The organism is Chitinimonas koreensis (assembly GCF_014353015.1).
In the GTDB taxonomy this organism is placed as follows: Bacteria; Pseudomonadota; Gammaproteobacteria; order Burkholderiales; family Chitinimonadaceae; genus Chitinimonas; species Chitinimonas koreensis.
Window position 1 is genome coordinate 569658 of the sequence record NZ_CP060704.1, and the last position, 55654, is coordinate 625311.

Sequence of the window (55654 nt, forward strand, 5' to 3'; positions counted from 1 at the left end):
GATCTGGCCCAGTTCGCGCGCGGTGAGGTCCGCATCCCGCTCGGCGAGGTCGGCAAGCGATCGTTGGGTGTGTTGCAGGATGGGGATTTCGGCGGACTCGAACGCATTCATCCACGCGTCGATGCTGCCTAGCGGCTGATCGATCATCGATTTGCTCCTCGCTGCAGTCTAGTGCCACTGCGGGCGCGCTGCCAGCGATGGCTATAATCCGGGCTCTTGCATCAGGGGTGATGGCAAATGGCGCGTTACGTGGTGGGCGATCTGCAGGGCTGTGGCGAAGAGCTGCAGGCCTTGCTGGCGGAAATGGCGTTCGATACGGAGTGCGACGTGCTTTATCCGGTCGGCGACCTGGTGAATCGCGGCCCCGAATCGCTGGAAGTGCTGCGTTGGGCCTACGAGAACCGCAGCTGTGTGAAGCCGGTGCTCGGCAATCACGATCTGCACCTGATCGCCGTGCATGCCGGCTGCGCCAAGCTCAAGAAGGGCGACACGCTGACCGCGCTGCTTGAGGCGCCGGACGCCGACGTCCTGATCGGCTGGCTGCGCAGCCTGCCGCTGGTACGGCGCGACGAGCGCTACCTGATGGTCCACGCCGGCCTGCTGCCGGCCTGGGATGCCGAGCAGGCGCTTGCGCTGTCGGGCGAGGTCGAGGCGGCACTGCAATCGGCGCGCTACACCGAATTCCTGGCCCAGATGTACGGCAACCAGCCCGACCGCTGGCGCAAGGGGCTGACCGGCTGGGATCGGCTGCGGGTGATCGTGAATGCCTGTACCCGGATGCGCGTGCTCGACGGCGACCGGCTCGAGATGAAGTTCAAGGGCGAGCTGCAGGATGTGCCGCCGCCGGCGACGGCCTGGTTCGACGCGCCGGGGCGGCGGTCTGGCGATGCGGTCGTGGTCTGTGGCCATTGGTCGGCGCTCGGCCTGCTGCGCCGGCCGGACCTGATCGCGCTCGATACCGGCTGCGTATGGGGCGGTGCCTTGAGCGCAGTCAGCCTGGACGATGGGAGACTGTTCCAGGTTCCGTCGCGGCAGCCGCGACAGACTGACTGGAGTTAGGCAGGTCGCTGCGGATCTTTTCGCCGATCAGCGCTTCTGCGGTCCGGGCCAGATCGCGGCGATGCAGGCCGCTAGCCGGGATCGGCTCGAAGAAATGCAGCTCGGCCTCGAGGCGCGGCTCGACCAGCAATTGCAGCAGCGAATCCAACAGGCTCATCTCGCCGACATAGGCGGCTGCCTTGCTGCGCATGCGTGTCCGGTCGTAGTAGCGCAGCGCGACCGGAACGATCTCGGCGCCGGCGTCGACGGCGGGTTGCAGCAGCGAGGCGTTGAAGCCGGCCAGGGAGAAGCCGTCGGTAGTACTGCCTTCGGGAAAGACGGCGATGCAGCTGCCTTCCGCCAGCGCATCGGCGATGCTGCGGTTGACGCGCGCAGTATCGTGCCGACGCTCGCGAGTGACGAACAGCGTGCCGGTCCGCACGCACAGCCAGCCCACGATCGGCCAGTTACGCACCTCGGCCTTGGCGACGAAGCGAGACACGCTGACGGTGTTCATGACGAAAATGTCGAGCCAGGACACGTGGTTGGCTACCAGCACCGTATTGGCGGGCAGGAAGGCCGGGCGGCTGCCGTTGACGACGACCTCGACGGCCAGGATGCGGCAGAGCCGGCGGGCCCAGCGCGAGATCGCCGCGGCGCGGCCGGCGGCATCGCGGAATTTGAAGAGCAGGGCGATTTCGAGCACGCCGAGCACGAGGTGAAGCAGCAGGCGGCCGATGCGCCAGGCGCGGATGGGCAGGGCGGTCTTTTTCATGGCAAGCCGCGAGTGTAGCGTCGTGCCCCGCGGCTTGTCAGCGAATCCGAACGATCGGACCGCTCGTGCGGCCCTCATTCGGCGGCCAGGAAGTGCTTTGCGTAGCGGCGATTGATCCGGCTCATCGGTAGCAGGATCAGCACGTCGGCGGTGTTGAAGTCGGGATCCCAGGCCGGATCGCCGCAGACATAGGCGCCGGCCTTGAGGTAGCCGCGGATCAGTGGCGGGATCTCGGCCTGCTGGCGCGTGTCGAGCGCGTCGAGTGGCAGCGGGCAGCGGGGGAAGACGCGCCATTCGACCGGCGACAGCGCCTGCGCCTTCAGCTCGCGGTGGATGCTGGCCGCCATGTGGCCGCCGTCGGCCATGCTGATGCTGGCGCAGCCGACCAGGTATTCGTAGCCGTGCCTGCCCATGTAGGCAGCGAGGCCCGACCATAGCAGCGAGATCGTCGCGCCGGTACGGTAATCCGGGTGTACGCAGGAGCGGCCGACCTCGACCATGCGCGACTTGATGTGCTGCAGCCGGGTCAGGTCGAATTCGGTGTCGGAGTAGTAGGTGCCGAGCTTGCGGGCGCGCTCGGGCGGCAGGATGCGGTAGGTGCCGACCACTTCGTTGCTGTCGTCGTCGCGGACTAACAGGTGATCGCACCAGGCGTCGAACAGGTCGATGTCGAGCCCGGGCTCGCGGCTGTTCAGGCGGGCGCCCATCTCTTCCGCGAACACCTTGTAGCGCAGCGCTTGGGCGGCGCGGACGTCGTCCGCATGGGTGGCAAGGGATACGGAAAGCGTGCGGCGCTGTTCTCGGTGCTCGCGACGGTCTGCTTGCAGCATGGCGCTGATTCTCCTGATGAGTTCGCAAATCTCAGGAGGCACCTTAGAGCGAGGGAATGACTGCCCGGTGACGCGGCGATGACGGATTGATGAAGGCGGCTCAGTGGCTGCCGTCGTCGTCCTCGGTCGGCGTATCGCCTTCCACGCGGTAGCGTTCGGTGGCCCAGTGGCCCAGATCGATCAGCTTGCAGCGCTCGGAGCAGAAGGGCCGCCACGGATTGTCGGTCGACCATGGGGTGAGCTTGCCGCAGCCGGGGCAGGCGACCTTGCGTGGGGATTGGGACATCAGAGGTTGCAGAAGGCCAGGATGAAGTCGACGTCGTGCTCGCACTGGCGTGGCCGGTCGGAGCCGACCGCGGGCGAGACGAAGCGGATGTTGATGGCGTACTTGTTGGCTGACAGCTCGGGCACGAAGGGCAGGTTGGCCGGTACCGACACCTTGAGCAGCTGGACCACCTTGCCGCCCGACATCTGCTGGAAAGCGCCGCCGCGCGCGGTCAGGTGGACCACCTTGGCGCTGTTGCGCAGGATGCGCAGCACGATGTCGATACCGTCCTTGATCGACCACATCGGCGACAGCCAGCCGTTCAGGTCGTGCTGACGGTCGGCGACCGGCTTCTGCTGCCAGTAGTAGTAGGAGGGCAGGTCGAATTCGCAGACGCCGCCCGGAATGCCGGAGCGCTGCTTGATGGCCATCAGCCATTCGTTTTCGCGCAGGTGCTGGGCGAACTTGCCGGTCGGCTCGAGCAGGCGGCTGTGGGTGTGCTCGATGTCGGCCAGGACCATGTCGAGCGCTTCTTCGGAGATCTGCGGGTTGTCGCGCAGGCCTTCGAGCGACTGGCGCTGCCGTTCGAGCTCCTGCAGCAGATCGGATTTGAGGTCGGCGCGGCCGGCCACTTCCATGATCTCGAACAGGCACAGCAAGGCGGAATGGTGCTCGAGCGCATGTTCGCGGCTGGCGAAGAAGGTCGCACGGTCGTACAAATCCTCCAGCCGCAGCAGGGTGCGGATGCGTTCGTTGACTGGGAATTCGTAACTGATCACGGTGGCCAGGCCGGGTGCTGGAGCATTGTCAGCGCCCGATTGTGCAAGATTCACACCACTTTGACAAATCATTAAGATGAATCTTGTTGTGATTCAGAAGCTTGCGTGTACTTCTTGTGCAAGTTCCTCACCTCGACCCCGAGCTTTTCCATGTCGCCGTCATTGACGATGATGTCGTCGGCCTGGGCGAGCCGCTTTTCGCGCGGCAACTGGGCCGCCATGATGGCGCGCACCTCGGCTTCGGTCAGCTTGCTGCGCGCCATCACGCGGGCGACCTGGAGCGGCTCCGGGCAGTCGACCACCAGCGCCCGGTCGATCGCGTCGCGGTAGGCGCCGGTCTCGAACAGCAAGGGGACTGCCAGCAACGTATAGGCCGTATTGGCCGGCAGGGCCGCGAGCTGGCGTTGCGTTTCGGTGCGGATCCGCGGATGCAGCTCGGCTTCCAGGGCTGCCTTGGCGCCGGCGTCGGCGAAGATGCGTGCGCGCAGCTTGGGCCGGTCGATCGCGCCGGCGGCGTCGAGATAGTCCGCGCCGAACAGCCGGGCGACCGCCGCGGCGCCGGGCTGGCCGGGCTGGCTGAGGGCGTGGGCGATCAGGTCCGTATCGACGACCGGTACGCCGAGCGCACCGAACAGGTTGGCGACAGTGCTTTTGCCCGAGCCGATCCCGCCTGTGAGCCCGATGACGCGCATGCTCAGCCGTGCCAGATCAGCCGGGCCAGCTGCGGGCCCCAGACCATGGTGGCGAGGCCGGCCAGCGCCAGGTAGGGGCCGAACGGCAACGGCTTGCTCCAGCCGCGCCGGGCCAGCACCGTCAGGCCGATGCCGATGAGCGCGCCGGCGACCGAGGAAGCCAGGATGACGATCGGCAGCGCCTGCCAGCCGAACCAGGCGCCGATCGCGGCGAGCAGCTTGAAGTCGCCGTGACCCATGCCTTCCTTGCCGGTCACCAGCTTGAAGATCCAGTACACGCTCCACAGGCTCAGATAGCCGGCCACGGCGCCGATCACCGCCGACGGCAGCGAGGTGAAGGTGCCGTCCAGATTGAACAGCAGGCCGAGCCACAGCAGCGGCAGCGTCAGGCTGTCGGGCAGCAGGTAGGTGTCGGCATCGATCCAGAACAGCGCGATCAGGTACCAGGCGAACACGATCGCGCCCAGCGTCGCCATGCTGAAGCCGAACTGGGCGGCCAGGCCGGCCGTGACCAGGCCGGTGAGCAGTTCGATCAGCGGGTAGCGGATCGAGATCGGCGTCCTGCAATGGCGGCAGCGCCCCCGCAGCAGCAGCCAGGACAGCACCGGGACGTTGTCGTAGGCGGCGATCTGCTGGCCGCAGCAAGGGCAGGCGGAGCGCGGCAGGAACAGGTTGTAGACCGGCCGGCTCGGCGGCTCGGCGTCGTCCGGCTGGTCGAGCAGCGCGCATTCCTGGCGGAACTCGGCCTCCATCATCTTGGGCAGCCGGTGGATGACGACGTTGAGGAAGCTGCCGACGATCAGGCCGAGCAGCAAGGCGTAGGCGACGAGCAGCAGCGGCTGCTCGCCCAGCAGGTACAGCGCAGCCATCGAGGTCTAGCCGCCGATCGCCGAGCCCATCTTGAAGATGGGGAGGTACATCGCGATGATGATGCCGCCGATGATCGGGCCCAGCACCATCATGATCATCGGTTCCATCAGGCTGGTCAGCGCGTCGACCGCCTCGTCGACTTCCTGTTCGAAGAAGTCGGCGATCTTGCTCAGCATCGAGTCGAGCGCGCCCGATTCCTCGCCGATGGCGACCATCTGCATCACCATCGAGGGGAATACTTCGCTGTTCTGCATCGCGACCGTGAGGCTGGTGCCGGTGCTGACCTCGGTCTGGATCTTCTTGGTGGCTTCGACGTAGACGACGTTGCCCGAGGCGCCGCCGACCGAGTCGAGCGCCTCGACCAGCGGGACGCCGGCGGCAAACATGGTCGACATGGTGCGGGTCCAGCGCGCGATGGTCGCCTTGCGCATGATCTCGCCGAACAGCGGCAGCTTGAGCGCCGTGCGGTCGATCCAGTGCTGGAACGGCTTGGAGCGCTTCTTGAGCTCGAGCAGGCCGTAGATGGTGCCGCCCGCGATGCCGAAGATCGCCCACCAGTAGGACACGAAGATTTCCGACAGCGTGATGACCAGCTGGGTCGGGCCGGGCAGGTCGGCACCGAAGCCCGAGAACAGGTCCTTGAACGCCGGGATCACGAAAATCATGATCACCGAGATGATGATCACGGCGGCCACGATGATGGCGGCCGGGTAGAACAGTGCGGACTTGATCTTGCCCTTGATGGCGAGGATCTTTTCCTTGTAGGTGGCCAGGCGGTCGAGCAGGCTGTCCAGGATACCGGCCTGTTCGCCGGCCTGGACCAGGTTGCAGAACAGCTGGTCGAACTGCAGCGGGTGCTTGCGGAAGGCCTGGGTCAGGCTGGAGCCGGTCTCGACGTCGTTCTTGATCTCGAGCAGCAGCTTGGTCACGCTCGGATTGCTGTGGCCCTTGGCGACGATGTCGAAGGCCTGCAGCAGCGGCACGCCGGACTTCATCATCACCGCCATCTGGCGCGTGAAGAAGGTGATGTCCTTCTCGGTGATGCGCTTGCCGCGCGAGGTCGACTGCTTCTTGACCTTGATGACGTTGATGCCCTGGCGGCGCAGGTTGGTGCGGACCAGCGCATCGCCGGGCGCGCGCATCTCGCCCTTGATGGTCTTGCCCGTACGGTCCTTGCCCTCCCAGGCGAAGTTGAATTCCTTGAGCTGTGTCTTCTTGTCGACGGCCATGCGTGAGCTCCTCGGTCGGTGACCTATTCGTTCGTTACGGCTTCGACTTCGGTCAGCGAAGTGAGCCCTTGTTTGACTTTCAACAGCCCCGACTGACGGAGGTCACGGATGCCTTCGCGGCGCGCCTGGTCCGCGATGTCGATGGAATTGCCCTGTTGCATGATGATGCGCTGCATGTCTTCGGAGATCGGCATGACCTGGTAGATGCCGAGCCGGCCCTTGTAGCCGCTGCCCTTGCAGATGTCGCAGCCGACCGGGCCGTAGGGCTGCCAGCTGCCGTCCAGGTCTTCTTCCTTGAAGCCGGCTTGCAGCAGGGCCTCGGTCGGGATGTCGACCGGCTTCTTGCAGGCGCTGCACAGCCGGCGGGCCAGCCGCTGGCCGGTGATCAGGATCACCGAGGAGGCGATGTTGAACGGCGCGATGCCCATGTTCAGCATCCGCGACAGCGTGGCGGGGGCGTCGTTGGTGTGCAGCGTGGAGAACACCATGTGGCCGGTCTGGGCGGCCTTGATCGCGATGTCGGCGGTTTCCAGGTCGCGGATTTCACCGACCATGATGATGTCGGGATCCTGCCGCAGGAAGGACTTGAGCGCGGCGGCGAAGGTCAGGCCGGCCTTGTCGTTGACATTGACCTGGTTGATGCCGGGCAGGTTGATTTCGGCCGGGTCTTCCGCGGTCGAGATATTGATGCCGGGCTCGTTGAGGATGTTGAGGCAGGTGTAGAGCGACACCGTCTTGCCCGAGCCGGTCGGGCCGGTGACCAGCACCATACCGTAGGGCCGGTGGATCGCGTCGAGCAGCGCGGCGCGCTGGTCGGGCTCGTAGCCGAGCGCGTCGATGCCGAGCGTGGCGGAGCTCGGATCGAGAATCCGCATACAGATCTTTTCGCCGAACAGCGTCGGCAGCGTCGAGACCCGGAAATCGATCGCGCGGTTCTTGGACAGCACCAGCTTCATCCGGCCATCCTGCGGGATGCGCTTTTCCGAGATGTCGAGCTTGGAGATCACCTTGATCCGGGAGGCGATCTTTTCCTTGATGGCCAGCGGCGGCTGGGCGATTTCGCGCAGCACGCCGTCGATGCGGTAACGGATGCGGTAGAACTTCTCGTACGGCTCGAAATGGATGTCCGAGGCGCCGCTGTTGATCGCATCCATCAGCATCTTCTGGATGTACTTCACCACCGGCGCGTCGTCGACTTCGATCGACGGGCCTTCCTGCTCGGTCTGGATGTCGTCGCCGCCGGCCATCTCCAGGTCTTCCTGGTCGATGACGAGGTTCTTCAGGTTGGCGCCGGTGGCTTCGACCAGCTTGTCGATCAGCGCGCCGAGCTTCTGGTCCTCCACCACGATCGGCTCGATCATGGCGCTGGTCTGGAACTTCGCGTCTTCCAGCGCCTGCATGTTGGTGGGGTCGGAAATGGCGATGAACAGCTTGGTGCCGCGCTTGTACAGCGGCGCGATCCGCCGCGTCTGCATCAGCTTGGGGTCGAGCGCGCCGGCCGGGATGTAGGCCGAGTCGAACTGGGCGAGGTCGAACAGCGGATAGCCGAAGGTGCTGGAGGCGAACTCGGCGATCTGCAGGCCGTTCATCTTCTTGCTGGCGATCAGCGCCTGGACGAAACCGGTGTTGCTGCTGTGGGCCTGCGACTGGATCGCTTCGACGTCTGCTTCCAGCAGCCGGCCTTGCTGGATCAGTGCACGGCCGATGCCGGAGAGGGAGGGCGGGGATTGCGCCATGCTTGCAAGCTTTCGGGAAGCGCGGCGCGAAGTGCGCCGTTATGTCAAAACTGGCATAAATAATGCCTTTGTCAAGTTTGGCTGTAAAGCTGCAAAGCCTTGTCGCGATTGGCTTTGCGGTGCGAACCGAGGGGCTGGGCGGGCATGCGAGGCTGATTTGACGAGGGTTTCGACTTATTCCGATGTCATTGTCCGGCGGCGTGCCGGAGCACGGTGTCGAGCACGAAGCGGCTGCCGATATAGGCCAGCAGCAGCAAGGCGAAGCCGGCGAGCGTCCAGTTCACCGCGATGCGGCCGCGCCAGCCGCGCGTGCGGCGTCCCCACAGCAGGATGGCGAAGACGGCCCAGGCGGTCAGCGAAAACACCGTCTTGTGATTGAAGCTCAGCGGCCGGCCGAACAATTCCTCGGAGAACACCGCGCCGGTCAGCAGCGTCAGGGTGAGCAGCACGAAACCCAGCGTCAGCGTGGAGAACAGCAGCCGCTCGAGCGCCAGCAGCGGCGGCAGCTGGCGCAGCAGGCCGCGCGCGGGCTGGTGCAGCTGGCGATCGGCCAGTCGCATCAGCAGGGCCAGGCCGGCGGCGACCGCGAAGAATCCGTAGGCCAGCATGGCGATGGCGAAGTGGGCCTGCATCAGCGGCGCGGCCAGCCATGGCGTGGCATGGCCGCCGGGCAGCAGCAGGCTGATGCCCAGGCTGACCGCCGCGACCGGCAGCAGCACGGTCTGCAGGCCGTCGAGCCGGATCAGGAAGGCTGCGGTCCAGTAGATCAGCACCGCCAGCCAGGTCAGCAGGCCGAGCGCTTCGCGCGCGCCGAAATGCGGCACCGGGCCGGCCACCGGCAGGAAGACCAGCGGCGCGTGGGCCAGCAGCAGCAGGCCGAGCGCGAGGTGCTGGCTGCGCTGCTCGCCCGTGCTCGTGGCATCGAGCGGCTGGCGCCGGCGATAGCTGAGCCAGCAGGCGAGCAGGGCGTAGCCGAGCCAGATGGCGATGCTGTAGGGCGGAAATGAGGTGGGCATCGGATAGGAAGGATGGGCAAGTCGGGTAAACTTACGCGTTCGAGTTTAACAGAGCGCTGCCTGGCGCCCATTGAGAATCGCTCCCATGTTCGACAACCTGCAAAGCCGCCTTTCTTCCGTGGTCAAGACCCTGCGGGGCCATGCCCGGCTGACCGAGGACAACATCGCCGAGGCCATGCGCGAGGTGCGCATGGCGCTGCTGGAGGCCGACGTCGCGCTGCCGGTGGTGAAGTCCTTCGTCGCCCAGGTGAAGGAGCGCGCCCTGGGCCACGAGGTGATGGGCAGCCTGACGCCGGGCCAGGCGGTGATCGGGGTGGTGCACGACGAGCTGAAGAAGCTCATGGGCGATCACAACGACGCGCTCAACCTGGCCGCCGTGCCGCCGGCCATCGTGCTGATGGCCGGCCTGCAGGGCGCCGGCAAGACCACCACCACCGGCAAGCTGGCCAAGAAGCTCAAGGAAGAATCGAAGAAGAAGGTGCTGGTGGTGTCGGCCGACGTCTATCGGCCGGCCGCCATCGAGCAGCTGAAGACGCTGGCCGGCCAGGTCGGCGTCGAGTGCTTCCCGTCCGATCCGAAGCAGGCCCCGGTCGAGATCGCGCGCGCCGCGCTCGATCACGCCAAGCGTCATTTCTTCGACGTGCTGATCGTCGACACCGCCGGCCGTCTCGCCATCGACGAGGCGATGATGGCCGAGATCAAGCAGCTCCACGCGGTGCTCAACCCGATCGAGACGCTGTTCGTGGTCGACGCCATGCAGGGCCAGGACGCGGTGAACACTGCCAAGGCCTTCAGCGAGGCGCTGCCGTTGACCGGCGTGATCCTGACCAAGCTCGACGGCGATGCGCGCGGCGGCGCGGCGCTGTCGGTGCGCGCGGTGACCGGCAAGCCGATCAAGTTCGTCGGCGTCGGCGAGAAGGTCGGCGGCATCGAGCCTTTCCACCCGAGCGGATGGCCTCGCGCATCCTCGGCATGGGCGACGTGCTGTCGCTGATCGAGCAGGTGCAGCAGACGGTCGACGTCGAAGAGGCGCAGAAGCTGGCCAAGAAGATGAAGACCGGCAAGGGCTTCGACCTGGAGGACTTCAAGGCGCAGATGCAGCAGATGAAGAAGATGGGCGGCATGTCCGGCCTGCTCGACAAGCTGCCCGGCATGGGCCAGATGGCGCAGCTCGCCCAGAGCGGCGAGGCCGAGAAGGCGATGCGCCGCGTCGAGGGCATCATCGACTCGATGACGCCGCAGGAGCGGCGCAAGCCCGAGATCCTGAAGGCCAGCCGCAAACGCCGCATCGCGGCCGGCGCCGGTGTCTCGGTGCAGGAAGTGAACCGCCTGCTCAAGCAGTTCGAGGACATGCAGAAGATGATGAAGCAGTTCTCCGGCAAGAACATGTTCAAGCTCATGAAGGGCATGAAAGGCATGCTGCCCGGCATGTGATGCGGTCATGCGCGCATTCCTGGCGCTAATCGCTTGTAGTTGAAAGAATTTCTTGCTGCCTGGGCGGAGGGTGCGCTAACATCTTCGCCTTTTCCGCCAACCGATTTTCAGGAATACAACAAATGGTCGTGATTCGTCTTGCCCGTGGTGGCGCCAAGGATCGTCCGTTCTACAACGTGGTCGTTGCCGACAAGCGCAGCCGTCGTGACGGTCGTTTCATCGAGCGCATCGGCTTCTACAACCCGGTCGCCAAGGACGGTGAAGAAGGCCTGCGCATCGCCGCCGACCGCCTGAACCACTGGATCGGCAACGGCGCCCAACTGGCCGACAGCGTCAAGAAGCTGGTCAAGCGCCTGCCCGCTTAAGCTCCGTGCCTGCCGACATGAAGCCGGCGACGACCTCCGAGCCCATCGTGCCCCAGTCCGGCCAGCCGGACGACCTCGTGCCGATGGGCTTTGTCGTGGGCGCCTCGGGCGTGCGCGGCTGGGTCAAGGTCGTGGCCAATACCCAGTACGCCGACAGCCTGTTCGACTACGACAGCTGGTGGCTCGGCCGCGACGGCAAATGGCGCGAGTACCGCGTCGAGGACGGCTCGGTGCAGCCCAAGAGCCTCAACGCCAAGCTCGAAGGCATCCATGACCGCGACGTCGCTTTCGCGATGAAGGGCATGACTGTGGCGGTGCCGCGCTCCGCCATGCCGGCCGCGGGCGAGGACGAGTACTACTGGAACGACCTGATCGGCCTGACCGTGGTGAACCGCGACGGCGCGACGCTCGGGGTGGTCGAGAAGCTGCTCGAGACCGGCGCCAACGACGTGCTGGTGCTGAAAGACGGTACGGTCGAGCGCCTGGTGCCCTTCGTCGGCCCGGTGATCGATGCGGTCGATCTGGCGGCGAAGCGGATCACGGTCGACTGGGGTCTGGATTACTGACGTGCGTTTCGACGTCGTCACGATCTTCCCCGCGATGTTCGATGCGATCGCCGAGCACGGCGTGACGCAGCGGGCGCGCGAGCAGGGCATCTTCGCGCTGCAGTGCTGGAACCCGCGCGACTTCGTCAGCGACAACTATCGGCGCGTCGACGATCGTCCCTACGGCGGCGGGCCCGGCATGGTGATGCTGCCCGAGCCGCTCGAGGATGCGATCGCCGCGGCGCGCGTAGCCCAGGCCCAGGCCGGGGTGGCACGTTCCAGGGTGGTCTACCTGTCGCCGCAGGGCGCGCCGCTCGATCACGCGGCGGTGATGCGGCTGCTGCAGGAGCCTGGCCTGATCCTGCTGGCCGGGCGGTATGAAGGCATCGACGAGCGCGTGATCGCGCGCCAGGTCGATGAAGAGATTTCGATCGGCGACTACGTGCTTTCGGGTGGCGAGTTGCCGGCCATGGTGCTGATCGACAGCATCGTGCGCCACCTGCCGGGCGTGCTGAACGACGCGACCTCGGCGGTGGAAGACAGTTTCGTGGACGGGTTGCTCGATTGCCCGCATTACACCCGTCCAGAAGAATATCGCGGCGTGCGGGTGCCGGACGTATTGCTGTCCGGCAACCATGCGGCGATCAGGCGCTGGCGGCTCAAGCAGGCGCTGGGGCGGACGTGGATGCGTCGCCCCGGTTTGCTGGAAGGCCGTCAGCTTACGAAAGAGGAGGCTCGGCTTCTCCGCGAATTCCAGTCCGAACAGGATGGGGATGCGCGTACCGAGGCGCCTTGATGGCGCCGGAGAAGGAACAAGCCTCGCACAAGGAGTCGTGCAAATGGATCTGATCCAAAAGCTGGAACAAGAAGAAATCGCCCGCCTGGGCAAGACCGTCCCCGAATTCGCTCCGGGCGACACCGTGATCGTCCAGGTGAAGGTCAAGGAAGGTAACCGCGAGCGTCTGCAGGCTTACGAAGGCGTGGTCATCGCCAAGCGTAACCGCGGTCTGAACAGCTCCTTCATCGTGCGCAAGATCTCGTCGGGCGAAGGCGTGGAACGTACGTTCCAGACCTACTCGCCGCTGGTCGCAGCGATCGAGGTGAAGCGCCGTGGTGACGTGCGTCGCGCCAAGCTGTACTACCTGCGCGATCGTTCGGGCAAGTCGGCCCGCATCAAGGAAAAGCTGCCGGCCCGCAAGGTCGCCGTGGCTGCCGCGCAGTAAGCGGTTTCCTCGAAGCGAAAAGAACGCGGAGATTTTTCTCCGCGTTTTTTTACGCCCGTACGTCCCGGTCTCGACGCGGGGTCAGGTCCACCAGGCCAACTGCAGCGGGATCGTCAGCATCGCCCCGAGCGTGGTGGCGGTGATGGTGGCGGCGACCAGCTGCGCGTCGCCGCCGAGCCGCACCGCCAGGATGTAGGCGGTCGAGGCGGCCGGCAGCGAAGCCAGGATCAGCGCCGCGTCGAAATACAGCCCGCGCACGCCGAGCAGATGGCCGATGCCGGCCGCGAGCAGCGGCACGGCCAGCAGCTTGACGGCGCTCCAGTAGGCGACCAGCCCCGGCGCGCGCCGCCAGGCGGCGAAATGCAGGCCGCCGCCGACCGCGATCAGGCCCAGCGGCAGCGCGGCGCCGCTCAGCAGGCCCAGCAGGTGGTGCAGCCAGCCGGGCAGGCTCCAGCCATTGAGATTCCACACCAGCCCCAGCACGATGCCGCCGATCAGCGGATTGCTGGCCAGCTCCTGCCACAGCCTGGCGCCGATGCTGCGCGTCATCAGCAGGATGGCGACCAGGTTGACCAGCGGGATCAGCAGGCCGGCCAGCACGCCGAAGGCCGCGATGCCCTGCTGGCCGTGCAGGCCGCCGGCGATGGCGAGACCGATATAGGTATTGAAGCGGAATGCGCACTGCACGCCGCCGTTGAGCGCGGCCGGCCCGGGCCGGAACAGCCAGCGCGCCGCGTAGCCGAGCGCCAGACCGCCGAGCGTGAACAGCACGCCCATCGCCAGCATCGGCGCGCTGGCCTGCCAGTCGAGGCTGGCGCGCGCCACCGCGTTGAACAGCAGCGGCGGGAACAGCACGTAGTAGATAAACTGCTCGAGCCCGGCCCAGAAGCCGGCCTCGTAGGCCGCCAGCCGCTTGAGCGCATAGCCGAGCAGGATCAGCAGAAAGTCGGGCAGCAGCAGGGTGGTGGTGTCCATGGCCGCCCATTCTTCCCGATATCGGCGCGCCCGCGCCACTTGGAACATCCCCCATGCCCGCCGCGCCGAGCGACGATACCGACCGCATCGACACCTTCATCGACGCCGTGCTGTTGAGCGACGGCTGGAGTGAACACACCGCCGACAGCTACCGGCGCGACCTGCTGCAATGGGCGGCCTGGCTGGCCGGGCACGGCGGCGATAGCCTGGCGGCCGATGCCGAAGACCTGCGCGATTTCATGGCCGAGCTGGCGGCCGCCTACGAGGCCACGCAGGGCCTGGCCGAGGACGAGAAGCGCCAATTGGCGCCGCTGGCGCGCGGCAAGAACGCCGCTTCGCGAGCGCGCCTGCTGTCGGCGCTGCGGCGCTACTACCGCTACTGGCTCGAGGAGGAGGCGATCGCACTCGATCCGAGCGCCGAGCTCGACGGACCCAAGCTGGTGCGGCCCTTGCCCAAGACGCTGGCGGAAGCCGAGGTCGAGGCGCTGCTGGCGGCGCCCGACGACAGCCCGCTCGGCCTGCGCGACCGCGCCATGCTCGAGCTGATGTACGCCACCGGGCTGCGCGTGTCGGAGCTGGTGGCCTTGCCGCTGGCGGCGGTCGGCCTGAACGAGGGCGGCATCCGCATCGAGCGCGGCAAGGGCGGCAAGACCCGCATCGTGCCGATGGGCGAGCCGGCGCAGCTGGCCTTCCGCCGCTACCTGGTCGAGGCGCGGCCGGTGCTGCTGAAGGGGCGCGCCCATCCGGTCGCCTTCCTCAACCCGCGCGGCGAGCCGCTGACGCGGCAGGGCTTCTGGTACATCGTCAAGCAGTACGCGCTGCGCGCCGGCATCGCCGCCGAGCGGCTCAGCCCGCATGTATTGCGCCATGCCTTCGCCACCCACCTGGTCAACCACGGCGCCGACCTGCGCGTGGTGCAGCTGTTGCTGGGACACGCCGACATCACCACCACCCAGATCTATACCCACGTCGCCAAGGCGCGGCTGGCGCAGCTGCATGCCGAGCATCATCCGCGCGGTAACTGAGCCGGATACAGGCTGGTGTACGAGTGTTTCGCCGGCGAGCGCTAGCGAGGCTCCCTCGCGGCGGCGAGGGCGGGGGAGTCGGAATGAAGCAGGGAAAGCCGATGGTTCAGTGCACACCAAACGAAAACGCCCGGCTTTGCCGGGCGCTGCATTGCGGGACGACGACCTGCTGAAGCACCGAGCTTCAATCAGGCTTTCAGGCACTGGCTCATGAACGCCTTGCGCTCGTCGCCCTTGAGTGCCTTTTCGCCGGCTTCCTTGTTGCAGGTCTTCATCTTGTCCTGCTGGGTGGCGGCCTTGGCTTTCAGGCAGCCGGACATGAACTGCTTGCGCTCGTCGCCCTTCTTGTCGCCGGCTTCCTTGTTGCATGCGGCCATCTTGTTCTGCTGCTTGTTGGGCGCATCGGCGGCGTGGGCCGCGCCGAAGGCCAGCATGGCGGCGAGGATCAGCATCTGTTTCATGGAACGACTCCTGTGGACGTAGGTTGGCGGGGATCGCCGCCCGATTATGCTCGGCCGCGGCGTGCTCGTGTAGCGGCCGCGGGCGAATCCGGCCCAGGTGGCCGTGTGATAACATGCCCGCCTTCTTTCGATCTGCCATTCCCGGAGTCTGAACATGGCCGGCCATTCCAAGTGGGCGAACATTCAACATCGCAAGGGGCGCCAGGACGCCAAGCGCGGTCAGCTGTTCACGCGGCTGATCAAGGAAATCACCGTCGCCGCCAAGATGGGCGATCCTGATCCGGCCACCAACCCGCGGCTGCGGCTGGCGGTCGACAAGGCGCTCGGCGCCAACATGCCGAAGGACAACATCCAGCGCGCGATCGACCGCGGCGCCGGCAATCTCGAAGGCGTCGACTACATCGAGACCCGCTACGAGGGCTATGGCATCGGCGGCGCGGCGGTGATGGTCGACTGCATGACCGACAACAAGACCCGCACCGTGGCCGACGTGCGCCACGCCTTCTCCAAGTACGGCGGCAACATGGGCACCGACGGCTGCGTGGCCTTCCAGTTCAAGCACTGCGGCTACCTGATCTTCGCGCCGGGCACCAGCGAGGACGCGCTGATGGAAGCCGCGCTCGAGGCTGGCGCCGACGACGTGGTCACCCACGAGGACGGCTCGATCGAGGTGGTCACCCCGCCCTACGAGTTCGTCAACGTCAAGGAAGCGCTGGAAAAGGCCGGCTTCAAGGCCGAGATCGGTGAAGTGACGATGAAGGCGCAGACCGATACCGAACTGAGCGGCGACGACGCGGTGCGCATGCAGAAGCTGATCGACGCGCTCGAGAGCCTCGACGACGTGCAGGAGGTCTACACCTCCGCCGTGATGGACGAGTGATCGCGTCCTGCCGCCGAAAGGGCCGGGTTTCCGGCCCTTTTGCATTTGCGGCGCCGTTTCCTGCGCCGCGCGGCTGGAGATCGGCCGGCCCAGCTGCTAAACCTTGAGCTGTCCCCGCTGCTCGCTCCCATGGCCGCCCTGTTCCGCTTCTTCCGGCAGTTCTCCTACTGGCACTGGCTCGTCCTGGTGCTGGCGCTGGTGGCGCTCGACTACCTGGTGCTCGACGCCAGCCGCGTGGTCGACCAGCGCGCCGGCGACCTGCTGCTGCGCCAGCATGCCGCCGGCCGGCCGGTATCGGACACGGTGACGGTGATCGACGTCGACCAGCGCTCGCTCGAGGAGATGGCCGCGGTCGCCGGCAGCTGGCCCTGGCCGCGCTCGGTGCACGGCGAGCTGGTCGCCCACCTGGCCAGGCAGAAGCCGCGCGCGATCGTGTTCGACATCATGTTCAACGAGCCGGACGTGTACCGGCCCGAGCACGACGCGCTGTTCGCCGACACCGTGGCGGCCTATCCCAACGTCTACCAGCCGCTGCTGCTGAGCGGGCAGGGCGGCGGCGCGGCTGGCGCGATGCCGCCGGCGCTGGGCTTCACGCCGCTGCCGGGCGCCTCGCCCGCCGCGCGGTTGCCGGTGCTGCTGCCGCTGGTGCTGATCCGCCATCCCGAGGCCATGCGCGGCGGCCTGATCAATTTCGTCGAGGACAGCGACCGCGTCGGCCGCCACTACTATCTCTACCGCGATCACGCCAACTGGCGCCTGCCGGCGTTGCCGGCCGGCTGGCGCGCGACTTCGGCTGGCCGCAGCCGGCCGCCGACCGCATCCTGCTCAACTGGCGCAGCGGCTGGCGGCACGTCTCCTATGCCGATCTCTACGCCGACGCCCAGCGCGAGCATCCGCTGCGGCCGGCCGACGAGTTCCGCGACCGCATCGTGGTGATCGGCACCGCGGCGCCGGGCCTGCAGGACCTGCGCGTCACCCCGCTGGCGGCGACCTATCCCGGCGTCGACATCCTGGCCACCGCGATCGACAACCTGCGCGCCGGCGACTGGCTGCGCGAGCCGCCGCGCGCCGCCGCGCTGCCGCTGGCCGCGGTGCTGCTGATCGTGCTGGCCCGCGCCTTCAGCCGCGGCCTCAGCGCCACCCGCATCGCCTATGCGCTGCTGGCGGCCTCGCTGGCGGTGGTCGCGCTGGCCTGGTTCGCGCTGCGGCAGGGCTGGTGGCTGCCAGTCTATGCGCCCTTGGCCTGCGCCTGGGTGTTCTACTGGCTGTGCGCGCTGCAGGCCTATCTGGGCGAGCGGCGCCAGCGCGAGCGCGCCATCGGCATGTTCCAGCGCTTCCTCGATCCGCGCGTGGTCGGCGACCTGGTGGCGCGCGGCGAGATCGACACCGGCGCGATCGCCGAAAGCCGCGAGATCACCGTGCTGTTCTCCGACATCCGCGGCTTCACCACGTTGTCCGAGACGCGCTCGCCCGAAGCCATCGTCTCGCTGCTCAACCGCTATTTCTCGACCCAGGTCGAGATCATCTTTCGCCACGGCGGTACCCTCGACAAATTCATCGGCGACGCCATCATGGCCTTCTGGGGCGCGCCGGTGCACGATCCCGACCATGCCCGCCACGCCGTCGCCGCGGCCATCGAGATGTCGCAGGCGCTGGTCCGCTTCAAGGCCGAGCTGACCGACCTGGGCCAGGATTTCGACATCGGCATCGGCCTCAATTCCGGACCGGCGGTGGTCGGCTTCGTCGGCTCGAACGACCGGCTCGACTACACTGCGATCGGAGACACGGTGAACCTCGCCAGCCGCATCGAGGGACAGACCAAGGGCGTCGCCCGGGTGCTGGTGGCCGAGTCGACCCGGCTCGCGGCCGGCGAGGCTTTCGCCTATCGCGACTGCGGCCTGCACCACGTCAAGGGGCGCGAGCAGGAGGTCCGCCTGTTCGAGCCCATCCCGCAACCCGAGGAGTAAGACCCGATGAGACTGTACCCAGCACTGTGGCTGCTGGCCGCGCTGGCGGCCGGCGCAGCCGAGACCGGGACCGTGCTGCGGCCGACCGAGCTGCGCGCCAAGCCGTTCGCCGACGCCGCCAAGGTGGCCGACCTGCCGGCCAGCGCCGCGGTCGAGATCGTGTCGCGCCAGGGCGCCTGGATGCAGGTGAAGGCCGGCGGCCAGCAGGGCTGGGTCAAGCTGCTGGCGGTGCGCACCGGCGGCGGTTCGAGCGGCAGCGGCAACGCCAGCGGCGTGCTGTCGGCGGTCAGCCTGTTCAAGACCGGCAGCTCGGGCACCACGGTGGCCACCGGGGTCAAGGGCCTGGACGAGGAAAGCCTGAGGAACGCCCAGCCCAACCCGGCCCAGCTGGCCAAGCTCGGCAGCTATGCGGTGTCGGCCGGCGAGGCGAGCCGCTTCGCCCGCGCCGGCAAGCTGACCGCGGTCAGCGTCGACTACCTGCCGGCCGGTGCGCCGGCCGCCGATCCATCCGGCAGCGGCCGGACCGATCGCTGAGGAGGCCCGCCATGCGCAAACTGATGCTGCCCCTGCTGCTGTCGCTGGCCCTGCCGGCGATGGCGCTCGATCTCGATTTCAACAAGCTGTTCAAGGGCGTCGAAACGCTGAAGAAGGCCGTCGACGCCAACCGCGACATTCCCGAGGCCGAGGAGGTCCAGCTCGGCGGCGACCTGGCCGCCACGCTGCTCGGCGCCTCGCCGCTGGTCGACGACGCCGAGCTGCAGCGCTACGTCAACCACGTCGGCATGTGGCTGGCGCAGCAGACCGAGCGGCCCGGCCTGCCGTGGAAGTTCGGTGTGATCGATCATCCGAACGTCAATGCCTTCGCCACGCCGGGCGGCCATGTCCTGATCACGCGCGGCCTGTTCCAGCGGCTGCGCAGCGAGGCAGAACTGGCCGGCGTGCTGGCGCACGAGATGTCGCACGTGCTGCGCAAGCACCAGCTGAAGGCGATCCAGAAGCAGATGGGGTCGGCGGTGTTCTCCGACATCGCCGACGCCTATGCCGCCAATACCGGCAAGCGGAGCGCCGAGAACCTGGCCAAGGTGGTCGGCGGCGGCAAGGAGCTGTTCCTGCGCGGCCTGGACAAGGACGACGAATACGAGGCCGACCGGATGGGCGTGGTGATCGCCGCGCGCGGCGGCTACAACCCCTACGGCCTGGTCGGCGTGCTGCAGACGCTGGCGGCGGCCAGCCCGGGCGATCCGGGCCTGTCGCTGCTGTTCAAGACCCATCCGGCGCCGAACGAACGGCTCGACCGGCTGGGGCGGCGATGGGCGAGCGGCTGGACGGCTACGCCGACGCGGTGGACGACCTGCCGCGCTTCGCGCATGCCAAGCGTTGAGCGCGTTCCCGTCCGGCGCGATCGGAAGGTGAAGGACCAAAAAAGATGGCGCGGGTGCATCGGCCGAAGCCGCTGCAACTCACGCGCCAGAGAGGAGTGAACTGGTATGCAAGGAGCGGATTATCGCTCCTTGCCTTGCCGGATGGTTAGTTGGGGCAGTTGGCCCGGGCCGTGATGCACACGGAGTTGGTCGAACCCTGATCGCATACGCGATGCTTGATTTCGCACCAGAGCGATTCGGCGAACACCGATTGCGAGACGGTGATGCTCATGCCGAAGCCGATGACCAGTGCAGCGAATTTTTTCATGAAATCCTCCGGGGTTGGTTGATACGCTGGGTTACCTACCGATTGGTAGCGCTTGTTTTTCTGAATGCCTGACATTGAATTTCTGAATACGGAAGCCGGCCTGGCTTCCTTTCATTTCATTTCTGCTTTATTTGCGCCAGGGCGCTGTCGATGACTTCCTGGTCGAAACCTTTTATCAGCCGATCGCCGATCAGGATCAGCGGCACATTTTCGCCACCGAGCTGCTGGAATTTTTCCTTCGCCTCTTTCGACGTCTCGATATCGACATCGGTAAATGCGATGCCGAGTCGATTCAGATGGGCGCGCGTCTGCTTGCAGAAGCGGCACCAGCTGGTGCCGAAGACAAGCACCTGCTTCGTATCGTTTTCATAATATTTTCGATAATTGCCCGTTTCGTAGCGCGGCGTGAATTGATGAACCAGGCGGTTGACGCCGAGGCCCAGGATCAGGCCGACGCCCAGGAATGCGGCGAGCAGCAGAATGTCTTTTAACGGTTTTCTCATGCGGATCAATCGCAACTCGATAAAAACGGCCCCCGCCCGGGGACGAGGGCCGTGTCCAGCTTAGAACTTGGCGCTGAGACCGAGCTTGAAGGTCCGTTCGCCTTCGAACGACCAGGCCGGGTAGCCCGCCTTGAGCGGGTCCTTGATGGCCGGGTTGCTGGCTTCGGCGGCGCCGTACTGCACGTCGTCTTCTTCCAGCAGGTTGGCGATTTCGAACGACAGACGCAGGTTGTCGTTGATGTTCCAGCCGAAGCTTGCATCCAGGGTGCCGTAGGCATCGTGCATGCGGTCGCCGTACCAGAAGGCGCCTTCACGGATCATGTACTTCGAACGCCAGTTGTAGGCCAGGCGGGCGGAGTAGCGATCGTTTTCCCAGAAGCCGACCAGGTTGGTGTTGTGCTTCGAAGCCTGGGTGAACACGCCGAGCTTGTCGTTGTAGCTGTCGGCCGGAGCGTTGCCTTCGGTGAGCGTGTAGTTGGCCAGCACGCCGAAGCCATTGTCGAACGAATGGTTGACCTGCAGCTCGATACCGCGGATGGTGCCGCCGCCCGCGTTGGCATAGGTCTGCACCGTCCAGTTGTCGACGCCCGAGCGCGGATCGACCAGGCCGACCTTCTGGTTGGCCAGGGTCTGGGTCGTGACGAAGTTGCTGATCTCCTTGGTGAAGAAGGTCGCCGACGCCAGGTTGCCCTTGCCGTAGTAGTACTCGATGCCCAGATCGGCCTGGCTCGACTTCATCGGCTTCAGGTTGATGTTGCCGGTGGTCCAGGTTTCGTTGCCGACGCGGTCGTCGTTGTAGCCCGCAACGGTCACGCCGAACATGTTGGCGAAGTTCGGGCGGGTGATCGCTTGCGAGGCGGACGCGCGCAGGACCAGGTTCTTCTTCAGGTCGAAGGCGACGTTCACGCTCGGCAGCACGTCGTTGTAGCTGGCCTTGGTCGAAGCCGTGCCGCGGCCCCAGTTGGCGTTGCCCGAGTAGTCGCCGGCGGCCAGCGGCGTGCCGTCGAAGGCGTAGGTGGTGCTGGTCGCCTTGGTCGCGATGTAGCGCAGGCCGAAGTTGCCGCGGACGTTCTCGGCTTCGAAGGTGAACATGCCGTACAGCGCGGTGTTGTCTTCGTTGAGCTCGCCGTAGGCCGAACGATCCTCGATCCAGCCGGTAATGTTCTTGCTGGTGTTGGACAGCATCGCGTCGATGTTCGGACGCGGGATCGACCAGCTGGCGACGTCGACTTGGCCGTCGAACAGGCTGCCGGTCGAAACCGGGGCGATCGCCGTGCTCCAGATCGGGCGATAGGCACGCTTGGTGAAGGTGTGGTCGGCCTTGCGCACGCCGGTCTTGAACGAGTTGATCGCACCCCAGTCAAGGTTCAGCGTCACGTCGGCCTGGCCGTACTTCTCTTCGTCTTCGTTCGGGCCGCGGGAGGTGGCCCAGGTTTCCGGCGAGCTGTTCGGGGCCAGATTGCCGACGGTGATCGTCTGGTTCGACGACGGGCTGATCACGATCTGCTTGCCGGTGGCGTCGATCGTGCCTTGCCACTTCGGCAGGTTGTTGCCTGCGCCCCACGAGCCGTAGGAGTAGTTGGTGGTGATGTCGGTACCGCCGTCGGCCTTGGTCGTACCGGCCACGAAGTCGACCTTGACCACGTCGCCCTTGTAGTGGGCGTCGAACGTCAGGCTGTCCGACGACATCGACGCGCCGCGAGCCCAGACCTGCATGAACTCGTTGGCCAGCGGGTTGCTCGCGGTGGTCGAGCTGCGCAGGCAGATGCCGTTCGGGTTGAAGTCCGACTTCACCGCCGTATTGCGCTGCGTGCAGTTGGCGTCGTGGAAGATGTAGTGGCTGGAGTTCGAGTTGTTGGCCTCGAGGTCCAGGCCGAGGAACTGCACGCCGAGATCCCAGCTCGAGTTCGGACGGGCCTGCAGCGCGATGTTGTAGGCCTTGCGCTTGCGTTCCTGCACGAAGGTGGTCGGCGCGACGTCGCCCGACCAGCGGCTGTCGGCTTCGACGCCGCGGCGGATGTAGTCGCCTTCGGACTGCGAGGCGGCGACCAGGAAGCCGAAGGTCCGGGCTGCGTTCTTGAAGTTGTAGAGGCCGGAGACGTCGAGGCTGCTGTCGCTGATGCTGCCGTCGCCGTAGCTGACGCTGCCGAAGAGGCTGGTCTTGTCGGCCGACAGCGGCTTGCGGGTCTTGACGATGACCGTGCCGCCGATGCCGCCTTCGGTCAGGTCGGCCTGGGGCGACTTGTACACTTCCATGCCGCCGATCATTTCCGACGGCAGCAGGGAGTAGTTGAACGAACGGTCGACGTTCATCTGGTCGTACCAGCCGGTCGAGGCGACGGTCTGGCCGTTCAGCGTGGTGTAGGTCATCTGCGGATCGGAACCGCGCACCGAGACCGAGGAACCCTGGCCGAAGGCACGGCCCACCGACACGCCCGGAATACGGCCGAGCGATTCGCCGACGTCGTTGTCGGGCATCTTGCCGATGTCTTCGGCCGACACCGCGTCGACGATCGCGGTGGAGTTCTGCTTGAGACGCACCGAGTTCTGCAGTGCGCTGCGGATGCCCTTCACCTGGATGATTTCGGCGGGCTGTTCCGAGGTCGGAGCAGGCGGCGCATCCGCTGCGAACACGGGCAGCGAACCTGCGCCCAGGAAGGCCAGTGCCACGGCGGCGGCCAAGGTGGTGGGCTGAATCTGGCCCTGTACTTGCTTTCTCATTGTCGTCTCCAGCGTTGATGTAGCGTTCTATAAGCGAGGTTTATGGGACAGGTAAAACATTTACGCAGCGGTTCGAGTCCCTGGATTGGCCTTTCGGCCGGACCGCTTGCGTTGAACACGTGCGGAAACATCGACGGATCGGGCCGGATATCGACCTGTCCGAAATAGGGCCGGCTTTCGGCCGAATGACGTCATGGCTCTTTGGCTGCCTTTGCCTCCCGGCGCACCATGGATTCGAGTGCGCACAATCCGACTGCCCCCACGGCTGGCGGCCCGCTGTGCCATGCGTACGGCGAACAGAACCCCGCCGGCGATTTCGCCCTCGGGAATTGCATTGCCACGCTCACTCGCATGCGCACCCCAAACCTCCCCTCTCATTCCATTTGTGTGCAGCATTTGGAAATTCGAATCTGTGTTCTTGTGCATGGCCGGCTCAGAAGTCATAAAAGGTATTGACGGTCAGCCGACCGGCGCGCGGATCGGTTTCGACGCTGCGCGCGGGATTGACGATGGCGGTATGCAGCAGGCTGCCGCGATACAGCACCAGGCGGTTGTATTTGGCCGGGATCATTCCCAGGCGGGTGAATTGCTCGTCGGATTCGTCGTAATAGCGGCGTTGCGGACGGCGGGCGTTGATTTCCTCGTAATACACGTCGAGATAATGCTCGCGCGTGTCCGCGGTGATCTGCTGCAGGCCGGTCGAGTTATGGCGGTAAAAGGCCGTGCCGCCATGTTCCTCGTTGCACAGATAAAGCAGGGCGGCCATATGGTGCGGCGTACTGGCGTCGAAATGCGGCGTCCGCTGCAGCGGGCCGAGTTCGTCCGGCTGCATGGTGGTGAGCGAAATCGCGCATACGCTCTTGCGGATGTCGAGCTCGACCGGCGCGCCGAAATACTGCTTGATCACCGGCTCGAGAAACATCGTGATGTTGTAGGAGTAATCGTCCGGCGCGACCGCGCGAATGCCGGGATAACCTTTCCGCTCCGCGTAGCCCGGATAGCGGCTGAATGAGCTTCGGACAGCGAAGTCCACCAGCGCATCGGGCTCTTGCAGGAAATCGTCGATCAGCAGCACCTGGTGATCACCCATGGTGATCGCCTGGATTGCGGCGGGTTGACGAAGCGAATAAGCGGAGGTCATGTCGGTTCTGTCTAAAGGTGCGTATGCGTGCGTTTCAAATCCGGCAATTGATCGAATCGGGTCGGCGTCGAGTTTCCCGGCCGTTCAGCTCGCGCTGGCCCGGCTGGGCAGCGCCCGGCCATCGGCGGCGAACAGGTGGCAGGTCTCGAAGCGCGGTTGCAGCCAGACGCGGTCGCCGCGGTGCGGCGTGGCGGCCTGGCCGGCCAGGGTGAAGGCCACCTGGTGGTCGCCGCCTTCGGCGCGGGCGTAGACGATCTGCTCGCCGCCGAGGTGCTCGATCAGGTCGACGCTGGCCGGGATCGCGTTGTTGCTGGCTTCCTTGCTCCAGCCGATGTGCTCGGGCCGCAGGCCAAGGGTGATCTTGTCGCCGGCCGGCAGCGAAAGCTGGCCCGGCAGCGTCAGGCGGGTCTGGCCTGCCAGCAGGATGTCGCTGCCGCCGGCGTGGTGGCCGGCCAGCTGGGCGGGCAGGAAGTTCATCTTGGGCGAGCCGAGGAAGCCGGCCACGAACTGGTTGGCCGGTTGCTCGTACAGCTCGAGCGGCGTGCCGACCTGCTCGATGCGGCCGCCGTTGAACACCGCGATGCGATCGCCCAGCGTCATCGCCTCGACCTGGTCGTGGGTGACGTAGATCATCGTGGTGCCGAGCTCCTGGTGCAGCCGGGCCAGCTCGATCCGCATCTGCACGCGCAGCGCGGCGTCGAGGTTGGACAGCGGCTCGTCGAACAGGAACACCGCCGGTTTGCGTACAATGGCGCGGCCGATGGCGACGCGCTGGCGCTGGCCGCCCGACAGGGCCTTGGGCTTGCGGTCGAGCAGGTGGGTGATCTGCAGGATCTCGGCGGCGCGGTCGACCGCGGCGTCGATCTCGGCGCGCGGCTTCTTGGCCAGCTTGAGGCCGAAGGCCATGTTCTCGCGCACCGACATGTGCGGGTACAGTGCATAGCTCTGGAACACCATGGCCACGCCGCGCTTGGCCGGCGGCACGTCGTTGACGACGTCGCTGCCGATGCGGATCTCGCCGCCGCTGATCTCTTCCAGCCCGGCGATCATGCGCAGGGTGGTCGACTTGCCGCAGCCCGAGGGCCGACGAAGACCATGAATTCGCCGTCGCGCACCGCGAGGTCGATGCCGTGGATGACGGCGGTGCCGTCGTCGTAGGTTTTCTGCAGCTGGTTCAGTTTCAGTTCGGCCATGGCCGGGCATCCTTGGTTGAAACCTCCCCGTCCTGGGGAGTGCCGGAGGGCGTCTTCCGGAATTCCGGGCAAACACCATCCCTGCCCGCCTTCAACAGCGAAGGCGGGTTCGGTTCGTTCATTCGGTCGGAGAGGGCTTGCGCCCGTGGTCGTCTCTCGCCCTAGTCGTCGTTCTCCAGTGGTGCCGGCAGGCTGCCGGTCGCTTCCAGTTCACCCTTGAGCCAGGCCACCACCGCGTCGAGCGCGGGGTCGGCGAAGCCGTAGGTCACCAGCGCCGGGCACGGCAGGTCGGCCGCAGCGTAAGGGTTCCACAGCGCCAGGTGCAGGTCCGGCCGCCAGCTGTCGCGCTCGCGCGCGTCGTAGCGTTCGCGGGTATTGGAGGCCACGATCACGAAGGCGTCGTCGCGCGCGGCGTCGCGCCAGTCGATGTCGCTGCGCTGCGGGTAGGCGATCACGTCGAGTTCGTACAGGGGCTTGAGCCGCTCGATCAGCACGCGGGCCGGCAGGCCGGGCTCGGACACGCCGTCGGACGGCGCGTCGGCCTGCACGATCAGCCGCACCTTGCTGCCCAGCACCGGCCGGCGGGCTTCGCCGACCAGGGTCAGTGCGCGGGCCCAGGCGTGGGCGAACAGCGCGCGGTCGTCGGCTTCCTGTTCCGCGCCGTAGTCGCGGCGCACGGCCGGGTAGCGCTGCGCCATCGCGGTGACGCGCGCATCGGCCTCGGCCAGCCGCGCTTGCGCGATGCGGCCGCTGCCGACGGCGTCGATCAGCGCCTGGCGCGAGGCGACCATCTCGTCGGCGAACTGCAGCACCAGCGACAGGTCGGCGCCGGCGCCGATCGCCATCGCAGTGCCTTCGGCCTGGCCCCAGCGCTCGCGGATGGCTTTCATGTTCATGCCGTCGGTGATGGTGACGCCCTCGTAGCCCCACTCGTCGTGCAGCAGCGTCTGCAGGATCGCCGGCGACAGCGTGGCCGGCAGCTCGGCGTCGAAGGCCGGGAACACGATGTGGGCGCTCATCAGCCCCGGGGTCTGCTTGATCAGCGCGTGGAACGGCGACAGTTCGTACTGCTCGATCGCGGCGCGCGACTTGTCGACCACCGGCAGGTCGAGGTGCGAATCGGTATGGGTGTCGCCGTGGCCGGGGAAGTGCTTGACGCAGGTGGCGACGCCTTCGCTCAGATGGCCGGCCATCCAGGCACCGGCCAGCCGCGCGGCCTTGGCCGGATCGGCGCCGAACGAGCGCTCGGCGATCACCGGGTTGCGCGGGTTGTTGTTCAGGTCGAGCACCGGCGCGTAGTTCCAGTTGATGCCGAGCGAGGCCAGGCCGCGGGCGATGGCGGCGCCGACCCGGTAGGCCAGCGTCTCGTCGCCGGCGGCGCCGAGGGCCATGGCGCTCGGGGCGGCCGGCATGAACAGCGTGCGCATCACCGCGCCGCCTTCCTGGTCGATGCCGATCAGGGCGTCGTCGCCGATGGCGGCCTTGAGGTCGTCGACCAGCTTGCGGGTCTTCTCGGCGCTCGAGACGTTGCGGCGGAACAGGCAGATGGCGCGGAAGCCGTTGCTGCGCAGGAACTCGGCATCCTCGGCGGTCAGTTCGTCGCCGGGAACGTCGACCATCAGGGCGCGGCCGGCAAGGGTATGGAGATCGTGGGTCATGGTCGGTCTACTTCACAGCGCCGTCGAAGCCACGCAGGAAGAAGCGCTGCGTGAACAGGAAGACGATCAGGATCGGAAGGATGGTCAGCACGGCGCCGGCGGCCACCACGCGGGTCTTGAAGCTGAAGGCGCCGGACAGGTATTTCACGCCGACGGCGAGCGGGAAGTTGTCGGGGCTGGTCATCACCACCGACGGCCAGATGTACTGGTTCCAGGCGGTCACCATGGTGAGGATGGCGAGCGCGCCGAGCGCGGGCTTGGCCAGCGGCAGCATGATCTTCCAGAAGATGGTCCATTCGTTGGCGCCGTCGACGCGGGCGGCGTCGATCAGGTCGCCCGGCACCGCTTCGAAGGCCTGCTTCATCAGGAAGATGCCGATCGCGCCGGCCAGGTTGGGCAGCACCACGCCGGTGACGGTATCGGCCAGCTGCAGGCGCGAGACGGTGATGAAGTTGACCAGGAAGTTGATCTCGGCCGGCAGGATCATGGTGGCGATGATGGCGCCGAACACCCACTTGCGGCCCGGGAACTGCATGCGTGCCAGCGGGTAGGCCGCCAGGCTGCAGATGACCAGCGTGCCGGCCACGGTGGCGGCCGAGATCAGGATCGAGTTCTTGAAGAAGGCCAGCAGGTTGATGGTGCGGAACACTTCGATGAAGTTCTCCAGCCCAGGATCGCTCGGCAGCAGCGGCGGCGGGAAGCTGTAGACATCGCCAGTGGTCGACAGCGCGGTGACCAGCGTCCACCAGAACGGGTAGACGGTGAGCACGGCCAGCACCGACAGCAGCAGGTAGTGGGGCAGGTGGCGGGCGACCCGGCGCAGGCGGGCGGCAAGCCGCGTGCCGGCCGGAACGGTCGTCTGCAGGGTGGGGGCGGTGGTCGCCGACATGGTCTGGGCTTCGCTCATGATGTTCTGCGCGTGGCTCACGGGTTCTTGGGTTGCAGGTAGCGGAAGTTGAGCCAGGCCAGCACCACGCAGACGCCGGACATGACCAGGCTGGCGGCCAGCGCGCGGCCGAAGTTGAGCGACTTGATGCCGAATTCGTAGGCGTAGTACAGCGCGGTGTAGGTCGACTGGAACGGTCCGCCCTGGGTCATGATCTGGACTTCCTCGAAGGCCTTGACCGCGGCCAGCACCGACATCACCGAGCACAGCAGGATGGTGGGCAGCAGCAGCGGCACGGTGATGCGCCAGAACTTCTGCCAGGCGTTGGCGCCGTCGAGCGTGGCGGCCTCGTAGACGTCCTGCGAGATGGCTTGCAGGCCGGCGAGGTAGAGCACCATGTACCAGCCCAGGCCGCGCCAGATGGTGACGAACATCACGGCGAACAGCGCGATGCGGTCGTCGGTGAGGAAGCCGACCGGGTCGTCGATCATGTGCAGCCAGCGCAGGATGGCGTTGAGCGCGCCGTCCTCGTTGTACATGAAGTTCCAGATGATCCCGACCACCGACACGGTGGTGACCACCGGCAGGTAGTAGGCGGCGCGGAAGAACTTGATGCCGGGCAGCTGGTTGTTGACCAGCACCGCCAGCAGGATGGCCAGCACCTGGATCGCCGGCACCACGATCAGGTAGAGCGCCGAGTTCTTCAGCGAGATCAGGAACAGTTCGTCGCCGAACAGCTCGCGGAAGTTGTCGAGCCCGACCCACTGCGGCGCCTCGATCAGGTTGTACTGGGTGAAGGCGATGTAGGAGCCGAAGCCGACCGGCCAGAACGAGAACACCAGCAGCAGCGCGATGGCCGGTGCCAGGAACAGGTAGGCGGTCAGGGTGGCTTTACGTGACTGGGCCACGGTCTTCTCTCTCGTTGCGTCTGTCTGCGCCATCCGGCGGGATGGCCTCGTACACGGTTCGCCCGGGGTTGCCGGGACGGCTCGCGTTGGGGATGGGCACGCTTCGCAGGCATGCACATCCCCAACGCCGCTCCACCGTGGTGGAGCGAGCGCACTGCTTGCGTCGGGTCTGAGGCTGGGTCGGCTTACTTGCCGAGCTTCTGGTTCCAGAACGCCGCGGCTTCGTCGAGCGCGACCTTGGCGTCCTTGCGGCCGGTGACGGCCTGTTCGATCGCCGCCGAAAGCTTGGTCGACAGCAGCTCGGCGTCCTTCACCCCGGCCAGGAAGATGGTGCGGGTGACGTCGAGGTTCTTGGCTGCCGCGACCAGGCCCTTCTCGACCGCGCCGGCGTTGGCGGGCAGGGTCTGGAAGTGGGCGTCCATCGCCGCGCGCTTCGAGGTCGGCAAGGTGCCGGCGAACTTGGAGAAGGCGAGCTGGTTCTCGGCGTTGGTCAGGTAGCTGCCGAGCTTGGCGACTTCGGGCACCAGCTTGGGGTCGACGTTGCGCGGCACCACGAAGGTGAACTGCCAGCCGCCCGAGGCGATGCCGGACTTGCCCAGCGGCGCGCCGGCCGCGTCGGTGACCTTGTAGATGTTGGGCGCATCGTCGCGCACCCGGGTCAGCGCCGCCGGCACCGTCACCAGCATGGCCATCCGGCCGCTGTTGTAGGCCGCCATCGAGACCTGGAAGTTGTCCTGCGCGAACAGGTTGTCCTTCAGCAGCGCGCCGGCCTTGTAGGCGTCGGCCAGCTTGCGGACGAAGGCGACGTGCTCGGGCGAGTTGAACACCGCGCGGCCGTCCTTCATCACGTCGAGGCCTTCCTGGATCAGCAGGCCCTCGATCTTGGTCGGGCCCAGCGTCGGCGCGAAGCCCGCCACGCCGGTCCTGGCCTTGATGGTCTTGGCGTAGGAGAGCTGCATGTCGAACGACTTCGGCGGCAGCTTGGGATCGAGACCGGCCTTCTTGAACAGCTCGGTGTTGTAGGCGATCACGTTGGCGCCGTTGTAGAACGGGATGGCGTAGAGCTTGCCGTCGAAGGTGACGTCCTTGACCGCGCCGGCGACGTACTGGTTCTTGTCGATCAGGTTGTCCAGCGGCAGGATCAGGCCCGACTGCTTGTACTCATAGGCCCAGGGCACGTCCATGTTGGCCAGCGCCGGCGGCTTGCCCGAGGCGATGGCGGCGGTGAACTTGGTGCGGATCACGTCCCACGGGTAATCGACCCAGACCACTTCGACGTTGGGGTTGGCGGCGTTGTACTTGGCCACCAGGTTCTTGAAGTAGGGGTCGAACTTGGGCGCCAGGCTCTGCGTCCAGAATTCGAGCCGCTGCTTTTCGGCCAGAGCCTGGCCCGACAGGGCGAGGCCGGCCAGCAGCAGGGCAGCGTGGGCGATACGTTTGAGTTGCATGTCGTGATCCTCGTTTCTATTCACTGCATCCACCCGGGCACCGGTCCCGGTCCTGGATCGCCCCGCGCGTCTGATGCGCACGTAGGCGAGCACTGCAAGCTCTCGGCGTGCGGCGACGCTCAGCGCGTCATCGTCACCTTGTTCAGATGGCGCGGTTGATCGGGATCGAAGCCGCGGGCGCGGGCCAGCGCTTCGACCATCGGGTAGAACGCCGAGACGGCGGCGATCGGGTCCAGTTCGGGCGTCGGGCCGAGCGGCAGGGTCAGCTCGCGCGAGGCGACGTCGGCCGGGGCGGCCAGCAGCACCTTGGCGCCGCGGCCGCGCATTTCCTCGGCCAGCTTGACCAGGCCGGCCTGGGCCGGGCCGCGCGGGGCGAAGATCAGCAGCGGGTAGCCCTCGTCGATCAGCGCCATCGGGCCGTGCTTGATCTCGGCGCCGGAGAAGGCCTCGGCCTGGATCGCGGCGGTTTCCTTGCACTTGAGCGCGGCTTCGAGCGCCACCGGCAGGGTCAGGCTGCGGCCGACCACCATGATGCGGTCGGCGTCCTTGAGCACCTCGACCGCGGCCGACCAGTCGCTTTCCTGGGCTGCGCGCAGCGACTCGGGCAGCGCCTTGAGACCGTCGATCAGCGCGGCATCCTCGGCCCAGTGGGCGACCAGGCGGGCGCCGGCCGACAGGCTGGCGATATAGCTCTTGGTGGCGGCCACCGCATATTCGGGGCCGGCTTCGAGCGGCAGCGTCCATTCGGCGGCCTCGGCCAGCGGCGAGGCGGCGTCGTTGACCAGGGCGACCGTCTGGGCACGGCCCTGGCGGAAGCGCTTGATCGGCTCGACCACGTCCGGGCTGCGGCCCGACTGCGAGATGGCCACCGCCACCGTGCCGGCCACGTCGAGCGGCGCGTCGTACATGGTCACCAGCGACATCGGCAGCGACACCGACAGGCGGCCGAGCTTGAGCATGGTCAGGTAGGCGAGGTAGGCCGAGGCGTGGTCCGAGCTGCCGCGGGCCACGGTGACCAGCGCGTGCGGATCGGTGTGGCGCAGCAGCGCGCCGAGTTCGGCGAAACGGGCGTCCTGGCGTTCGGCCTGACGGGCGACGGCCTCGGGCCTTCGCGCATCTCCTTCCACATGCAAGTGCTCACTTATTGCTCCGTATTCAGATTGACCGGCTCGCCTTCGACGAAGACGGCCTTGAGTTGCAGATTGCGGTCGAACACCACGATGTCGGCGTAGGCGCCGACCTTGAGCAGGCCACGGTCGGTGAGTCCGAGCATCTCGGCCTGGAAGGTCGACAGCCGCCGGGCGGCATCGTCGAGGTCGAGGCCGAGGCTGACCAGATTGCGCAGCGCCACGTCGAGCGTCAGCGTCGAGCCGGCCAGCGTGCCGTCGGGCAGGCGCACGCCGCCGAGGCACTTGGTCACCGTGTGGCGGCCGAGCTTGTAGTTGCCGTCGGGCATGCCGGCCGCGGCGGTCGAATCGGTCACGCAGTAGAGCTTGGGGATCGCCCGCAGCGCGGCCTTGATGGCGCCCGGATGCACGTGCAGCAGGTCGGGGATCAGTTCGGCGTACTCGGCGTGGGCCAGCGCGGCGCCGACGATGCCGGGTTCGCGGTGGTGCAGGCCGGTCATCGCGTTGAACAGGTGGGTGAAGCTGACCGCGCCGTGGCGCATCGCTTCGACGCCGTCCTCGTAGCTGCCCAGCGTATGGCCGAGCTGGATGCGGATGCCGCGACCGACCAGCTCGCTGATCAGTTCCATATGGCCCTGCACCTCGGGTGCCAGCGTCAGCACCTTGAGCGGCGCCAGCGCATCGAAGCCGGTGATCTCGTTCAGCACTCCGTCGCGGGCGAAGTTCGGCTGGGCGCCGAGTTTGCCCGGATTGATGTAGGGGCCTTCGAGGTGGGCGCCGAGCACCCGCGAACCGCCGGAGGCGCGCTCGGCGATCGCGCGCTGCACGCCCTGCAACGCGGTCTCGATCTCGCGCTTGGGCGCGGTCATGGTGGTGGCGAGCAGGCTGGTGGTGCCGTGGCGGGCATGGGTACGGGCGATGGTGTCGAGCGCGTCGCCGCCTTCCATCACGTCGCGGCCGCCGCCGCCGTGCACATGCAGGTCGATGAAGCCGGGCAGCACGATGTCGTCGGCGTTGCCGACCGGATCGCGCGGGTTGCCGGTGATCGCGGCGACGCGGGCATCGAACTGCATCGAGCCGTGCTGCCAGCCTTCCGGCGTGAGGATGTTGCCTGTCAGGGTACGCATTGCTTGTGCTGTTGTTTCGCGGCTATTCGTGATCGGTGCTTGGGGCGACTCAGCGGCGCAGTTCGGCGACGAAGTCGTAGTAGTCGTTGCGGCAGTACGAGTAGGTCAGCTCGACCGGCAGCCCGCTGTCGAGATAGCCGATGCGGGTGATCATCAGCATCGCCGTGCCCGGCGGGATGCCGGCCAGCTGGGCGATCTCGTCGCTGGCGTTGACCGCCTTGATGTGCTGCAGCGCGCGGGTGACCGGCGAGCTGTGGTTGTCGAGGTAGCTGTAGAGCGAATCGCCGACCGCGCCGGGATCGGCCAGGTAGCGGCTGGGCAGGGTCGAGGTCTCGACCGCCATCACCGTGTCGTCGGCCATGCGCAGGCGCTTGAGCCGCGCCACGGTCGACGCCGGCGACAGGCCCAGGCGCAGCACTTCCTCCTGGCTGGCGATGCCGATCTCGCGGCTGAGCCAGCGCGAGGCCGGCGCGAAGCCGCGGCTGCGGATCTCCTCGGAGAAGCTGGTCAGGCGCGACAGCGGTTGCACCAGGCGCGGCGCGATATAGGTGCCCGAGCCCTGGCGGCGCACGATCAGGCCCTGTTCGAACAGGATGTCCATCGCCTTGCGGGCGGTGACGCGCGAGATGTCGAGCATCTCGCACAGCACGCGTTCGCTCGGCAGCGCCTCGTCGGCCTGCCACAAGCCGGTCGCGATGGCGTTGGAAAGCTTGTTGGCGACCTGCAGGTAGAGCGGTGTGCTGCTCTCCGCGTCGGGTTTCAGCGCGAGCAGCGCGGCTTCGCGTGCCTTATCCATGTAGACGACCCCGAATCAGGTGCAGCGCGCCATCGGCCGAATCGCCCTGTGGCTGGCGCGCGCGGTTGAGCAACGCTGCGGGCAGCCACGGACGGAGCGCTTCCGCCAGGCCGCCGCACAGCGCGAGAGGCAGGCGGTGGACTGGATCGAGCGCATCGGCGATCGCCGCGATCTCCAGGCCTGCTTGGGTCAGAATGGTATCAGCGGCAGCATCGTCGGGTGCGTGGCGTATTACCAGTGGCGTGAGTTGTGCGTAAGTGGTCTGAGTGGCCTGGCCGAACCAGGCGAAGGCGGCGTCGATGTCGCCGCCGAGGTGGGCGATCACCGCCTCGGCCAGCTTGCTGCGGGCGACGCGGCCGTCGAGCGCCTTCTGCGCCAGCTGGGCTGCCCTGAGGCCGATCCAGGCGCCGCTGCCTTCGTCGCCGCTGGGGAAGCCCCAGCCCGAGACGGTGCGCTTGTCGCTGCCGCCGAACCAGGCTTCGCCGATGCTGCCGGTGCCGACCGCGACGATCGCGCCGTGCTGGCCGGCATGGGCGCCGAGCAGGGTGGTGAAGCCGTCGGTGTCGAGTGCGATCCGGGCGAAACCGGGGCCGCGTCGAGAAAATTGCGTGCCCAGCCGGCGTTGTGCACGCCGGCGAGGCCGAGGCCGATGGCGCAGCGCGCCGGGGCGAAGGGGCCGATTTCGGCGAAGGCGGACGAGAGCGCGGTCTGGATCGCCTGCCATGCCGGCGCGATGCCGAGCCCGAGGCCGGAGGGGCCGCCGCTGGCGCGTGCCAGCGGTTGGCCGCTGCGGTCGGCCACGACCACCCGGGTCCCGGTGCCGCCGCCATCCACGCCGATCAGATAGTCAAGACTCATGCTCTCCATGCTCCCGCAGACCGTGTGTCGTTTGTAAGAAGTATCCGGTCTTGTTGAACTGGTTCGATACCAGTTGAATACAAGATCGATTCAATACCACTGTGAGACCGCTGTCAACGCTCCCATGAAGAAACGATGAAAAGCCCCGGACGGCGTGCAAAAAAGTCACAAAACTTGTCAACAGCCTGCGCGAGGGCCGCGTTAATCGCAGCAGACGCCGAATCCACGGGGTCTGGCTTGCACCCTCCAACGCTTCATCCGCCATTGAGGAACCGACATGAAACTGTTCGCTGCCCTGATCGCTGGCCTGTTCGCCGTTTCGGCCTTCGCTACCGACGCACCCGCGCCGACCGACAAGCCGGCCGCCGAGAAGAAGGTCGAGAAGAAGATGAAGAAGCACAAGAAGGCGAAGAAGGAAGCCGTGAAGGAAGAAGAGAAGAAGTCCTGAGCCCGCGCTCGGACGGCATGAGAAAAGGCGGCCGAGGCCGCCTTTTTCGTGGGCTTTGCAGGGCGCGATGCCTGCTGGGCACGCGCCTGGCGGGTCAGAGGAATCGATCCAGCAGCCGGCGCGAATGGCGATCGAGCGCATACAGGTCGCGGATCAGGAACTGGATGCCGTGGCTGTCGGCGATCAGCAGCAGGCCGCCGTGGATGCGGCGGATGTCTTCCTCGCCTTTGAGGATGAAAGTGGTCTCGCCGCGGTCGGTGTCGACGGTCCAGTTGCTCGGCGTGGCGAAGGTCGAGACGGCGCGGATATGGCGGATCTCGGGCATGAATTCGCGGCTGGTCAGCGCTTCCTCGATCAGCGTGCGCTGCGCCGCCGGCAGCTCGGCCGGCCGGTCGATCCAGGCGAGTTCGTGGCCGTCGCGATCCATCAGCGACAGGCCCTCGTCGGGCGCGGCGATCGGAAAGGCGCGCACCGGCGTGATGCCGACGTGGGCGACGCCGTCGGCGCCGGTGAAGATCAGCCGGCCGTAGTCGTCCTGCGTGAGTTCGAAGAGAGTGATGGTCATTGCGCCAATCCTGCAGGCATTACATCCGCGTTCGAGCGAAGCGAGGCTGCCTCGCGGCGGCGAGGGCGGGGGAGTGGGAATCGATCGAGGGTGAGCCGATGCCCGGGAGCGCTTGGCTTTGCCGGGCGCCTGCACCGGTCGGCGATCTGCTGTGAAGGTTGCAGCTCATGACAGGCTCACGTCGTCGAGATCGGTATCGACGTTGCGCGCCTGCGCCTCGTGCAGGCGCCAGTAGGCGCCCTGCTGCGCGATCAGCGTGTCGTGGTCGCCCGATTCGACGATCCGGCCGCGATCCATCACCACCAGCCGGTCGGCCCGCCGCAGCGTCGACAGCCGGTGGGCGATGGCGATGGTGGTGCGGCCCTGCACCAGGTTGTCGAGCGCCTTCTGGATCTCCTTCTCGGTCTCGGTGTCGACCGAGGCGGTGGCCTCGTCGAGGATCAGGATGCGCGGGTCGATCAAGAGCGCGCGCGCGATCGAGATACGCTGGCGCTCGCCGCCCGACAGGCCCTGGCCGCGTTCGCCGACCAGCGAGTCGTAGCCTTGCGGCAGCCGCAGGATGAACTCGTGGGCATGCGCGGCGCGGGCGGCGGCGATGATCTGGGCGCGGGTGGCGTCCGGTTTGCCGTAGGCGATGTTCTCGGCGATGGTGCCGAAGAACAGGAAGGGTTCCTGAAGCACCAGGCCGATGTTGCGGCGGAAGTCGGCCACCGCGACGTTGCGGATGTCGACGCCGTCGACCCGGATGGCGCCCTCGCCGACGTCGTAGAAGCGGCAGATCAGGTTGACCAGGGTGCTCTTGCCCGAGCCGCTGTGGCCGACCAGGCCGATCATCTCGCCGGGCTTGATGTCGAGGTTGAGGCCGCGGATCACCGCGCGGTTGCCGTAGCGGAAGCCGACGTCGCGCAGGCTGATCTCGCCGCGCACTGCCGGCAGCGCCACCGGGTTGGCCGGCTCGGGCACGTTGGAGACGTGATCGAGGATGTCGAAGATGCGCTTGGCGCCGGCGGCGGCCTTCTGGGTGACCGAGACGATACGGCTCATCGAGTCGAGCCGGCCGTAGAAGCGGCCGATGTAGGCCAGGAAGGCGGTCAGCGTGCCGACCGTGATGTCGTGCTGCGACACCTGCCAGATGCCGAAGGCCCAGACCACCAGCAGGCCGATCTCGGTCAAGAGCGAGACAGTCGGCGAGAACAGCGACCAGACCTTGTTGAGCCGGTCGTTGATCGCCAGGTTGTGGCGGTTGGCCTCGCGGAAGCGGGCGGCTTCGCGCTGCTCCTGGGCGAAGGCCTTGACCACCCGGATGCCGGGGATGGTGTCGGCCAGCACGTTGGTGACCTCGCCCCAGACCCGGTCGATCTTCTCGAAGCCGGTACGCAGCCGGTCGCGCACCAGGTGGATCATCCAGGCGATGAAGGGCAGCGGCAGCAGCGTGACCAGCGCCAGCCAGGGATTGATCTGGAACAGGATGATCGCGGTCATGGCGATCATCAGCACGTCGGTGATGAAGTCGAGCGCATGCAGCGACAGGAACACGCTGATGCGGTCCGATTCGGAACCGATGCGCGACATCAGGTCGCCCGAGCGCTTGCCGCCGAAGTATTCGAGCGACAGCTGCAGGAGGTGCTCGTAGGTGGTGGTGCGCAGGTCGGCGCTGATGCGCTCGCTGACCAAGGCCAGGATGTAGGTCTTGGCCCAGCCGAGCGCCCACGAGGCGAGGCCCGCGCCCAGGAGGCCGCCGAGGTAGAGCGCCACGGTGGACGGCTCGATGTGGTGGCCGTTCTGGAACGGGATCAGCACCTCGTCCATCAGCGGCATGTACAGATAGGGCGACACCAGCGTGGCGGCGGTGGCGCCGAGCATCAGCAGGAAGCCGGCCAGCAGCTGGCCGCGGTAGGGCCGGGCGAAGCGCCACAGCCGGAACAGTGTCCAGGTCGACGGCGGCGTGTGCAGCTCGCGGTCGCAGGCCGGGCAGTCGTCGTCCTCGTGCTCCAGCGGCGCCTTGCAGGTCGGGCAGCGGATCTCCTCGCGCTCGGCCGGCGGCTGGCCGGTGCGCAGCGTCGTGATCAGCGCCTCGAAGCGCTCGAGCAGCCGGATCGCGGCCGGGTTCTGGCCCAGCGTGAAGCGCCAGGCCGCCAGCCGGCGGCTGCCGTCGTATAGTTCGAGCGTGCCGACGCCGGCGTGGTCGTGGTGATGCAGCGACAGCGCGGCGTCGAGCGGCCAGGCCTGCCAGCGCGTCTCGCCGGCGGCGCGGGCCAGCAGGCGCCGGTCGGTGAGGGCCAGGAGGCCGCGGCGGAAGCGAAGTTGGTCGTCGAGGTCAACCTCGAAGCCGGTCTGGACGTTTTCGTCTGGGGCGAGTTCGGGCGCCAGCTCGGCCTGCCAGGCGTCGATCGGCGTATTGCGGACGGGAAGGGGTATGGTCGTCATTCTGCGGCGGCCGGCGGCGGGCCCGCGGAGCGGGCCGTCCGGCCTGTGTCTGTTCGGCAACCTCGATCGGAGCCACGGCCGCGCGCCGCTGCGCGCGGATGTGGAACCCATCATGGACAACCGGTTGATTTCAATGGAGCGTGTGGCGCCCGGCCTGGCCGGGCGATGCGCCGAAAGCCGGGGCGCCGAACGAATCGGTGCGTCCTAGTGCGGTCAGCGCTGAAACGCATGGCCGTGCCGGTCGGTTGACGGCGGGCACGGGGACTGTTCGTACAGGTCTATACCAAGTATAACGCGCGACCTGCGATATGCTCGGCCTCGCGGCCCGGCAAGGCCGGAACCGCTGCCGTGAACGTTGTCACAGCCTCCCTGCCGGGAGGCCGATCCAAACCTTCGGGATCAAGATGAAAAAAGACATGACCTTCCTCCGCGTCAACTACCTGCGCGGCCCCAACCTGTGGACCTACCGCCCGGTGGTCGAGGCTTGGGTCGACATCGGGGAGCTGGAGGATTTCCCGTCCAACACGCTGCCTGGCTTCTACGAACGGCTGACCGCCTGGCTGCCCGGCCTGATCGAGCACCGCTGCGGCGTCGGCGAGCGCGGCGGCTTCCTGCTGCGGCTGCGCGAAGGCACCTGGCCGGCCCACATCATGGAACACGTGGCGATCGAACTGCAGAACCTGGCCGGCCTGCAGGCGGGCTTCGGCAAGGCGCGCTCGACGCCGACGCGCGGCGTCTACAAGCTGGCCGTGCGCGCGCGCAACGAGCAGGTCGGCCGCGCCGCGGTCGAGGCCTCGCGCCAGCTGGTGATGGCCGCGATCAACGACACCGGCTACGACGTCGCCGCCGCGGTGGCCACCTTGCGCGGCCTGGTCGACGACCACCATCTCGGCCCGAGCACCGCCTGCATCGTCGACGGCGCGACCGAGCGCCGCATCCCGCACATCCGCCTGACCGAGGGCAACCTGGTGCAACTGGGCCACGGCCGCGCCCAGCGCCGCATCTGGACCGCCGAGACCGACCAGACCAGCGCGATCGCCGAGGGCATCTCCAGCGACAAGGACCTGACCAAGCGCATCCTGGCCTCGGTCGGCGTGCCGGTGCCCGAGGGCGAGATCGTCGAGACCGCCGAGGCCGCCTGGGAAGCCGCCGAGGACATCGGCCTGCCGGTGGTGGTGAAGCCGACCGACGGCAACCATGGCCGCGGCGTGTCGATGGACCTGAAGACCCGCGAGGACGTGCTGGCGGCGTTCGAATTCGCCGCGCGCCACGGCAGCGAGGTGATGGTCGAGCGCTGCATCCCCGGCAACGAGCACCGGCTGCTGGTGGTCGGCGGCCGGGTGGTCGCCGCCGCGCGCGGCGAGACCGCCTGGGTGACCGGCGACGGCAAGGCCGACGTGCGCGCGCTGGTCGAGGCGCAGATCAACGCCGATCCGCGCCGCGGCACCACCGAAGACCACCCGCTCAACTACCTGCGCATCGACGAGGACACCGCGATTCTCAACGACCTGGCGCGCCAGGGCCTGACCCCCGATTCGATTCCCGCCGACGGCCGCCGCGTGCTGATCCAGCGCAACGGCAACGTCGCCATCGACTGCACCGACGCGGTCCATCCCGACGTGGCCGCGCTGGTCGGCCTGGCCGCGCGCGCGGTCGGGCTCGACATCGCCGGCATCGACGTGGTGGCCGAGGACATCGGCAAGCCGCTCGAGGCGCAGGGCGGCGCGGTGGTCGAGGTGAACGCCGGGCCGGGCCTGCTGATGCACCTGAAGCCGGCCAACGGCCCGGGCCGGCCGGTCGGCCGCGCCATCGTCGACCACCTGTTCCCCGACGGCGAGTCGGGCCGCATCCCGCTGGTCGGCGTCACCGGCAGCCGCGGCACCACCCGCGTCGCCCGGCTGGCGGCCGCGCTGCTGGGCATGGCCGGCCGCCACGTCGGCCTGGCCAACCGCGACGGCCTGTTCCTCGAACGGCGCCGCATCGACGCCGGCGACGGCACCCGCTGGGAGGCCGGCCAGCGCCTGCTGATCAACCGCAGCATCGACTGCGCGGTGTTCGAGCACAGCGCCGAGCGCATCCTCGACGAGGGCCTGGTCTACGACCGCTGCGCGGTCGGCGTGGTGACCGACAGCGAGGGCCTGGCCATGCTGGCGCCCTGGCACATCGCCGAGCCCGAGCACCTGTACAACGTGCTGCGCACCCAGGTCGACGTGGTGCAGGACGACGGCGCGGCGGTGCTGCACGCGGCCGATCCGCAGCTGGTGGAGATGGCCGGGCTGTGCGACGGCGCGGTGATCCTGTACGCGCTCGACGGCACGCTGCCGGCGCTGGCCGAGCACCGCGCCGGCGGCGGCCGTGCGCTGTTCGCGCGCGACGGCCAGATCGTGCTGGCGCGCGGCGAGGTCGAGCAGTGGATCGCGCCGCTGCCGGCCGGCCTCGACGCCGTCGACGCGGCCGGCACGCTGGCGGCGGTTGCGGTGGCGGTGCACTTCGGCGCGGTGGTCGAGATGATCGCCGCCGGCCTCGAAGCCTATAACGACTGATCCCGGCCGCGCCCGATCCCGGCCGATCTGCCGGTAGCGGGCCGCGACCCGGCGGCCCGACATGGAATGAACCGCTGCCCGGAGCGAAGCGCTGCCGGGCGGCCCCAGCGAGAGATAGCACTGATGGAAGTTTCCCGAATCCGCGCCCTGCGCGGCCCGAACCTGTGGAGCCGCCACACCGCGATTGAAGCCATCGTGACCTGCAGCGAGCCCGAGTGCACGCTCGACCGCCTGCCCGGCTTCGAGACCCGGCTGCGCGCGCGCTTCCCCGAGCTGCTGCCGCTGAGCGCGATCCGCCACGAGGACGCCGTGTCGCTGGCGCACGCGCTCGAATTCGCCGCGCTCGGCCTGCAGGAGCAGGCCGGTTGCCCGGTGACCTTCAGCCGCACCACCCAGACCATCGAGCCCGGCGTCTACCAGGTGGTGGTCGAGTACAGCGAGGAAGCGGTCGGCCGGCTGGCGCTGGAGCGGGCCGAGGCGCTGATCCGCGCGGCGCTCGACGATGCGCCGTTCGACCTGGCCGGCGCGCTCAAGGCGCTGCGCGACCTCGACGAGGACGAGCGGCTCGGGCCGAGCACCGGCGCCATCGTCGACGCCGCGGTGGCGCGCGGCATCCCGTTCCGCCGGCTGACCCAGGGCAGCCTGGTGCAGTTCGGCTGGGGCAGCAAGCAGCGCCGCATCCAGGCGGCCGAGATCGACAGTACCAGCGCGATCGCCGAATCGATCGCGCAGGACAAGGAACTGAGCAAGCGGCTGCTGCATGCCGCCGGCGTGCCGGTGCCGATCGGCCGGCCGGTGAAGGACGCCGACGACGCCTGGGCGGCGGCGCTCGAGATCGGCCTGCCGGTGGTGGTGAAGCCGCAGGACGGCAACCAGGGCAAGGGCGTGACGGTGAACATCGTCAGCCGCGAGCACATGGAGATCGCCTACCGGGCGGCCAGCGAGTTCCGCGACGACGTGATGGTCGAGCGCTACCTGCCGGGCCACGACTTCCGCCTCCTGGTGGTCGGCGACCGGCTGGTGGCCGCCGCCCGGCGCGATCCGCCGCACGTGATCGGCGACGGCGTGCACAGCGTGCGCGAGCTGGTCGACGCGGTGAACCGCGACCCGCGCCGCGGCGAGGGCCATGCCACCTCGCTGACCAAGATCCGCTTCGACGACATCGCGCTGGCGCGGCTGGCGATCCAGGGCCTCGACGCCGACTCGGTGCCCGAGCCGGGCCGCCGCGTGGTGCTGCGCAACAACGCCAACCTGTCGACCGGCGGCACCGCCACCGACGTGACCGACGACGTGCATCCCGAGGTCGCCGCGCGCGCGGTCGATGCGGCGCGCATGGTCGGGCTCGACATCTGCGGCGTCGACGTGGTGTGCGACAGCGTGCTGCGGCCGCTGGAGGAGCAGGGCGGCGGCATCGTCGAGGTGAACGCCGCGCCGGGCCTGCGCATGCACCTGTCGCCGTCGTTCGGCAAGGGCCGGCCGATCGGCGACGCGATCGTGGACACCATCTACCCGGCCGGCGACGACGGCCGCATCCCGGTGGTGGCGGTGACCGGCACCAACGGCAAGACCACCACGGTGCGGCTGATCTCGCACCTCTTGGCGCAGAGCGGCCTCACCGTCGGCATGACCAATACCGACGGCGTCTACGTCGGCGGCCGCCGCACCGACAGCGGCGACTGCAGCGGCCCGCGCAGCGCGCGCAACGTGCTGATGCACCCGGACGTCGACGCCGCGGTGTTCGAGACCGCGCGCGGCGGCCTCTTGCGCGAGGGCCTGGCGTTCGACCGCTGCAAGGTGGCGGTGGTGACCAATATCGGCATGGGCGACCACCTGGGCCTCAACTTCATCACCACGCTGGAGGACCTGGCGGTGCTCAAGCGGGTGATCGTGCAGAACGTCGCGACCGACGGCTATGCGGTGCTCAACGCGGCCGACCCGGTGGTGGCCGCGATGGCGGCCAACTGCCCGGGCCAGGTGATCTTCTTCGCCGCCGATCCGCACCTGCCGGTGATGGCCGCCCAGCGCGCCCAAGGCCGCCGGGTGGTCTACATCGAGGATGGCGCCGTGGTGGCGGCGGAAGGCGAGCACAAGCACCGCATCCCGCTGTCTGCGATCCCGCTGACGCGCGACGGCACCATCAGCTTCCAGGTCGAGAACGTGATGGCCTCGCTGGCGGCCGCCTGGGCGCTCGGCCTCGACTGGGCCGTGGTGGCGGGCGGGCTGGCCGGTTTCGCCAGCGACGCCGGCAACGCGCCGGGCCGCTTCAACGTGTTCGACTACCGCGGCGCCACGCTGATCGCCGACTACGGTCACAACCCGGACGCGATGATCGCGCTGGTGCGCGCGGTCGAGGCGATGCCGGCCAGCCGCCGCTCGGTGGTGATCAGCGGCGCCGGCGACCGCCGCGACGAGGACATCCGCGAGCAGACCCGCATCCTCGGCGCCGCCTTCGACACGGTGCTGCTGTACCAGGACGCCTGCCAGCGCGGCCGCGAGGACGGCGAGGTGGTGGCCTTGCTGCGCGAAGGTTTGGCGGGCGCGGCGCGGACCAGCGAGGTCGAGGAGATCCAGGGCGAGTTCGTCGCCATCGACCGCGCGCTGGAACGCATCCGGCCGGGCGAGCTGTGCCTGATCCTGGTCGACCAGGTGGAGGAAGCGCTGGAGCATATTGCACGGCGGGTGGCGGAAGGCTGAGAGGCACGTGAAACGTGAAATGTGAAACGTGAGAACCCCATCCCCACCCCGGCCCTCCCCTTGAAGGGGAGGGAGTCCGTGCAGTGACGGGATCAAGGTGGATGAAGATCGCCGACGGCGGCGATCGATGCGACCTGCTCCTCCCCCTTCAAGGGGGAGGCTGGGAGGGGGGCCACCTTTCACGTTTCACCTTTCACATTTCACCGCCTCATCAGTCAGACGCCTAAAATGACGCCCCCTTCCCCGGCTCCATCCCCCATGTCCGCCTCCATCTGGAAACCCAATGCCACGGTCGCCCTCGTCGTCGAGCATGCCGGCCGCTACCTGCTGGTCGAAGAGCACACCGACCAAGGCCTGCGCTTCAACCAGCCGGCCGGCCACCTCGATCCGGGCGAGTCGCTGCTGGCCGCCTGCGTGCGCGAGGGCTACGAGGAGACCGGCTACGCGATCGAGCCGCAGGCGCTGGTCGGCATCTACCAATGGTCGCCGCCGGCCGGCGGCGACCTGACCTATCTGCGCTTCGCCTACGCCGGCCGCGTCGACGAGGCCGCTTCGGTCGCGCCGGCCGGCGTCACGGTCGAGCGCCACGACGCCGCCGACCTGCCGGCCGGCGCCGCGCGCGCCCACCTCGACGACGGCATCGTGCGCGCGGTCTGGCTCGACTACGACGCCGTGCTGGCCTGCCGCGAGCGCCACCGCAGCCCGCTGGTGCTGCAGTGCATCGACGACTACCGCGCCGGCCGCCGCTTCCCGCTCGACCTGGTACGCCACCATGACTGATCCGCAACGCATCGTCGTCGGCCTGTCCGGCGGCGTCGATTCCTCGGTGTCGGCCTGGCTGCTCAAGCGCCAGGGCTACGAGGTGCTCGGCGTCTTCATGCAGAACTGGGAAGACGACAACGACGACGAATACTGCTCGATCAAGGAGGATGCGCGCGACGCGATCGCGGTGGCCGACCTGGTCGGCATCGACGTCGAGCTGGTCAACTTCGCGCGCGAGTACAAGGACCGGGTGTTCGCCTACTTCCTCAGCGAGTACCAGGCCGGCCGCACGCCGAATCCCGACGTGCTGTGCAATGCCGAGATCAAGTTCAAGGCCTTCCTCGACCACGCGATCGCGCTCGGCGCCGAGAAGATCGCCACCGGCCACTACGCCGCCACCGACCTGGACGCCGACGGCCGCACCCGCCTGTTGCGCGGCGCCGACGAGGGCAAGGACCAGAGCTACTTCCTCTACCGGCTGTCGCAATACCAGGTGTCGCGCGCGCTGTTTCCGCTCGGCGGGATGCACAAGCCCGAGGTGCGCCGGCTGGCCGCCGAGATCGGCCTGCCCAACCACGCCAAGAAGGATTCGACCGGCATCTGCTTCATCGGCGAGCGGCCGTTCCGCGAGTTCCTCAACCGCTACCTGCCCAAGACGCCGGGCCCGATGGTCACCCCCGAGGGCCGGGTGATGGGCGAGCACATGGGCCTGATGTACCACACCATCGGCCAGCGCCAGGGCCTGGGCATCGGCGGCGCCGGCGAGCCGTGGTACGTGGCCGGCAAGGACATGGCGCGCAACGAGCTGATCGTGGTGCAAGGCCACGACCATCCGCTGCTGCTCAAGCCCGAGCTCGAGGCCGACCAGCTGAGCTGGGTGGCCGACGAGGCGCCGCGCCCGGGCCGCTACAGCGCCAAGACGCGCTATCGCCAGGCGGATGCCGCCTGCGAGCTGGTCGAGGTGAGCGGGGGCGTGGCGCGGGTGCGCTTCGATACGCCGCAATGGGCGGTGACGCCGGGCCAGTCGGTGGTGCTGTACGACGGAGCGGCCTGCCTCGGCGGCGGGGTGATCCGCTAGCGGAGCGCGTGGACCGGTAGACGGTCGTCGGGGTTGCAGGTCGGGCTTCGGCCGATCTCCTGCCTCGATCAGGCGGCGCTGTCGGATTGCGGTCCGACCTGCATCGACGATGCTTCCGCATCCGCCCCGATTGTCCGGCGAGCGTGCGGCAATACCGGTCGCGTTTGGGGCAGCAAGGCGCCGCGGTGCCAATATAATGAAGAGCAGCAACGGTCCGGCCGCCAGGCCCGATCCATAAAGGAGCGCCGCCCATGAGCGGAGCCCATCCCCAACCCAACCCGGAAAGGAAGTCCCCCATGTCCATCGGTAAGCGCCTCGTGCTGATGCTGATGCTCGCGCTCGCCTCGCTGCTCATCGTGGGCGGCGTCGGCGTGGCCGCGTTCGGCAAGCTCAACGGCCACGTCAAGTACCTGACCGACACCACCATGCCCAGCGGCCAGGCGATGAACGACATCGGCAACGCCTACCGCGAGATGCGCGCGCTCCTGCTGTCGCACATCATGGAACAGGACGCCGACCTCAAGAAGGCGTTCAGCCAGAAGGTGAGCGAGTCGATGGCGGTGACCAAGCGCGCGATCGACGGCTACGCCAACCTGGTCAACGACGACGAGGACAAGGCCAACTACGAGGCGATCAAGCTCGCCTACGCCAGCTACGTCGAGGGCTACCAGGAGGCGCTGGACAACTCCTCGGCCAACAAGACCGACCAGGCGGTCGCCTCGCTGTACGGCAAGGTGATGCCGTCCGAGCAGGTGGTGCAGGTCTCGATCGAGAAGGCCGCCGCCTACAACCTCAAGCTGCAGGAACAGGCCGGCCTGAGCGCCGAGACCGAGTACCGCCGCGCGCTGATGATCTTCGCGGTGGTGATCGTCAGTTCGGTGGTGCTGCTCGGCGGCTTCGGCTGGATGATCTACCGCGCCATCAAGGGGCCGCTGGCGACCATGGAGAAGATGGTCGAGCGCATCGGCCGCGAGCTCGACTTCACCCAGCGCGTACCGGTGAAGAGCCGCGACGAGGTCGGCATGACGGTGGCGGCCTTCAACCGGCTGCTCGACACGCTGCAGAGCAGCTTCCGCGACATCGCCGGCGCGGTCGACGGCGTGGCCGGCCAGGCCACCCAGATGGCCGAAGCGGCGCAGAGCATGTCGAGCAACTCGGCCGCCGCCAGCGAATCGGCCGCGGCGATGGCGGCCACGGTCGAGCAGGTCACGGTGTCGATCAACCACGTCGCCGACCGCGCCGGCGAAGCCGACGGCGTGTCGCGCCGCTCGGGCGAGATCGCCGGCGAAGGCGAGGCGGTGATCCAGTCGACCGTCAGCGAGATCAACGGCATCGCCGACCGCGTCGCCGACGCCTCGAGCCAGATCGACCAGCTCGCGCGCGAGAGCGCCAACATCGGCGCGGTGGTCAACGTGATCAAGGAAGTGGCCGACCAGACCAACCTCTTGGCGCTCAACGCCGCGATCGAAGCGGCGCGCGCCGGCGAGCAGGGCCGCGGCTTCGCGGTGGTGGCCGACGAAGTGCGCAAGCTGGCCGAGCGCACCTCGCAGTCGACCCAGGAGATCGCCGCGCTGATCGCCACCATCCAGCAGGGCGCCAACACCGCGGTGGCACGCATGCGCGAGGTGGTCGAGCGGGTCGATTCCGGCGTGCGGAAGGCCAGCCAGGCCGGCGAGACGATCCAGCAGATCCGCGCCGGCTCGGCCCAGGTCGGCGAGATGGTCGGCGACATCACCCACGCGATCCGCGAGCAGAGCACCGCCAGCGTGAACATCGCCCAGCAGGTCGAGCGCATCGCGCAGATGTCGGAGGAGACCAACGGCGCGGCCGACAACACCGCCCAGGCCGCCAGCGAGCTGCAGGCGCTGGCCCGCCAGATGCAGACCACCGTCGCGCGCTACCGCGTCTGACGCCCGCCGCCCGGCCGTCCGGCCAGCGAGGGAACGCCGAGCCTTGGTCGCCTCCACCCTCATCTTCCGCCGCATGCCGCTGCCAGTGCTCTCCGCGCTGGCGCTGGCTTGCCGTGCCGCCGACGGGCCGGCTCCGGCCGTTCCGGCCGCGCCCGGCATCGCCGAGACCGTACGCGCCTGCGGCGGCGAGGGCGAGTGGATCCCGTCGAGCTATTTCGCGCGCGAGCACGGCAGGAAGACCGAAGCGGTGGTCGGCTATTCGGTCGACGTGCTGCGCGAGGCGCTGGCCGGCAGCCGCTTCCGGCCCGAGGCGGCGCTGCTGCCGTGGGCGCGCTGCCAGCGCGAGGTGCGCGACGGCCGCCGCTTCCAGCTCGCCATGGGCGTGCTGTACAGCCAGGAGCGCGCGCGCGAATACCTGCTCAGCGAGCCTTACCTGCGTTTCCGGCCCGGCTATTTCTACTGGCGCGGCCGCTTCCCCGCCGGCCTGTCGATCGACAGCGCGGCCGAGCTCGGCCGCTACCGCGTCTGCGGCCTGTACGGCTACAACTACGGCTACACCGGCCTCGATGCCGGCCGCTTCGACACCGGCGCGCTCGACTACCCCTCGGTGGTGGCCAAGCTGGCGGCCGGCCGTTGCGACCTGTTCGTCGAGACGCTCGAAGTGATGGCGGGCCAGCGCCGGCTCGGCCGGGTCGCCTACGATCCCGCCATCCTGGTCGGCCGGCCGATCCCGGGCCTGCCGCCGGTGGTGGCCCACTTCGCCGTCAGCCCGAACGCGCCCGACGCGGTCGGTCTGGTGCGCGCGCTCGACGCCGGCATCGAGCGGCTGCGGCGCGCCCAGCGGCTCGACGCGCTGCTGTCGAAGCACACCGATTGATCCTGCCTCGTCCTTTCCCATGCTCGCCATCCTCGCCGACCATCCGCGCTTTCTGCTCGTCGACAAGCCGGCCGGCCTGAGCTTCCACCGCGAGGCCGAGGCGCCGGGCCTGCTGGACCTGCTGCGCGAATCGACCGGCCGCGACGACCTGCACGCGGTGCACCGGCTCGACCGCATCACTTCGGGCCTGGTGCTGGTGGCCAAGGGGCCGGCCGCGGCGGCCGAATTCGGCGCCTTGTTCGCCGAGCGGCGCATCGCCAAGTTCTACCTCGCGCTGTCCGACCGCGCGCCCGCCAAGAAGCAGGGCACCATCGCCGGCGACATGGCCAAGGGCCGCAACGGCAGCTGGCGCCTGTTGCCGACGCGGCAGGACCCGGCCGTCACGCGCTTCTTCAGCGCCGGGCTCGGCGGCGGCCTGCGGCTGTTCCTGGTGCGGCCGCAGACCGGCCGCACGCACCAGATCCGGGTCGCGCTCAAGTCCCTCGGCAGCCCGATCCTCGGCGACGCGCGCTACGGCGGCGCGGCGGCCGACCGCGGCTATCTGCATGCCTGGTCGCTGGCCTTCGAACTCGGCGGCGAATCGTTCGACTTCACCTGTCCGCCGCGCGAGGGCGGGCACTGGCACGGCGAAGCCTGCCGCGCCTTGCTCGACTGCGGCGCGAACGGTCGTTTTGCCGAACCGGCCGCACTGGCTTGGCCTGGCGGCTGAGCGCGGCTATCGTTGCGACTTGCCGCCGCGCGGCCATCCATTTCCACCGTTGCACGCCTTGCAGGAGTAGGACGCCATGAGTCTGTGGAACAAGCTCACCAACGAGTTCATCGACATCGTCGAGTGGACGGAAGACCGTCCCGACGTGCTGGTGCACCGCTTCGAGCGCTACCAGAACGAGATCAAGATGGGCGCCCAGCTCACAGTGCGCGAAGGCCAGCTGGCCGTCATGGTCAACGAGGGCCAGCTCGGCCGCGGCCAGGTCGCCGATGTGTTCGTGCCCGGCATGTACACGCTGAGCACCGAGAACATGCCGATCCTGGCCACGCTCAAGGGCTGGAAGTACGGCTTCAACTCGCCGTTCAAGGCCGAGGTGTACTTCTTCAACACCCGCCTGTTCACCGACATGAAGTGGGGCACGCCGGGGCCGGCCACCATGCGCGACCCGGAGTTCGGCGTGGTGCGCGTCACCGCCTTCGGCCTCTACACCATGCGGGTCAAGGACGCCAAGACGGTGCTGGTGGACCTGGTCGGCACCCGCGCCGAGCTCACGCTGGCCGACGTCGAGACCAATCTGCGCGGCAAGGTCGGCAGCCGGATCAAGGAAGTGATGCCCGAGCTCGGCGTGCCGGTGATCGATCTCGAGGGCAAGGTCACGCTGCTGGGCGAGCGCATCCGCGACAGGATCGCGCCGGATTTCGACAAGCTGGGCCTCGAACTGGTCGAGGTGCAGGTGCAGGACGTCGGCCTGCCCGAGGAGGTCGAGAAGGCGATCGACCAGCAGGGCGCCATGCGCGCCATCGGCAACATGCACCAGTTCGCCCAGTACCAGGCGGCGCAGGCGATGCGCGACGCGGCGCAGAACCCGGGCACCGTCGGCGGCGTGATGGGCGTCGGCGTCGGCATGGGGCTGAACCAGACCATGGGCGGGCTGTTCCAGCAGCAGCCGGCCCCGGCCGCACCCGCCCCGGCGGCCTCGGGCGCGGTGCCGCCGCCGATTCCCGGCGCGGTGGCGTTCTTCGTCGCGGTCGGCGGCCAGCAGGCCGGGCCGTTCGACTTCGGCGTGCTGCAGCAGAAGGTGCAGGCCGGCGAGATCGGCCGCGACAGCCTGGTATGGAAGGCCGGCATGGCGCAGTGGGCGCCGGCCGGCGAGCAGGCCGAGCTCGGCATCCTGTTCGCCAACGTGCCGCCGCCGCTGCCGCAGTAGGCATTGCTGCCGGAGCGGGCGGATACGGCGTTTTCACCGCGGAGGACGCAGAGGACGCCGAGGGGCGGATCGCTGCCTTCTTCCGGATCGGAAGGGGCAGCTTCTCCGCGTCCTCGGCGTCCTCTGCCGTGAAGCGTTTCGGCTTTCGATCAGCCCTTGATCTTGATGGCGTCCTTCACGTCCTTCACGCCGGCGGTCTGCTTGGCCAGCTCGAGTGCGCGCGACTTTTCGGCCTGGCTGGCGGTGCCGCTCAGCTCGACCACGCCCTGCTTGGCCTGGACCTTGATCTGGCTGTAGGCCAGCGCCTGGTCGGCCTGGATCGCGGCCTGCACGGCGGCGGTCAGGCTGCTGTCGTCGGCGGCGGCCAGCTCGGTGGCCGCGGTGGTGCCGGCAGCGAAACCGGGCAGGGCGGCGCCGGCCAGGGCGAAGGCGGCGAGGGCGGAGAGCGCGAACTTGGTTTGCATAATCAGGACCTCTGGGTCGGGGTGGTTGGAGGCCTTCCTATGGCAAGTGCCGTGCCAGCCTTGAAATATTCATATGAAACAATGATTTGTGCGAAATCTCCCCGAGTCGGCGGCTGCGGCGATGTCGCCGTCCGGCGACGTCGGGCCGCGCGTGCCGGACTAGAGGACTGAAACGAAAGCGAATTTTCTGTCGCCGGCCGGCGACGGACGGAAAGACGGGAACGATGTCCACCACCACCTATCCCTGCCGCCAGTGCGGCGCCAAGCTCGAATTCGCCCCGGGCCAGCACGCGCTGGCCTGTCCCTACTGCGGCGCCGAGAACGAGATCGCGGCCGCGCCCGAGGCCGAAGTCGCCGCCGCGGTCGAGGAGCTCGACTACGCCGGCTACCTGGCCCAGGCCGCAGGCGACGAGCCGCAGATCGAGCGGCAGACGGTGAAATGCCCGGGCTGCGGCGCCGAGAGCCAGCTGCCGGCCAATGTCGCGGCGGACCGCTGCCCGTTCTGCGCGGTGCCGCTGATCGCCGCCCGCGCCTATGCCGCCCGCACCATCCGGCCGCGCGCGGTGGCGCCGTTCGAGATCCGCGACGCCGATGCGCGCGACCGCTTCCGGCGCTGGATCGACGGCCTGTGGTTCGCGCCCAACGCGCTCAAGCGCGCCTACCGCGCCGACCATGGCCTCAAGGGCTGCTACCTGCCCTACTGGACCTACGACGCCGCCAGCGACACGCCCTACCGCGGCCAGCGCGGCGACCATTACTACGTGACCGAGCAATACACCGAGAACGGCGTCAGCAAGACGCGCCAGGTGCAGCGCACGCGCTGGAGCCCGGCTTCGGGCCAGGTCCACCTCGATTTCGACGATGTGACGGTGCCGGCCAGCCGCTCGCTGCCGCAGGACTATCTCGACGGCCTCGAGCCGTGGCGGCTCGGGCAACTGCAGCCCTATCGCGACGAATACGTGGCCGGCTTCACGGTGGAGGCCTACCAGGTCGGCCTGGAGCCGGGCTTCGAGCGCGCGCGCGGCCGCATGGAACCGGTGATCCGCGACGCGATCTGCCGCGACATCGGCGGCGACGTGCAGCAGATCAGCGAGATGTCGCCGCGCTACAGCGCGATCACCTTCAAGCACGTGCTGCTGCCGGTGTGGCTGTCGAGCTACCAGTACGGCGGCAAGACCTGGCGCTTCCTGGTCAACGGCCAGACCGGCGAGGTGCAGGGCGAGCGGCCGTGGTCGGCGTGGAAGATCGCGTTCGCAGTGCTGGCGGTGTTGCTGGTGCTGGGGGTGGTGATCTATCTGTCGGGGCAGTGAAATGGCCGGCGGTCGCCGGCCGTGAAAGGCGATGCCGCTGCGCGGCGGTGAAACGTGAAATGCGGGGCGTCGCGCGCCTTTGTAGGAGCGGCTTCAGCCGCGAATGCCTGTGATGGAAGTTCCACCGGTTCGCGGCCGAAGCCGCTCCTACAAAAGGCGCTATGGCCCATATTGCCGGAATCAATTTCCCATGCGCCGCCGGCGGGACTAGCGTGAAGACAGGGCCGGCGCATCCCGGGCCGGCCCGTTCACGAGGAGACGGCCATGAACACGCCACTGCCGCAATCGCCCGAGAACCTGCAGGACTGCGCCACCTGCCTGCGCGAAATCCCACCGTCCGAAGTCCAGAGCAGCGAAGCGCGCGACTATGTCGCCGGCTTCTACGGCCTGGCCTGCTACATGCAATGGCAGGCGCAGGCCGACGGCACGGCAGGCCAGCAGCAGGCGGGGTCGGCACAGACCGCCGTGCAGCCGGGTCAGCAGCCGGGCCGGACGCAGCAGCAACAAGTCTGAGTCCGAGTCCGCTCAACGTTCCGGCGGATTGACCGGCTCGCCGCTCGGCTCCACCAACTGGCGAGCCAGCTCCGGCGGGACCGGGTAGTCGGGGAAGCGCGTCCGCAGCCGCTTCAGCGCGGCGCGGGCCTCTGCCGGCCTGTCCGCCTGCAATAGCGCCTTCACCTCGGCCAGCAGGGCCTCGGGCGCTTCGGCCGGGGCGGCCAATCCTTTCAGCCGTGCCATCGGCTTGGCGGCGTGGTCGGCCACCGCCGCCGGCGCGTCGAGCGTCGGCCGGCCCGGTGCGGTGCCGGCCGGGGCGGGGGCCGCCAGGAGCGCGGGCGGTGTTTCTGCGGGCTGCGCCTCGGCCTTGGCCGGCAGGCTTGCCTCGGCCGCTACGCGCGCTTCCTTTCGTCTTTCCGGCGATTGTTCCGGCACGGGCTCCGCTGCGGCCGGACTCGATGCGGCCGGAGCCGGCATCGGCGGCGGCGCGATCTCGACCGGTACGGTGATCGTGGCCACGGGGGCGGCGGAGGGGCGGCAGGTCGCTCGGACATGGCCTGCCCCTTGGCCAGCGCCTGCGCCGCCCCTCATCGTTTTCAGATTCTGCGATCGGCGCGGCCGGGGCCACTGCGACGGCCTTTTCCTTGAGCAGCGGCGCCTGGTCGGCCACCGCCACTTCCGCCTGGCCCGAGTCGTGCAGGCGCCAGCTCACGCCCACCGCCAGCAGCAGGGTGGCGGCCAGCGACAGCGGCGCGATCCAGCGCGGCCGCGGCTTGCGCGGGAAGGCGATCACGGTGGCCGGCTCGCGCACCGCCTCGCGCGCGGCGGCCAGGATGGCGGCGTCGAGCGCGGCCGGCGGCTCGGCCGGCCCGAGCGCGCGCAGCGCCTCGGTCAGGTCGGGGTCGTGCAGATCGTCGTCGGGTCGCATGGTGTTCATCGCGCCACCTCCGCGGCGAGCAGGCCGCGCAGCTTGGCCAGCGCATAGCGCAGCCGGCTCTTGGCGGTCTCCCGGGTGACGCCGGTCAGGGCCGCGATCTCGGCCAGGTCGAGTTCGGCCTGTTCGCGCAGCAGGAAGACCTCGCGCTGGTTGGCCGGCAGCGCACGCAGCGCCTCGGCCAGGCTGCGGCCGAGCTGCTTGTTGGCCAGCTGCGTCTCGGGCGCCATTCCTGCGCCGTCCGCGACCTGGGCCAGTGCATCGGCCTCGTCCTCGGTCGCGGCGAAATCGGCCAGCAGGGCCGGCTCGTGCAGCCGCACGCGGTCGATCAGCTTGTTGCGCGCGATGCCGTACAGCCAAGTGCGGAAGGCCGCGCTCGGCCGGTAGTCGGCCCGCGCCTTCACCACCGCCAGCCAGCTTTCCTGGAACAGGTCGTCGACCCAGGCCGGGCGCGGCGACTGCCGCTGCAGGAAACCGTACAGGCCGCGCCGGTGGCGGCCGTACAGCGTCTCGAACGCAGCGGCATCGCCGGCTGCGTAGGCGAGCATCAGGCCTTCGTCGGTATCGTCCGGGGCGCGCATGGCGGCCGAGTGTAGCCGAAGCGGCGCGGCGCTGTCGGCGGTCGGCGTGGATTCGAACGGAATGGCGTCCATGCGGGTTGCGATGCGTGGCCTCGTCGCCGAAATGCCAAGGCGGGGATGTGCCTTTGTAGGGGCGGCTTCAGCCTCGAATGCCGTGGATGACCTGTCCACCGGTTCGCGGCTGAAGCCGCTCCTGCAACGCGCTCACTGGGCCGGCTGGGTGGCCGGCTCCGAGCTGGCCAGCGATTGCGCCAGGCCGACCAGGCGCAGGAACTCGCCCCGGTAGCCGAAGCGGTCCGCGCCGCGCGCGCCGGCCGCCAGGTCGCGGATCTGTGCGAAGTCGTAGCTGCCCAGGTACTTGCCGCCGTCGCCCAGCCGCTGGCCGAAGGCCGCCACCGCCGCGGCGAAGCGGAACTCGTCGCTCGGCTGCGCCTGCAGCATGGCACGGCGCAGCGGGAATTCGAGCAGCTGGCTGGCCTCGCCGTGGGCGGCCTTGTAGCGCAGGCGCAGGAAGCCCAGCTCCTGGTCGCGGCCGGTCAGCAAGGGCTTGTTGATCGCGTAGCGCAGCGGCTCGAGCTTGCCGCGCTTGCCGGCCAGGGTGATCTCGTACAGCGCGGTGACGCGGTGGCCGGCGCCGATCTCGCCGGCATCGACCTTGTCGTTGGCGAAGTCCTCGCGCTTGAGCGCGCGGTTCTCGAAGCCGATCAGCCGGTACTCGGCCACGTTCTGCGGGTTGAATTCGAGCTGGATCTTCACGTCGCGCGCCACCGTGGCCAGCGTCGAGGTGAACTCGTCGACCAGCACCTTCTGCGCCTCGGCCAGGTTGTCGATGTAGCTGTAGGCGCCGTCGCCGGCGTCGGCGATCTGCTCCATCAGCTGCTCGTTGTAGTTGCCGGTGCCGAAGCCGAGCGCGGACAGCGAGACGCCCGTCTTGCGCTTCTCCTCGACGCGGTTCTTCAGCGTCTCGAAATTGCTGATGCCGACGTTGAAGTCGCCGTCGGTGGCCAGCAGGATGCGGTTGATGCCGCCCTTGATGAAGCCCTGCTCGGCCATCTGGTAGGCCAGCTCGATGCCGGCCGCGCCGGCGGTCGAGCCGCCCGGCTGCAACTGGTCGATCGCGGCCAGGATCTCGCCGCGGCGTTCGCCGGCGGTCGGCGGCAGCACCACCCGGGTGCCGCTGGCGTAGGTGACCAGCGCGACCCGGTCCTTGCCGCGCAGCTGCCGGGTGAACAGCTTGAGCGCGTTCTTCAGCAGCGGCAGCTTGTCGGGCGAATCCATCGAGCCCGACACGTCGACCAGGAACACCAGGTTGGCCGGCGGCAGCGCGTCCTTGGCCGGGTCGGCGGCCTGGATGCCGATGCGCAACAGCAGCGAATCCGGGTTCCACGGCGTGGCGGCCAGCTCGCTGCTGACCGCGAACGGCTCGGCGCCCTGCGGCCGCGGATAGTCGTAGGGGAAGTAGTTGACCAGTTCCTCGACCCGCACCGCGTCGCGCGGCGGCAGCCGGCCTTCGTTGAGCAGGCGGCGCAGATTGCTGTAGCTGCCGGTGTCGACATCGATGCTGAAGGTCGAGACCGGCTGCTCGGCGGTGGCGATCACGCCGTTGCGCACGATCTTGCCGTAGCGCTCGCGGTCCTCGGGCTCGAGCTGCAGCATCGGTTGCGGCATCGGCGCGTAGGCGCGCTCGGCCAGCGGCGCGGCCAGCTTGGCCATGCGCGCGTCGCCGCGCGCGAGGCCGGCCGCTTCGGGCTTGGCGGCCGGCGCGGCGGGGACTTCGGCCGGCGGCTGCGCGGTGTCGGCGACCGCTTCCATTTCCTTCTGCAGGACTGGCGAGGGCGGCGGGCCGGCTTCTTCCTGGCGGGTCGAGCAGGCGGCCAGCGCACAGGCGACGAGCACGGCGGTGAGGCGGGCGGGGGTGTTCATGGCGGGCTCCGTTGAGGGGATGGGCACTTGAACGGACGAGGGCGGCCGATCGGGTTAACGCCGCTGGAATTTTTTCGTGCGGCGTTGCCGGGCCGGCGATCCGCCCTCAGAAATAGCGCAGGCCGAGTGCGCCGCGCACCGCGTCCAGCGTCTTCGCCGCCGTTTCGCGTGCCTGCGCGCTGCCGGCCGCCAACAGCCGCATCACCTCGGCCGGGTCGGCCGCATGCTCGGCCCGCCGCGCCCGGATCGGCGCCAGCGTCTCCTGCAGGATCGCCTCCAGCCGGCGCTTGAGCACCATGTCGCCGAGGCCGCCGCGGCGGTAATGGTCCTTCAGTTCGGCCACCGCGGCCGTGTCGGGGTCGAAGGCGTCGAGGTAGGCGAACACCACGTTGCCCTCGACCCGGCCCGGATCGGCCACCCGCAGATGGCCCGGGTCGGTGTACATGCGCTGCACCGCGGCGCGGATCTCGTCGGCATCGGCGCCGAGGTTCAGCGCATTGCCCTGCGACTTGCTCATCTTGCCGCTGCCGTCGATGCCGGGCAGCCGGCCGTGCTCCGACACCAGCG

General features: G+C 68.3%; 56 protein-coding genes and 1 pseudogene (2 of these 57 only partly in view). 24 read left to right on the forward strand and 33 right to left on the reverse strand.

Going from position 1 to position 55654, the window contains the following annotated elements; all coding sequences use genetic code 11:
* Positions 1–147 carry the start of an HDOD domain-containing protein gene (locus H9L41_RS02385; RefSeq protein WP_051318971.1) on the reverse strand. 762 nt of this gene lie to the left of the window's left edge, so 147 of the gene's 909 nt are visible here — the first part of the coding sequence; it begins with the start codon at positions 145–147; its stop codon lies beyond the left edge, outside the window.
* A gap of 90 nt (positions 148–237) precedes the next feature.
* Between H9L41_RS02385 and H9L41_RS02390 the strand changes: the two genes are divergently transcribed.
* Entirely contained in the window at positions 238–1059 is an 822-nt protein-coding gene (locus H9L41_RS02390; protein ID WP_028446064.1) for a symmetrical bis(5'-nucleosyl)-tetraphosphatase, read from the forward strand.
* Here H9L41_RS02390 and H9L41_RS02395 read toward each other — a convergent pair.
* The 9 genes from H9L41_RS02395 to H9L41_RS02435 form a co-directional block, all read right to left on the reverse strand.
* A complete protein-coding gene (locus H9L41_RS02395; RefSeq protein ID WP_028446063.1) occupies positions 992–1813 on the reverse strand; it encodes a lysophospholipid acyltransferase family protein in 822 nt (273 codons plus the stop codon). The two genes, H9L41_RS02390 and H9L41_RS02395, sit on opposite strands and share 68 nt — an antisense overlap.
* A 74-nt stretch (positions 1814–1887) precedes the next feature.
* A complete protein-coding gene (locus H9L41_RS02400; RefSeq protein WP_028446062.1) occupies positions 1888–2643 on the reverse strand; it encodes a GNAT family N-acetyltransferase in 756 nt (251 codons plus the stop codon).
* A gap of 100 nt (positions 2644–2743) precedes the next feature.
* Positions 2744–2929 (reverse strand): DNA gyrase inhibitor YacG, encoded by a 186-nt coding sequence (locus H9L41_RS02405; protein ID WP_028446061.1) that lies wholly within the window; start codon positions 2927–2929, stop codon positions 2744–2746.
* Complete coding sequence (gene zapD / locus H9L41_RS02410) at positions 2929–3687, reverse strand: cell division protein ZapD (RefSeq protein ID WP_028446060.1); 759 nt, start codon at positions 3685–3687, stop codon at positions 2929–2931. The genes H9L41_RS02405 and zapD overlap by 1 nt, the downstream gene beginning before the upstream one ends.
* Before the next feature lie 71 nt (positions 3688–3758).
* Positions 3759–4379, reverse strand: coding sequence for a dephospho-CoA kinase (coaE, locus tag H9L41_RS02415; protein WP_028446059.1), 621 nt, complete (start codon positions 4377–4379; stop codon positions 3759–3761).
* 2 nt (positions 4380–4381) lie between these two features.
* Positions 4382–5248, reverse strand: a complete 867-nt coding sequence (locus tag H9L41_RS02420; RefSeq protein WP_034606803.1) for a prepilin peptidase — start codon at positions 5246–5248, stop codon at positions 4382–4384.
* A 6-nt stretch (positions 5249–5254) separates the two neighbouring features.
* Positions 5255–6478: a type II secretion system F family protein gene (locus tag H9L41_RS02425; RefSeq protein ID WP_028446057.1), complete on the reverse strand. Its 1224-nt coding sequence runs from the start codon at positions 6476–6478 to the stop codon at positions 5255–5257.
* A gap of 23 nt (positions 6479–6501) precedes the next feature.
* Positions 6502–8214, reverse strand: a complete 1713-nt coding sequence (gene pilB, locus H9L41_RS02430) for a type IV-A pilus assembly ATPase PilB (protein WP_028446056.1) — start codon at positions 8212–8214, stop codon at positions 6502–6504.
* Between the two features lie 185 nt (positions 8215–8399).
* Positions 8400–9230: a cytochrome C assembly family protein gene (locus H9L41_RS02435; protein ID WP_051318970.1), complete on the reverse strand. Its 831-nt coding sequence runs from the start codon at positions 9228–9230 to the stop codon at positions 8400–8402.
* Positions 9231–9315: 85 nt separating this feature from the next.
* Here H9L41_RS02435 and ffh point away from each other — a divergent pair.
* From ffh to rplS, 5 genes and pseudogenes are all read left to right on the forward strand, one after another.
* Positions 9316–10664, forward strand: a pseudogene (gene ffh / locus H9L41_RS02440) (signal recognition particle protein).
* A 122-nt stretch (positions 10665–10786) separates the two neighbouring features.
* A complete protein-coding gene (rpsP, locus tag H9L41_RS02445) occupies positions 10787–11029 on the forward strand; it encodes a 30S ribosomal protein S16 (RefSeq protein WP_028446053.1) in 243 nt (80 codons plus the stop codon).
* Between the two features lie 83 nt (positions 11030–11112).
* Positions 11113–11595 (forward strand): ribosome maturation factor RimM, encoded by a 483-nt coding sequence (gene rimM / locus H9L41_RS02450; RefSeq protein WP_028446052.1) that lies wholly within the window; start codon positions 11113–11115, stop codon positions 11593–11595.
* Position 11596: 1 nt separating this feature from the next.
* Positions 11597–12370, forward strand: coding sequence for a tRNA (guanosine(37)-N1)-methyltransferase TrmD (trmD, locus tag H9L41_RS02455; protein WP_028446051.1), 774 nt, complete (start codon positions 11597–11599; stop codon positions 12368–12370).
* A gap of 43 nt (positions 12371–12413) precedes the next feature.
* Complete coding sequence (gene rplS / locus H9L41_RS02460; protein WP_028446050.1) at positions 12414–12797, forward strand: 50S ribosomal protein L19; 384 nt, start codon at positions 12414–12416, stop codon at positions 12795–12797.
* 81 nt (positions 12798–12878) lie between these two features.
* Here rplS and H9L41_RS02465 read toward each other — a convergent pair whose 3' ends face one another.
* On the reverse strand, positions 12879–13772 hold the full coding sequence (locus H9L41_RS02465; RefSeq protein WP_028446049.1) for an AEC family transporter: 894 nt from the start codon (positions 13770–13772) through the stop codon (positions 12879–12881).
* Between the two features lie 53 nt (positions 13773–13825).
* On the opposite strand from H9L41_RS02465, the gene H9L41_RS02470 reads away from it, so the two are divergent.
* Positions 13826–14797, forward strand: coding sequence for a site-specific tyrosine recombinase XerD (locus H9L41_RS02470; protein ID WP_028446048.1), 972 nt, complete (start codon positions 13826–13828; stop codon positions 14795–14797).
* Positions 14798–14985: 188 nt separating this feature from the next.
* On the opposite strand, the gene H9L41_RS02475 is transcribed toward H9L41_RS02470, so the two are convergent.
* Positions 14986–15258, reverse strand: coding sequence for a PsiF family protein (locus H9L41_RS02475; RefSeq protein ID WP_028446047.1), 273 nt, complete (start codon positions 15256–15258; stop codon positions 14986–14988).
* A 154-nt stretch (positions 15259–15412) separates the two neighbouring features.
* Between H9L41_RS02475 and H9L41_RS02480 the strand changes: the two genes are divergently transcribed.
* From H9L41_RS02480 to H9L41_RS02500, 5 genes are all read left to right on the forward strand, one after another.
* On the forward strand, positions 15413–16138 hold the full coding sequence (locus tag H9L41_RS02480; protein ID WP_028446046.1) for a YebC/PmpR family DNA-binding transcriptional regulator: 726 nt from the start codon (positions 15413–15415) through the stop codon (positions 16136–16138).
* A gap of 129 nt (positions 16139–16267) precedes the next feature.
* Positions 16268–17074, forward strand: a complete 807-nt coding sequence (locus H9L41_RS02485) for a CHASE2 domain-containing protein (protein ID WP_187523662.1) — start codon at positions 16268–16270, stop codon at positions 17072–17074.
* On the forward strand, positions 16960–18105 hold the full coding sequence (locus tag H9L41_RS25990) for an adenylate/guanylate cyclase domain-containing protein (RefSeq protein WP_373282110.1): 1146 nt from the start codon (positions 16960–16962) through the stop codon (positions 18103–18105). Before H9L41_RS02485 ends, H9L41_RS25990 begins: the two co-directional genes overlap by 115 nt.
* A gap of 6 nt (positions 18106–18111) precedes the next feature.
* Entirely contained in the window at positions 18112–18639 is a 528-nt protein-coding gene (locus H9L41_RS02495) for an SH3 domain-containing protein (RefSeq protein WP_051318968.1), read from the forward strand.
* Positions 18640–18650: 11 nt separating this feature from the next.
* A complete protein-coding gene (locus H9L41_RS02500) occupies positions 18651–19586 on the forward strand; it encodes a M48 family metallopeptidase (RefSeq protein WP_187523664.1) in 936 nt (311 codons plus the stop codon).
* A gap of 46 nt (positions 19587–19632) precedes the next feature.
* Here the strand turns inward: H9L41_RS02500 and H9L41_RS02505 are convergent, their stop codons facing one another.
* The 14 genes from H9L41_RS02505 to H9L41_RS02565 all read right to left on the reverse strand — a co-directional run bounded on the left by H9L41_RS02505 (position 19633) and on the right by H9L41_RS02565 (position 34026).
* On the reverse strand, positions 19633–19794 hold the full coding sequence (locus H9L41_RS02505) for a hypothetical protein (protein WP_157461957.1): 162 nt from the start codon (positions 19792–19794) through the stop codon (positions 19633–19635).
* Positions 19795–19910: 116 nt separating this feature from the next.
* A complete protein-coding gene (locus H9L41_RS02510; protein WP_157461956.1) occupies positions 19911–20297 on the reverse strand; it encodes a glutaredoxin family protein in 387 nt (128 codons plus the stop codon).
* Between the two features lie 60 nt (positions 20298–20357).
* Positions 20358–23018: a TonB-dependent receptor gene (locus tag H9L41_RS02515; RefSeq protein WP_034606796.1), complete on the reverse strand. Its 2661-nt coding sequence runs from the start codon at positions 23016–23018 to the stop codon at positions 20358–20360.
* A gap of 433 nt (positions 23019–23451) precedes the next feature.
* A complete protein-coding gene (locus H9L41_RS02520; protein ID WP_211236866.1) occupies positions 23452–24159 on the reverse strand; it encodes a DUF6445 family protein in 708 nt (235 codons plus the stop codon).
* 84 nt (positions 24160–24243) lie between these two features.
* Positions 24244–25209, reverse strand: a complete 966-nt coding sequence (locus H9L41_RS02525; protein WP_308419573.1) for an ABC transporter ATP-binding protein — start codon at positions 25207–25209, stop codon at positions 24244–24246.
* Positions 25206–25352 carry a hypothetical protein gene (locus tag H9L41_RS26400; RefSeq protein ID WP_308419574.1) on the reverse strand — a complete coding sequence of 49 codons (147 nt, stop codon included), beginning with the start codon at positions 25350–25352 and terminating at the stop codon, positions 25206–25208. The genes H9L41_RS02525 and H9L41_RS26400 overlap by 4 nt, the downstream gene beginning before the upstream one ends.
* A 161-nt stretch (positions 25353–25513) precedes the next feature.
* Positions 25514–27010, reverse strand: a complete 1497-nt coding sequence (gene nagZ / locus H9L41_RS02530; protein ID WP_028446041.1) for a beta-N-acetylhexosaminidase — start codon at positions 27008–27010, stop codon at positions 25514–25516.
* A 7-nt stretch (positions 27011–27017) separates the two neighbouring features.
* Positions 27018–27917 carry a carbohydrate ABC transporter permease gene (locus H9L41_RS02535; RefSeq protein ID WP_245589198.1) on the reverse strand — a complete coding sequence of 300 codons (900 nt, stop codon included), beginning with the start codon at positions 27915–27917 and terminating at the stop codon, positions 27018–27020.
* A 17-nt stretch (positions 27918–27934) separates the two neighbouring features.
* A complete protein-coding gene (locus H9L41_RS02540; RefSeq protein WP_028446039.1) occupies positions 27935–28804 on the reverse strand; it encodes a carbohydrate ABC transporter permease in 870 nt (289 codons plus the stop codon).
* A 185-nt stretch (positions 28805–28989) separates the two neighbouring features.
* Complete coding sequence (locus H9L41_RS02545; protein WP_028446038.1) at positions 28990–30252, reverse strand: extracellular solute-binding protein; 1263 nt, start codon at positions 30250–30252, stop codon at positions 28990–28992.
* A 119-nt stretch (positions 30253–30371) separates the two neighbouring features.
* Entirely contained in the window at positions 30372–31379 is a 1008-nt protein-coding gene (locus H9L41_RS02550) for an SIS domain-containing protein (protein ID WP_187523862.1), read from the reverse strand.
* 14 nt (positions 31380–31393) lie between these two features.
* Entirely contained in the window at positions 31394–32506 is a 1113-nt protein-coding gene (nagA, locus tag H9L41_RS02555) for an N-acetylglucosamine-6-phosphate deacetylase (RefSeq protein WP_028446036.1), read from the reverse strand.
* Positions 32507–32555: 49 nt separating this feature from the next.
* Positions 32556–33302: a GntR family transcriptional regulator gene (locus H9L41_RS02560; RefSeq protein WP_028446035.1), complete on the reverse strand. Its 747-nt coding sequence runs from the start codon at positions 33300–33302 to the stop codon at positions 32556–32558.
* Positions 33295–34026, reverse strand: coding sequence for a glucosamine kinase nucleotide-binding domain-containing protein (locus H9L41_RS02565; RefSeq protein WP_308419575.1), 732 nt, complete (start codon positions 34024–34026; stop codon positions 33295–33297). Before H9L41_RS02565 ends, H9L41_RS02560 begins: the two co-directional genes overlap by 8 nt.
* A 411-nt stretch (positions 34027–34437) precedes the next feature.
* Here H9L41_RS02565 and H9L41_RS02570 point away from each other — a divergent pair, with 411 nt between their 5' ends.
* Complete coding sequence (locus H9L41_RS02570) at positions 34438–34608, forward strand: hypothetical protein (RefSeq protein ID WP_169730175.1); 171 nt, start codon at positions 34438–34440, stop codon at positions 34606–34608.
* A 94-nt stretch (positions 34609–34702) separates the two neighbouring features.
* On the opposite strand, the gene H9L41_RS02575 is transcribed toward H9L41_RS02570, so the two are convergent.
* Both H9L41_RS02575 and H9L41_RS02580 read right to left on the reverse strand, forming a co-directional pair.
* Positions 34703–35173: a cyanophycin metabolism-associated DUF1854 family protein gene (locus H9L41_RS02575; RefSeq protein ID WP_028446033.1), complete on the reverse strand. Its 471-nt coding sequence runs from the start codon at positions 35171–35173 to the stop codon at positions 34703–34705.
* Between the two features lie 165 nt (positions 35174–35338).
* Positions 35339–37600, reverse strand: coding sequence for a cyanophycin metabolism-associated ABC transporter (locus H9L41_RS02580; protein WP_051318966.1), 2262 nt, complete (start codon positions 37598–37600; stop codon positions 35339–35341).
* Here H9L41_RS02580 and H9L41_RS02585 point away from each other — a divergent pair.
* The 9 genes from H9L41_RS02585 (at position 37590) to H9L41_RS02625 (ending at position 49380) form a co-directional block, all read left to right on the forward strand.
* Positions 37590–37808 carry a hypothetical protein gene (locus H9L41_RS02585; protein ID WP_157461955.1) on the forward strand — a complete coding sequence of 73 codons (219 nt, stop codon included), beginning with the start codon at positions 37590–37592 and terminating at the stop codon, positions 37806–37808. The genes H9L41_RS02580 and H9L41_RS02585 overlap by 11 nt on opposite strands.
* Before the next feature lie 208 nt (positions 37809–38016).
* Positions 38017–40143: a cyanophycin synthetase gene (locus H9L41_RS02590; protein ID WP_308417311.1), complete on the forward strand. Its 2127-nt coding sequence runs from the start codon at positions 38017–38019 to the stop codon at positions 40141–40143.
* Positions 40144–40266: 123 nt separating this feature from the next.
* Positions 40267–42837 (forward strand): cyanophycin synthetase, encoded by a 2571-nt coding sequence (gene cphA / locus H9L41_RS02595; RefSeq protein WP_028446031.1) that lies wholly within the window; start codon positions 40267–40269, stop codon positions 42835–42837.
* Positions 42838–43095: 258 nt separating this feature from the next.
* Positions 43096–43617, forward strand: a complete 522-nt coding sequence (locus tag H9L41_RS02600) for an NUDIX hydrolase (RefSeq protein ID WP_028446030.1) — start codon at positions 43096–43098, stop codon at positions 43615–43617.
* Positions 43610–44677, forward strand: coding sequence for a tRNA 2-thiouridine(34) synthase MnmA (gene mnmA, locus H9L41_RS02605; protein ID WP_028446029.1), 1068 nt, complete (start codon positions 43610–43612; stop codon positions 44675–44677). The genes H9L41_RS02600 and mnmA overlap by 8 nt, the downstream gene beginning before the upstream one ends.
* Positions 44678–44973: 296 nt before the next feature.
* A complete protein-coding gene (locus H9L41_RS02610) occupies positions 44974–46587 on the forward strand; it encodes a methyl-accepting chemotaxis protein (protein ID WP_051318965.1) in 1614 nt (537 codons plus the stop codon).
* Positions 46588–46630: 43 nt separating this feature from the next.
* Positions 46631–47464: a substrate-binding periplasmic protein gene (locus H9L41_RS02615; RefSeq protein ID WP_051318964.1), complete on the forward strand. Its 834-nt coding sequence runs from the start codon at positions 46631–46633 to the stop codon at positions 47462–47464.
* Positions 47465–47483: 19 nt separating this feature from the next.
* Positions 47484–48173 carry a TIGR01621 family pseudouridine synthase gene (locus H9L41_RS02620; RefSeq protein WP_051318963.1) on the forward strand — a complete coding sequence of 230 codons (690 nt, stop codon included), beginning with the start codon at positions 47484–47486 and terminating at the stop codon, positions 48171–48173.
* A 76-nt stretch (positions 48174–48249) separates the two neighbouring features.
* The gene (locus H9L41_RS02625) at positions 48250–49380 is read left to right on the forward strand and encodes an SPFH domain-containing protein (protein ID WP_028446028.1); all 1131 of its coding nucleotides are present in this window, start codon (positions 48250–48252) and stop codon (positions 49378–49380) included.
* A gap of 149 nt (positions 49381–49529) precedes the next feature.
* Here H9L41_RS02625 and H9L41_RS02630 read toward each other — a convergent pair whose 3' ends face one another.
* Positions 49530–49844, reverse strand: a complete 315-nt coding sequence (locus H9L41_RS02630; protein ID WP_051318962.1) for a BON domain-containing protein — start codon at positions 49842–49844, stop codon at positions 49530–49532.
* Positions 49845–50068: 224 nt separating this feature from the next.
* Between H9L41_RS02630 and H9L41_RS02635 the strand changes: the two genes are divergently transcribed.
* Complete coding sequence (locus tag H9L41_RS02635) at positions 50069–51154, forward strand: TFIIB-type zinc ribbon-containing protein (protein ID WP_028446026.1); 1086 nt, start codon at positions 50069–50071, stop codon at positions 51152–51154.
* Positions 51155–51418: 264 nt separating this feature from the next.
* Complete coding sequence (locus H9L41_RS02640; RefSeq protein WP_034606789.1) at positions 51419–51667, forward strand: DUF3330 domain-containing protein; 249 nt, start codon at positions 51419–51421, stop codon at positions 51665–51667.
* Positions 51668–51679: 12 nt separating this feature from the next.
* Here H9L41_RS02640 and H9L41_RS02645 read toward each other — a convergent pair whose 3' ends face one another.
* The 4 genes from H9L41_RS02645 to trpS form a co-directional block, all read right to left on the reverse strand.
* On the reverse strand, positions 51680–52168 hold the full coding sequence (locus H9L41_RS02645) for a hypothetical protein (RefSeq protein ID WP_187523665.1): 489 nt from the start codon (positions 52166–52168) through the stop codon (positions 51680–51682).
* A gap of 414 nt (positions 52169–52582) precedes the next feature.
* Complete coding sequence (locus H9L41_RS02650) at positions 52583–53236, reverse strand: RNA polymerase sigma factor (protein WP_028446024.1); 654 nt, start codon at positions 53234–53236, stop codon at positions 52583–52585.
* Positions 53237–53368: 132 nt separating this feature from the next.
* Positions 53369–55087, reverse strand: coding sequence for a vWA domain-containing protein (locus H9L41_RS02655; RefSeq protein WP_028446023.1), 1719 nt, complete (start codon positions 55085–55087; stop codon positions 53369–53371).
* A gap of 106 nt (positions 55088–55193) precedes the next feature.
* Positions 55194–55654 carry the 3' end of a tryptophan--tRNA ligase gene (trpS, locus tag H9L41_RS02660; protein WP_034606787.1) on the reverse strand. The gene runs 520 nt beyond the window's last position, so only the last 461 of its 981 coding nucleotides appear in the window; its start codon lies beyond the right edge, outside the window — the gene reads right to left on this strand; its stop codon occupies positions 55194–55196.

Bases quoted from the DNA above. Each gene is read 5' to 3' on its own strand.
- H9L41_RS02525 (WP_308419573.1), bottom strand. From the start codon at position 25,209: ATGATCGCCGGGCTGGAAGAGATCAGCGGCGGCGAGATCCGCATCGGC.
- H9L41_RS02535 (WP_245589198.1), bottom strand. From the start codon at position 27,917: ATGAGCGAAGCCCAGACCATGTCGGCGACCACCGCCCCCACCCTGCAG.
- H9L41_RS02395 (WP_028446063.1), bottom strand. From the start codon at position 1,813: ATGAAAAAGACCGCCCTGCCCATCCGCGCCTGGCGCATCGGCCGCCTG.
- H9L41_RS02435 (WP_051318970.1), bottom strand. From the start codon at position 9,230: ATGCCCACCTCATTTCCGCCCTACAGCATCGCCATCTGGCTCGGCTAC.
- rplS (WP_028446050.1), top strand. From the start codon at position 12,414: ATGGATCTGATCCAAAAGCTGGAACAAGAAGAAATCGCCCGCCTGGGC.
- H9L41_RS02465 (WP_028446049.1), bottom strand. From the start codon at position 13,772: ATGGACACCACCACCCTGCTGCTGCCCGACTTTCTGCTGATCCTGCTC.
- H9L41_RS02580 (WP_051318966.1), bottom strand. From the start codon at position 37,600: ATGACGACCATACCCCTTCCCGTCCGCAATACGCCGATCGACGCCTGG.
- H9L41_RS02630 (WP_051318962.1), bottom strand. From the start codon at position 49,844: ATGCAAACCAAGTTCGCGCTCTCCGCCCTCGCCGCCTTCGCCCTGGCC.
- H9L41_RS02575 (WP_028446033.1), bottom strand. From the start codon at position 35,173: ATGACCATCACTCTCTTCGAACTCACGCAGGACGACTACGGCCGGCTG.
- H9L41_RS02570 (WP_169730175.1), top strand. From the start codon at position 34,438: ATGAAACTGTTCGCTGCCCTGATCGCTGGCCTGTTCGCCGTTTCGGCC.
- H9L41_RS02565 (WP_308419575.1), bottom strand. From the start codon at position 34,026: ATGGCAGGCGATCCAGACCGCGCTCTCGTCCGCCTTCGCCGAAATCGG.
- H9L41_RS02545 (WP_028446038.1), bottom strand. From the start codon at position 30,252: ATGCAACTCAAACGTATCGCCCACGCTGCCCTGCTGCTGGCCGGCCTC.
- H9L41_RS02520 (WP_211236866.1), bottom strand. From the start codon at position 24,159: ATGACCTCCGCTTATTCGCTTCGTCAACCCGCCGCAATCCAGGCGATC.
- H9L41_RS02505 (WP_157461957.1), bottom strand. From the start codon at position 19,794: ATGAAAAAATTCGCTGCACTGGTCATCGGCTTCGGCATGAGCATCACC.
- H9L41_RS02485 (WP_187523662.1), top strand. From the start codon at position 16,268: ATGGCCGCCCTGTTCCGCTTCTTCCGGCAGTTCTCCTACTGGCACTGG.
- nagZ (WP_028446041.1), bottom strand. From the start codon at position 27,010: ATGACCCACGATCTCCATACCCTTGCCGGCCGCGCCCTGATGGTCGAC.
- nagA (WP_028446036.1), bottom strand. From the start codon at position 32,506: ATGCGTACCCTGACAGGCAACATCCTCACGCCGGAAGGCTGGCAGCAC.
- coaE (WP_028446059.1), bottom strand. From the start codon at position 4,379: ATGCGCGTCATCGGGCTCACAGGCGGGATCGGCTCGGGCAAAAGCACT.
- H9L41_RS02590 (WP_308417311.1), top strand. From the start codon at position 38,017: ATGACCTTCCTCCGCGTCAACTACCTGCGCGGCCCCAACCTGTGGACC.
- H9L41_RS02475 (WP_028446047.1), bottom strand. From the start codon at position 15,258: ATGAAACAGATGCTGATCCTCGCCGCCATGCTGGCCTTCGGCGCGGCC.
- H9L41_RS02480 (WP_028446046.1), top strand. From the start codon at position 15,413: ATGGCCGGCCATTCCAAGTGGGCGAACATTCAACATCGCAAGGGGCGC.
- H9L41_RS02610 (WP_051318965.1), top strand. From the start codon at position 44,974: ATGTCCATCGGTAAGCGCCTCGTGCTGATGCTGATGCTCGCGCTCGCC.
- H9L41_RS26400 (WP_308419574.1), bottom strand. From the start codon at position 25,352: ATGGCCGAACTGAAACTGAACCAGCTGCAGAAAACCTACGACGACGGC.
- H9L41_RS02585 (WP_157461955.1), top strand. From the start codon at position 37,590: ATGGTCGTCATTCTGCGGCGGCCGGCGGCGGGCCCGCGGAGCGGGCCG.
- H9L41_RS02515 (WP_034606796.1), bottom strand. From the start codon at position 23,018: ATGAGAAAGCAAGTACAGGGCCAGATTCAGCCCACCACCTTGGCCGCC.
- H9L41_RS02640 (WP_034606789.1), top strand. From the start codon at position 51,419: ATGAACACGCCACTGCCGCAATCGCCCGAGAACCTGCAGGACTGCGCC.
- H9L41_RS02620 (WP_051318963.1), top strand. From the start codon at position 47,484: ATGCTCGCCATCCTCGCCGACCATCCGCGCTTTCTGCTCGTCGACAAG.
- mnmA (WP_028446029.1), top strand. From the start codon at position 43,610: ATGACTGATCCGCAACGCATCGTCGTCGGCCTGTCCGGCGGCGTCGAT.
- H9L41_RS02390 (WP_028446064.1), top strand. From the start codon at position 238: ATGGCGCGTTACGTGGTGGGCGATCTGCAGGGCTGTGGCGAAGAGCTG.
- H9L41_RS02655 (WP_028446023.1), bottom strand. From the start codon at position 55,087: ATGAACACCCCCGCCCGCCTCACCGCCGTGCTCGTCGCCTGTGCGCTG.
- rpsP (WP_028446053.1), top strand. From the start codon at position 10,787: ATGGTCGTGATTCGTCTTGCCCGTGGTGGCGCCAAGGATCGTCCGTTC.
- rimM (WP_028446052.1), top strand. From the start codon at position 11,113: ATGGGCTTTGTCGTGGGCGCCTCGGGCGTGCGCGGCTGGGTCAAGGTC.
- H9L41_RS02635 (WP_028446026.1), top strand. From the start codon at position 50,069: ATGTCCACCACCACCTATCCCTGCCGCCAGTGCGGCGCCAAGCTCGAA.
- H9L41_RS02600 (WP_028446030.1), top strand. From the start codon at position 43,096: ATGTCCGCCTCCATCTGGAAACCCAATGCCACGGTCGCCCTCGTCGTC.
- H9L41_RS02625 (WP_028446028.1), top strand. From the start codon at position 48,250: ATGAGTCTGTGGAACAAGCTCACCAACGAGTTCATCGACATCGTCGAG.
- H9L41_RS02510 (WP_157461956.1), bottom strand. From the start codon at position 20,297: ATGAGAAAACCGTTAAAAGACATTCTGCTGCTCGCCGCATTCCTGGGC.
- H9L41_RS02425 (WP_028446057.1), bottom strand. From the start codon at position 6,478: ATGGCCGTCGACAAGAAGACACAGCTCAAGGAATTCAACTTCGCCTGG.
- H9L41_RS02650 (WP_028446024.1), bottom strand. From the start codon at position 53,236: ATGGACGCCATTCCGTTCGAATCCACGCCGACCGCCGACAGCGCCGCG.
- pilB (WP_028446056.1), bottom strand. From the start codon at position 8,214: ATGGCGCAATCCCCGCCCTCCCTCTCCGGCATCGGCCGTGCACTGATC.
- H9L41_RS02495 (WP_051318968.1), top strand. From the start codon at position 18,112: ATGAGACTGTACCCAGCACTGTGGCTGCTGGCCGCGCTGGCGGCCGGC.
- H9L41_RS02560 (WP_028446035.1), bottom strand. From the start codon at position 33,302: ATGGATAAGGCACGCGAAGCCGCGCTGCTCGCGCTGAAACCCGACGCG.
- H9L41_RS02470 (WP_028446048.1), top strand. From the start codon at position 13,826: ATGCCCGCCGCGCCGAGCGACGATACCGACCGCATCGACACCTTCATC.
- H9L41_RS02405 (WP_028446061.1), bottom strand. From the start codon at position 2,929: ATGTCCCAATCCCCACGCAAGGTCGCCTGCCCCGGCTGCGGCAAGCTC.
- cphA (WP_028446031.1), top strand. From the start codon at position 40,267: ATGGAAGTTTCCCGAATCCGCGCCCTGCGCGGCCCGAACCTGTGGAGC.
- H9L41_RS02420 (WP_034606803.1), bottom strand. From the start codon at position 5,248: ATGGCTGCGCTGTACCTGCTGGGCGAGCAGCCGCTGCTGCTCGTCGCC.
- H9L41_RS02500 (WP_187523664.1), top strand. From the start codon at position 18,651: ATGCGCAAACTGATGCTGCCCCTGCTGCTGTCGCTGGCCCTGCCGGCG.
- H9L41_RS02400 (WP_028446062.1), bottom strand. From the start codon at position 2,643: ATGCTGCAAGCAGACCGTCGCGAGCACCGAGAACAGCGCCGCACGCTT.